Consider the following 49,737-nt stretch of genomic DNA (forward strand, 5'->3'; position numbering starts at 1 on the left):
GGCGGCGCCCCTGCTGAGGGGCGGCGCCACGCACCGAGGTCCAGCCCGATGACCCGTCAGGCCCGAGGACTCGCCTCCGGCAGCGGTGCGTCGCTCGGCGCGTCCTTGTCGCGGCCGGCCGAGCGGAGCACGCCGGCGAACAGGATCAGGCCGACGGCCAGGGTGGTGACCAGGGCGAACGACACCATCAGCGAGGTGGCGTCGGCGACGGCGCCGATGGCCGAGGGGGCGATGAGCCCCGAGGTGTACGTGATGGTCGCGACGCCCGCGATGGCCTGGCTCGGGTTGGGACCGCTGCGCCCCGCGGCGGCGAACGCGAGCGGCACGACCACCGCGATCCCCAGACCCATCATGCCGAAACCGGTCATAGCGACGGCCGGATGGCCGGCGAAGACGACCAACAGGCCGCCCCCGGTGGCCAGTACACCGCCGGCGCGCACCGTGGGCACCGGTCCGAAACGGTCGACGATCCTGTCCCCGGCGATCCGCGCGACGGCCATGGTGAGAGCGAAAGCCGTGGTGCAGGCGGCGGCGAGGCCGGCCGACGTCTCCAGTTCGTCCTTGAGGTAGACCGCGGACCAGTCCAGGCTCGCGCCCTCGGCGAACACCGCGCAGAAGCCCACGGCGCCGATGAGCAGCGCGGACTTGGGCGGCAAGGCGAACCGCGGCGGCGCATCCTCCTCGGGCGAGCTCGGCGGATCGAGCACATAGCGGCACACGAGCAGACCGAGCACCGTGAGGACAGTCGCGGCGAGCAGGTGGTGGATGCGGGCGTCGGCGCCCAGGTGCGCGGCGAACGTGCCGCCGGCCGAGCCGATCAGGGCGCCCACGCTCCACATGCCGTGCAGTCCGGACATGATCGAACGGCCCATCCGGTTCTCGGTCTCGAGGCCGATCGCGTTCATCACCACGTCGGACATGCCGGAGGTGGCGCCGTACACGAAGAGCGCCATGCACAAGGTGAGCAGGCCGGGGGCGAGCGACGGCAGGGTGAGCGACAGGGTCCACAGCGCGAGGAGCACCCGCAGCGCGGCACGGGCGCCGAAACGGTGGCTGATCGCGGCGGCCAGCGGCATCGCGACGGACGCGCCGAGCGCGGGGAACGCGAGGGCGAAGCCGAGCTGTCCCGCGCTGAGCCCGGCATGGTCCTGGATCCAGGGGATCCGGGTCGCGAACGAACCGGTGACCGCACCGTGCACACAGAACACGGCGGCCACGGCGTACCGCGCCCGTATCAACTCCCTTGGTATCAAGGTCGCTTCACTCATCATTCCCCTCCCGGCATACAGAATCCGCGCTGCCGACGTAAACTATCAGGAACCCTGCCTGATAAATAGCGGCTCTGTTGCTCCGCCGGTCACGCACTGATCTGGAAGGATCCCCGGCATGCCCGCCTCCCCCCGCACCGCCCGAGCGATCAACGACCGGCTCGCGCTGCGTCTGCTCCACGAGCGGGGCCCGCTCACCGCTGGGCAGCTGAAGGACCTGACGGGCCTGTCCCGGCCGACGGTCGCGGATCTCGCCGAGCGGCTGCAGAGCGCCGGACTGATCGGTGTGGTCGGTGAGGCGGGCGCCGAACGGCGAGGGCCCAACGCGAAGGTGTACGGGATCGTGGCGGACATCGCCCATCTCGCGGCGCTCGACGTGCGCACCATGGGCGTCTCCGTAGTGGTGTCCGATCTACTCGGGACCGTGCTCGCCGAGGCGGCGCTGCCGATCGACGAGACCGGTGGCACGGAGATCGCCGTGGAGCGTGCCGTGGCGCTCCTCGAGGAGACCGCGCGCAGCGCGGGCGCCCGGGAGCTGCACAGCGTCGGCATCGGTGCGCCGGGACTGATCGACCCCGTGACCGGCGAACTGCGCGATTCGAGCGGCCTGCCCGCCTGGCACCGCCGCTTGGTGGCCGCACTGCAGAAGGAACTCCCGGCGACCGTGCTCGTCGAGAACGAGACGAACCTCGCCGCCGTCGCCGAACGCAGGGCGGGCGCGGCCCGCGACCGGGACACGTTCGTCCTGCTGTGGCTCGGCCACGGCGTGGGCGCCGCCGTGCTGCTCGACGGGCGGCTGCGGCGAGGGGCTTCGGGCGGCGCGGGCGAGCTGGGGTTCCTGCCCGTACCCGGTACCTCGGGACTGCCGTCGGCGGTCGACTGCGGCGGCGGCTTCCACTCGCTGGCCTCGTCACTGGCGATCGTCGAACTCGGCGCGGAACACGGGGTGTTCGGGCCCTCGCAGGACGGTCCGGGACCGGCCGGTGAGGGAGTGGTCCGCTCGGCGGTGGCGGCGCTCGCGGCGTCGGGCTCCGAGAACCGGACCGCCGTCATGGCGCCGCCCGTCGAGCCGTCCGCCGCCCATGCCTTCCTCGGCGCCCCCGCCGACCGCGTCGCCCCCGCCCGCCCCCCCACCGCCGCGGGCCTCCGCCCCCGCCGTGGGGTGCTCGTCTCCGCCACCGCGGCGGTCATCGACCCCGGCTGTGTGGTGCTCGGCGGCGAGATCGGCTGCGCCGGCGGCGCCGAACTCGCCCACCGTGTCGAGGAACGCGTCGCCGCGCTCTCCCCGCTGCGCACGGAGGGGCGCGCGGGGGAGCTGGGCGGCGGGGCCGGGCCTGGGGGGGCCCCGCTCGGCGCCCCGGGGGGGGGGCCGGGGGCGCTGTTCCCTTCGGAACCGTGAGCCTTGTCCTGGAAGTCCTTGTCCTGGGAGTCCCTGCCCTGGGAGTCCTTCGCCGGGGAGTCCTTGGCCACGTGGCGCTCCAGGTACTCGTCGAACGTCACCTTGCCCACGGCCCGCTCGGGCGCGAGATGCCCGCCCTGCACGAAGCCGTGATAGGTCTTCCCGGTCAGCGGCACCTCGACGATCCGGCGGCGCCTGCCCTTCGCGGCGAGGTACTGCTCGGCCATGTGCCGCAGGGTCAACACCTCGGGGCCGCCCATGTCGTCCACGTGCCCGAGGGGGTTGCCGTTCGCCAACTCGCCCATGCGAGCGGCCACTTCCTCCGTGGCGATCGGCTGGCTGCGTGCGCCCTTCGGCACGAACAGCAGCGGTGGCTTGGCCAGTGGCTCGAGTACCTGGACCACAAGATCGTGGAACTGAGTGGTGCGCAGGGTCGTCCAGCCGAGCCCCGAGTCCTCGATCAGCCGCTCGACCCGGAGCTTCGTGCGGTAATAGCCGAGCGGTACGACATCCACGCCGACGATCGAGATGTAGACGAGATGACGGACCTCCGCCTTCTTGCAGGCGGCGATCAGGTTCTGCGCCGCCGCGACGTCGGCGCCCTTCCTCGGCGTCGTCGCGCAGTGCACCACCACCTCCGCCCCGGACGTGGCCTGGCCCAGGCCCGCGCCCGTCAGCAGATCGGCCGCCCACCAGTCGGATCGCCTGCTCATGGCCCGTACGTCATGTCCGGCGCCGCGCAGCAGCTGCGTCAGGGGTTTGCCGAGGGTGCCGGTAGCTCCGGTCACCAGGATCGTGCTCATCGCGCCCTCCTTCGAGAGGTCTCACGGAGACCTCACAGAGATGGAGCTCTTCGCAGGACCTTTCAGCCTGGCAGAGCGGCGGCATATTGGCCCTGGCACCTACAAGACAAACGCAAACCCGCTGTGAGCCAGCCCACAGGCGCTCGCTCGTATGGCCGACGATCAGGCGTGGCACACTGGCTGTGTACCAGCAGCAGCGCACTCCGGGGTCGGTGTAATTCCGAACCGGCGGTTACAGTCCGCGACCCGGTCACCTCCAGTGACCGGTTGACCAGGTGAAATTCCTGGACCGACGGTGAAAGTCCGGATGGGAGGCAGTGCGCGGCGGGCAGGCACGTCTTTCGTGTACGCCGCCGACCGTTCGACCTTTGCCAGTCAAAGATCGTCGCCGTCCGGCGTTCCCGAAGTGCTTCTGCCCGTGATCTCTGTCGTCATCGACAGGCCCCGGAGTCCGTGCCCTTTTGAGGCAGGAGGACCCGGTGGCCCCCACCGCAGCCGAAGCACAGGCGATGCGCCGTGCTGTCGCGCTCGCCGCGCGCGGACTCGGCTCCACCAGCCCCAACCCGGTCGTCGGCTGCGTCATCCTCGACGCCCGCGGCACGGTCGTCGGCGAGGGCTTCCACGAACAGGCGGGCGGCCCGCACGCCGAGGTGCACGCGCTGCGCGCTGCCGGTGACAAGGCCCGCGGCGGTACCGCACTGGTCACCCTCGAACCCTGCAACCACACCGGACGCACCGGCCCCTGCGCCCAGGCGCTGATCGAGGCCGGAATCGCGCGGGTGGTGTACGCGGTGAGCGACCCCGACCCCACCGCTACGGGCGGCGCGCAGACTCTGCGTACCGCCGGGGCCGACGTCGAGGCGGGACTGCTCGAGGACGAGGCGCGCGCCGGCAACATCGCCTGGCTCACCGCCGTCAAGACCGGCCGCCCGTACGTCACTTGGAAGTACGCCGCCACGCTCGACGGCCGGATCGCCGCGGCCGACGGCACCAGTCGCTGGATCTCGTCGGCCGAGTCCCGTGCCGACGTCCACCGGCTGCGCGCCGAGTGCGACGCCGTGGTCGTGGGCTCCGGCACGATGCGCGCCGACGACCCGCACCTCGCCGTGCGCGGCATCGACGGCGCCGCACAGCCGCTGCGGGTCGTCATCGACACCGAGGCCGCCGCGGTGAAGCCCGGCGCCCGGATCCTCGACGACTCGGCACCGACGCTGATCGCCGTCGCCGAGGACGCCACCACCGACCTGCCCGATGTCGTACGGCTCCCGCGCGCCGCACGGGGGTTGGACATCCCGGCCCTGCTCGACGCCCTGTACGCCCGCGGTGTCCGTTCCGTCCTGCTCGAAGGCGGCCCGACGCTCGCGGGCGCCTTCGTGGCGGCCGGCGCGGTCGACCGCGTCATCGGCTACCTCGCCCCCGTCCTGCTCGGCGCGGGCCGGGCGGCGCTCGCCGACGCCGGAATCAGCACGATCACCGACGCGTTGCGGCTCGACGTGACCGAGACCGTACGGATCGGACCCGACCTCCGTATCACCGCCGCTCTGTCCCCGAAGGAGTCCTGAGGATGTTCACCGGAATCGTCGAAGAACTGGGTGAGATCACCGCCGTGGAACAGCTCGGCGACTCCTGCCGGTTCCGTGTGCGCGGCAAGGTCGTCACCGAGGGCGCCGGTCACGGCGACTCCATCGCGGTCAACGGCGTATGCCTGACCGTCGTCGAATACGGCGACGACTGGTTCACCGCCGACGTCATGGAGGAGACCCTCAAGCGCTCCAGCCTCGGCGCGCTTGCCGAGGGCTCCCGGGTGAACCTGGAGCGTCCGACCGCCGTCGGCGCCCGGCTCGGCGGCCACATCGTGCAGGGTCACGTGGACGGCACCGGCGCGATCCTGGAGCGCACCCCGTCCGAGAACTGGGAGATCGTCAAGATCGCGCTCCCGGCCGGACTCTCGCGCTACGTGGTCGAGAAGGGCTCCATCACCGTGGACGGCGTCAGCCTCACCGTGGTCGAGGCCGCCGCCGACCACTTCACCATCAGCCTCATCCCGACGACCCTCGCGCTCACCACGCTCGGCATCAAGCAGCCCGGCGACCCGGTGAACCTCGAGGTCGACATCATCGCCAAGTACGTCGAGCGGCTGCTCGGCGACCGCGCCACCACGACCGTCACGGGGGACTCCAAGTGAGCGTGCTCGATTCGCTGAACACCGAGGCCTTCACCGCCTTCGGCCAGCACATCCTCTGGTCCGACATGATCGGCAACACCTTCGGCCTCGCGGCTCTCGCCCTCGGCTGGAAGCGCTCGGTGTGGACCTGGCCCGTCCAGTTCGCCGCCGGCCTGATCCTCTTCGGAGCCTTCGCCGGACACCTCACGGGCAGCGCGGGCAAGCAGGTCGTGGTGATGATCGTGGCCGTCATGGGCTGGATCGCCTGGACCCGCGGCCGCAAGGAAGCCCAGGACGGCTCCATAGCGGTGCGCTTCGCGACCTGGAAGGAGCGCGGCCTGATGCTCGCGGCCGCGGCCGCGGGCACCGTCGCCGTCGCCCTGCTCTTCAAGGCCTACCCGTCGCTGTCCTGGGACCCGTGGCCGGACGCGTACATCTTCGTCGGCACCATCGTCGCGATGTACGCCCAGGCCCGCGGCATGGTCGAGTTCTGGTTCGCCTGGCTGCTCGTCGACCTCGTGGGCGTCCCGCTGAACTTCGCCAACGGTTACGCCTTCTCCGGATTCGTCTACGTCATCTACGGCGCGCTCGTCCTGTGGGGCATGCGCGACTGGTGGCTGCGCTCGCGCGCCACCGCCCCGGCCCTGGAAGGAGCCCCGGCATGAGCACCGCTGCAGCGTGGTCGGTGGACGAGGACCTGACCCTCGACCCGGTCGAGCAGGCCATCGCGGACATCGCCGCGGGCCGCCCGGTCGTGGTCGTGGACGACGAGGACCGCGAGAACGAGGGCGATCTCGTCATCGCCGCCGAAAAGGCGACGCCCGAGATCATCGCGTTCATGATGAGCGAGTGCCGCGGTCTGATCTGCGCGCCCATGGAGAGCGACGAGCTGGAGCGGCTGCGACTGCCCCAGATGGTCGCCGACAACACCGAGTCGATGAAGACCGCTTTCACCGTCTCCGTCGACGCCTCCGGCGCCCACGGCGTCACCACCGGTATCTCCGCCCGGGACCGCGCCACCACGCTGCGCCTTCTGGCGAGCGGCACCACCGAGGCGTCCGACTTCGTGCGGCCGGGCCATATCTTCCCGCTGCGCGCCCGCGAGGGCGGCGTCCTCGTGCGCAACGGGCACACCGAGGCGGCCGTCGACTTGGCCCGGCTCGCGGGCCTGCGGCCCGCCGGCGCGATCGTCGAGATCGCCGGCGAGGACGGCACGATGCTGCGCCTGCCCGAGCTTGTGCCGTTCGCCCGCAAGCACGGCCTGACGATCATCTCGATCGAGGACCTCATCGCGTACCGCAAGAGCTCCGAGCCGACCGTCCGCCGCGAGGCCGAGGTCCAGCTGCCCACGCAGCACGGCGAGTTCACCGCGTACGGCTACCGCTCGACCGTCGACGGCGTCGAGCATGTCGCGCTGGTGCACGGCGAGATCGGCGACGGCGAGGACGTCCTGGTCCGGATGCACTCCGAGTGCCTCACGGGGGATGTCTTCCACTCGCTGCGCTGCGACTGCGGCCCCCAGCTCGAGGCCGCGATGGACCGTATCCAGGCCGCAGGACGCGGCGTGGTCGTCTATCTGCGCGGGCACGAAGGGCGCGGCATCGGCCTGCTGTCCAAGCTGCGGGCGTACGAGCTGCAGGAGCGCGGCCGCGACACCCTCGACGCCAACCTGGAGCTCGGCCTGCCCGCCGACGCCCGCGACTACGGCGCCGGGGCGCAGATCCTCACCGATCTCGGCGTACGCAGCGTGCGCCTGATGACCAACAACCCGGAGAAGTCCGAGGCGCTCACCCGGCACGGCATGAAGATCAGCGGCCGCGAGGTCGTGGCCCTGCCGGCCGGCGAGCACAACCTGCGCTATCTGCGCACCAAGCGGGACCGCATGGGGCACGACCTGCCCTGGCTCGACGCGCAGTGACGCGGACCTGAGCCACCAGTTACCCACACAGAAGTCACCGACCGAGGAGAAGAGCACGTGAGCGGCAAGGGCGCACCCGAACTCAGCGTGAAGAACTGCGGCGACCTGCGGGTCGCGGTCATCGCCGCGCAGTGGCACGAGAAGGTCATGGACGGTCTCGTCGACGGCGCCCTGCGCGCCCTGCACGAGCTGGGCATCGACGAGCCGACCCTCCTGCGCGTCCCCGGCAGCTTCGAGCTGCCCGTCGTCGCCAAGGTCCTCGCCGGCCGCGGCTACGACGCGATCGTCGCGCTCGGTGTGGTCATCCGCGGCGGCACCCCGCACTTCGAGTACGTCTGCCAGGGCGTGACGCAGGGCCTCACCCAGGTTTCCGTGGACACCGGCGTCCCGATCGGCTTCGGCGTGCTGACCTGCGACACCGAGGAGCAGGCGCTCGACCGCGCCGGTATCGAAGGCTCCACCGAGGACAAGGGCCACGAGGCCGTCACCGCGGCCGTGGCCACGGCGACCACGCTGCGTACCGTCTCGGAACCCTGGCGTTAGGACGGGGCGCGAGGCCGCGTAGAGTAGAGCCATCATGTCCAAGAAGACGTTCGAGGAGCTCTTCACCGAGCTCCAGCACAAAGCAGCCAACGGCGACCCCGCCACCTCCCGTACCGCCGAACTGGTGGACAAGGGTGTGCATGCCATCGGCAAGAAGGTCGTCGAAGAGGCCGCAGAAGTCTGGATGGCCGCCGAGTACGAGGGCAAGGAAGCCGCCGCCGAGGAGATCTCGCAGCTGCTCTACCACGTCCAGGTGATGATGGTCGCGACCGGCGTCACTCTCGACGACGTGTACGCCCACCTCTGAGCCACGCCGCCACCCTCCCGTATCACCTCCCGATCACTTCTACGCAAGGAAGCCGACCTCATGCTGCGCATCGCCGTCCCCAACAAGGGTTCACTGTCCGGACCTGCGTCGGCGATGCTCCATGAGGCCGGCTACCAGCAGCGCAAGGAGTCCAAGGAGCTCGTCCTCGTCGATCCCGACAACGAGGTGGAGTTCTTCTACCTCCGCCCCAAGGACATCGCGATCTACGTGTCCGCGGGCAAGCTCGACATCGGCATCACGGGCCAGGACCTGCTGATCGACTCCGGCGTGAGCGCCGAGACGATCCTGCCGCTCGGCTTCGCCCGCTCCACCTTCCGCTTCGCCGCGAAGCCGGGGGCTGTGCAGAGCCTCGCGGACCTCGCGGGCCGGACGATCGCCACCTCGTACGAGGGAATCGTCGCCAAGTACCTGGCGGAGCAGGGCGTCGACGCCTCGGTCGTGCACCTCGACGGCGCCGTCGGGGCCGCCATCGAGCTGGGGGGCGCCGGCGCCCTCGCCGATGTCGTCGAGACCGGCACCTCGCTGCGCAACGCGGGCCTCGAGGTCTTCGGCGACCCGATCATGAAGTCCGAGGCCGTCGTCATCCGGCGCACCGGCGCGGACACGGAGGACGCCAAGGTGCAGCAGTTCCTGCGCCGCCTGCAGGGCGTTCTCGTGGCCCGCACGTACGTGATGATGGATTACGACTGCCGCGCCGAGCACCTGGACGCCGCCGTCGCCCTGACGCCCGGCCTCGAAGGCCCGACCATCTCGCCGCTGCACAGCGAGGGCTGGGTCGCGGTCCGTGCGATGGTCCTGGCCAAGGAGGCCCAGCGGATCATGGACGATCTGTACGCACTCGGCGCCCGCGCCATCCTCACCACGGCCATCCACGCCTGCCGTCTCTGAACGACGGACGACGGATGACAGGCGACGGACGACGGATTTCGGACTACGGACGACCGTGATGAGCGACCAACTTCCTTCCCTGCCGGTCACGTTCCGGCCCACCCGTACCCGCGCGGTCCTGCTGACCGTCGGGGTCGCCATGTTCGCCGCGATCACGGCGATCGCGCTGATGCTCGAGAAGCTCGGCCCCGGCGAGCGCGCGTCCTTCATCTTCACGGGCGCGGTGCTCTTCGCCGTCCTGGTGCTTCTTTCACGCCCCAAGGTCGTGGCCGACGAAACCGGTGTCACGGTCGTCAACCTGACGCGGCGGCGCCGCCTCGCCTGGGCGGAGATCCTCCAGGTGAACCTGCGCGCGGGCGACCCCTGGGTCTTCCTCAATCTCAGCGACGGCACCAGCCTGCCTGCCCTGGGCATCCAGCCCGGCATCGGCAAGCAGCAGGCGATCCGGGACGCGGGAGCGCTGCGTGCGCTCGCTGAGGCGCACGGCAGCGGACCCGGGTCCGCCTGAACGCTCGAACAGGCCCCCGCCGGGCGAGAACCGGCGGGGGAGCACTGCCACACGACCCGTCGTCGTGATTAATCTGTTGGCAGAGGCGTTGTGCGCGCCCGTCCCACCGAGGTCGAAGCCCCCGGGACCCCTGCGAACCAAGGAGTGACCCCCTCCGCCGATGGACGGATCGTCCGGTAGTACCTGCGCCGCCCCCACCCGACTTTGCGGGGCGGCATGATCATCCCGCTGCTTCTGCTCGCCGCAGCCTTCCTCCTCATCCTCGCCAACGGATTCTTCGTGGCCGCCGAGTTCGGCCTGGTCACGGTGGAACGCCCGGACGCCGAACGCGCCGCCGCAGCGGGCGACCGCAAGGCCCGCCGGGTCGTCGCCGCCCTGCGGGAGCTGTCCTTCCAGCTCTCGGGCACCCAACTGGGCATCACCATCACCTCCCTGGTGGTCGGCATGCTGGCCGAGCCCGCGCTCGGGCATCTCCTCGCCGGTCCGTTCACCGCGATCGGGATACCGCACGGCGCCGTCCCCGGTATCTCCGTGGCCGTCGGCATGCTGCTCGCCTCCGCCGTACAGATGGTGATCGGTGAGCTCGTGCCCAAGAACTGGGCCGTCTCCCGCCCGTTGCAGGTGGCCCGTTTCGTCGCCGGGCCCCAGGGCGCGTTCGCCCGGCTGTTCCGCCCGGTGATCGCCGGCCTGAACGCCGTGGCCAACCGTCTGGTGCGTGCCTTCGGCGTGGAGCCCGCGGACGAGCTGGCCTCCGCTCGTACCCCCGACGAGCTGATGTCCCTCGCCCAGCACTCCGCACAGGCCGGAGCGCTCGAGGCCGACACCGCCGATCTGTTCGTGCGCACCCTGTCGCTGGGTGAGCTGACCGCCCAGCATGTGATGACCCCGCGCGTGAAGGTCAACGCGCTGCAGTCCTCCGCGACCGCAGCCGACGTCGTCAACCTGACGCGGGCGACCGGGCTTTCGCGCTTCCCCGTCTACCGGGACAAGATCGACGAGATCATCGGCATGGCGCATCTCAAGGACGCCCTCGCCGTACGCGTCCAGGAACGCGGCCGCACCCCGGTCGGCCGGATCGCCCGACAGCCCCTCCTCGTCCCCGAGACCCTGCCCGTCCAGCAGCTGCTGCGGCAGCTGCGCCGCGAGCAGCCGATCGCCGTGGTCGTCGACGAGTACGGCGGCACGGCGGGTGTGGTCACTCTGGAGGACATCGTCGAGGAACTCGTCGGCGAGGTACGCGACGAGCACGACAAGGCCGTGTCGCCCGAGCTCGCCGCCGCCCCCGCAGAGGACGGCAGACCCGCATGGGACGCCGACGGCAGCTGCCGGGTCGACATCCTGCAGCGGATAGGGCTCCAGGTCCCCGAAGGGCCGTACGAAACCGTCGCCGGCCTCGTCGCCGACCTGCTCGGCCGGATCCCCGCCCCGGGTGACCGGGCCGAACTCCCGGGCTGGCGCCTTTCCGTGCGCCAGGTCGGGCACAACCGGGCCGAACGCGTACGCCTCGTACGGACTGCCGCACGACCGCTGGAGGCAGCCCGATGAGCGCGCTGCAACTGCTGTTCGCCCTGCTCCTCGTGCTCGGCAACGGCTTCTTCGTCGGCGCCGAGTTCGCCCTCGTCTCCGTACGCCGCAGCCAGATCGAGCCGTACGCCAAGGATTCGGCACGGGCCCGCCGCGTTCTGTACGGCCTTGAGCATCTGCCGCAGATGATGGCCGCCGCCCAGTTCGGCATCACCATCTGCTCGCTGACGCTCGGGGCGGTCGCCGAGCCGACGGTGGCGCACCTCCTGGAACCCGTCTTCCATGCGCTGCACGTCCCGGACGGCCTGATCCACCCGCTCGGCTATGTCATCGCGCTCGCCGCGGTCGTCTTCCTGCACCTGGTCGTCGGCGAGATGCTGCCGAAGAACCTCGCGATGGCCGCGCCCGAGAAGACCGCGCTGTGGCTCAGCCCCGCCCTGGTCGCCTTCGCCCGGCTGTGCCGCCCGGTCACGGCCGCGTTCGGCGCCTGCGCCCGGGCCGTGCTTCGGCTCTTCGGAGTCGAGCCGAAGGACGAGGTCGAGGCGGTCTTCACCAGCGTGCAGCTGGGCCGCCTGGTCGAGGACGCCGGTCAGGCGGGCCTCCTCGACCCCGAGGAGCAGGAAATCCTCGGCGACGCCCTGGAGCTGGGCAGCCGTCCGGTCATGGACGTGCTGCTAGACCCGGCGCATCTGGTCACGGTCGCGACCGGCGTCACCCCTCGCCAGATCGAGGAACTGACCGTCCGTACGGGGTATTCACGTTTCCCGGTCTGTGCGGACGGCGGCGCCTTCATGGGGTACCTGCACGTCAAGGACGTGCTCGACATGGAGGACACGGAACGCGCCGTACCGCAGTCGGTCTGGCGCCCCATGACGACCCTGCGCGCGGAACTGCCCCTGGACGACGCCCTGACGGTGATGCAGCGGGCCGCCGCCCACCTCGCCAAGGTCGCCGACTCCTCGGGCCGGGTCCTCGGCCTGGTCGCCCTGGAGGATGTCCTCGAACTCCTGGTGGGCGAGGTCCGCGACCCCGCGCACAGGGCGGTGCCGCGCCCGGCTTCCGTGGTGCAGCTGCCGAAGGTGCCGGTGTCGGACGAGGAGAGTGCCATGGCGGGCTGACCGCCCAGCCCGCCCAGCCCGCCCAGCCCGCCCGGGCTCACACCCCCGGCGGTTCCCCCGGCCCCCGCCCCGAGAGCACCTCTCCGTACGCCTGCATCAGATCCGGCAGCCGCAGCGTCGCGAGATCCTCGACGCTCGGCTCGCCCGGGTACCCGGACAGCCGCAGATCCCGATAGGCGCAGCTCTTCTCGTACAGCGTGCGCAGGAAGCGGCCGTTGCCCAGCTCGTCGATCCACCCCTGGTCGACCACATGCCCGCTGATCGAGCGCAGCTCGTCGAGCGACTCGGCATCCCACCGATCGCCGTTCTCGGCCGCGAGCACCTCGCCGATGGCGGTGAGTTCGAGCGGCCGGTACGAGGGGAAGTCCACGCGGGTGGTGAAGCGCGACGAGAGCCCGGGGTTGGCGGCGAGCAGCCGGTCCATGCCCTCGGGATAGCCCGCGAGGATCACCACGAGGTGGTCGCGGTTGTCCTCGGCGCGCTTGAGCAGCACCTGCAGTGCCTCGTCCCCGTACGCATCGCCCTTGCTGTAGCCCGAGTTGGACAGCGCGTACGCCTCGTCGACGAAGAGCACGCCGCCGAGCGCGGAGTCGATCAGCTCATTGGCCTTGACCGCGGTCTGGCCGAGGAACTCGCCGACCAGATCGGCCCGTTGGGCCTCCACGAGGTGATCCCCGCCGAGCAGTCCGAGCGCGTAGAAGACGCGGCCGAGAATGCGGGCGACCGTGGTCTTGCCGGTGCCTGAGGGGCCGGAGAAGACGAAGTGCCGCTTCGGCGGCTGGACGGGCAGCCCCTTGTCGGCCCGGAGCCGGGCCATCCTCAACTGGGCGGAGAGTGCCTTGACCTGGCGCTTCACGGGTTCGAGCCCGACCATCCGCTCCAGCTCGGCGAGCGCTTCCTGCAGCAGCGCCGGATCGGCAGGCCCGGTGGGCAGCGCCGGGGGCCCGGCCTGGGCGGGGATGAGCGCCTTCTCGCGTACGGCATCGGCCTCCGGCGGCTGGCCGCCACCGGGCGGATCGGTGTCCGTGCCGACCTTCAGATCGCCGCCCTCGGTGCCGTACGCGGTGTCGTAGCCGTCCGAGTAATCGGCCGCGTCCACGCCGGCCAGCGTGACCGAGCCGAAGTCGCCGCCGTCGTCCGCGCCGTCGATCCCGTCGTAGTCGGCTATCGCCGCGAGCCGGGCGGAGGTGTCCATGAACGCCGGGTCGACCCGGTGCACCGCCCGGTACAGCGGCAGTGCCGCCGCGCTGCGCCCGGTGCCCTCATGGGCCCGCGCCAGCCAGTAGCGCAGCTCCTTGCGCTGCGGCTGCTCGCTGCGGCAGCGCATCAGGGCCGCCGCGAGCAGCGGTTCGGCCTGCCCGTACATCTCCAGCCGTACCCGGGCCATCCCGCCGAACAGACCGGCCTCGATCCCGAGGGCATGGTCGTCGATCAGCGGATCGGTGTGCCGGACGAGCTGCTCCCAGTCCTTGACCAGATACGAGCGGCACGCGTGCAGAAAGCGCACCTGCGGATCGGCGTCCACCGGAGGCAGCCCCGCGAGCGCGCGGTCGAGATCGGGCACATGGCGTCCGTCGAGCCAGTGCGAGGCGTGGGCGAGCAGCAGATCGCGGGGGCTTTCGAGGACGGGCTGGACCCACCAGCCCAGCCAGTACCAGGAGTTGAGGGTGCGGCGATGGCGTGCGCGCTGCTCGCCGAAGCGGTCGCGGTGCCGGTACATCCGTAACAGCGCGGTCGTCGTGTCCACCCTCAGCGCATGGAGCCCCAGCCAGCCGTCGGCCATGCCGGGGTCGAGGCGCACCGCACTTCTGAACTCCTCCTCGGCCTGTGGATACGCGCCCATGGTGTAGGCGTCGACGCCTCGCAGCCAGGCCAGGTCGGCCGGAGCCGATGCGCCCTGCGTGCCGAAGTCCATCACGTCCCCCACAAACCTGCCCCCGTTGGTGCGCCGCCGGGCGACTGCCCGTCGGCGGCCTTCGCCGAACCGCCGTTCTGGTGCCGGGAGTTGACGTGGTGGCGATCATCCGGGCGGGCCCGGCGATCGCACCGAGAGGCATCGTACCTGCGCCTCGGGCGTCGGCCGTAGGGTGCCGCGCGAGTCGGCGGGGCAAAGCCGGAGGCACAGGGGGAGGCACGGGGAGCACGCCCCGGGGCGCGAAATGGTCACCGAGGGTGAGCAGTTGAAGGCGAGGCGCGCACGCGAAAGGGACAAAGGGCAGAACGAAGCCCCCGATCACGGGGGAACAACCGGGGGCTTCGCGTCTGCGGGCGACCGGCTCGCGGTCGCACATTCAGAACGTAAGTCCTGTACGACCCCTCGGTCAAGCCGAGTTGGGGCACTCTCGGGGACCGTTTTCCGGCCGTAAGGCGCACCGCCGCCACGTCGTCACGTTCCGTGACGGATCGAGGTCAGGCTGCGCCCAACTCCGGTCCCGGCAGCACCTCATACCCCTCGGGAACCTGTCGTACCAGGGCATCCGCGAACGGTCGGGAAGGATCCTCCGCGAAGTGCCGTTCCTCGGCCGGTTCCCACTGCTCCCAGAAATCGTGCTGCGCCACGCCGTCGCGCTCACGTCCGCGCCGCCACGACTGCCCGGCCGGCAGTTCCATCCACACCAGCCGCGCCAGCCACGGCCGCAACGCCCGCCGGCCGGCACCCACACCCTCGACGAGCACGACGGGCGCGGGCTCGATCACCGGGCCGGGGTGGAAGCGGCGCTCGTTCCAGTCGTACGCGGCCGGTCGTGCGCTCCGGCCCGCGGCGAGCGGCTCCAGGACCTCGCGGGTGAAGCGGTCCGTCCAGTCGAAGAGCTCGGCATGGCTGCGGATGTCGTCGAGCGCGAGCACCGGCGCACCGTCCAGCTCGGCGGCCAGGCGCCGGGCGAAGGTCGACTTTCCGGAGCCTGCGTGCCCGTCGATCCCGATGAGCCGCACCGGTCCGCACGACGGCGCCGGCGCGCGCAGCTCGGCCGCGAGGGCGGTGAGTGGGCTCGGAGGGCCAAGGGAGTCGTTCATCGGCCTCAAGCCTACGGCGATCACACCGACCGCCCGACGGCGTCGCAGGTCACGCCAGTGGTACAGGCCAATATTGGTGGCGCGACGCGGGCCGAAACCCTGGCAGAAGCGGTCCGCGAACGGCCATAGTGGGCGCCTGTCGGGCATCCGAAGCGATGGATTCCGTCCGGATTCGCCTCGCCCGTGCCTTGTCACCGCCGTTCGCGTCGTTCTGGACCAGGAGCCCCCATGACCTCCCCGCACCAGACCTCCCGCAGAACCGTCCTCGCCGCGGCCGTGGCCGTCGCGGCGGCCGGCGCCGTCTCACCCGCATCGGCCGCCCCGCAGCGCGCCGTCCCACCCGCTTCCGCCGCCCCGAATCGGCCCGTGCAGGATCGCCTCGTGGACAACCGCTTCTGGACCTCGTACGGCGACTGGCGCGGCGGAACCGCACAGGGCACCCGTGCCGTGCCGGGCGCCCGCCCCGGCCTCGCGATCGGGAAGCCCGCCGGCCTGCGCGCGTACACCGACCCGCACACCGGCACCGTCGCGAACTGGGAGTACGCGACCTGGACCAGTCCCACCCATCGGCTGTCCGTGCCCGCCACGGAGGTCATCGCCTCCTGGAACGCCGACACCCCCGCCGGTACCTGGCTGGAGATCGAACTCCAGGGCACCTACTCCGACGGCACGCTCACCCCCTGGTACGTGATGGGCCGTTGGGCCGCCGGTGACGCCGACATCCGACGGACCTCCGTCGACGACCAGAGCGACGACAAGAGCTCGATCTGGACCGACACCTTCGCGATCGACGACCCGGCGACCGGGCTTCGCCTGGCCTCGTACAAGCTGCGCCTGACACTCCTGCGCAAGCCGGGCAGCCGCGTCACGCCCACCGTGTGGCGGGCCGGAGCCATGGGCTCCGATGTGCCGGACCGCTTCGAGGTGCCCGCGTCGACGCCGTCCCTCGCCCGCGAACTGCCGGTGCCGCGCTACTCGCAGAACACCCACATCGGCCAGTACCCCGAGTACGACAACGGCGGCGAGGCCTGGTGCAGCCCCACCTCCTCGACGATGATCATCGAGTATTGGGGGCGCGGCCCGACCCCCGAGGACCTGGCCTGGGTGAACCCCGACTTCGCCGATCCGCAGGTCTGCCATGCGGCCCGGTACACCTTCGACTACCAGTACGACGGCTGCGGGAACTGGCCCTTCAACGCCGCCTACGCGGCCACGTACAAGGGTCTGCAGGGCGTCGTCACGCGGCTCGGCTCGCTGACCGAACTCGAGCGGCTGGTCGCGGCCGGCATCCCGGCCATAACGTCCCAGTCGTTCCTCAAGGAGGAGCTCACCGGTGCGGGTTACGGCACGGCCGGCCATCTCATGACCGTGATCGGCTTCACCGGGGACGGCGACGTGATCGCCAACGACCCGGCGTCACCCAGCAACGAGGCCGTACGCCGGGTCTACAAGCGGCGCGAGTTCGAAAATATCTGGCTCAGGACGAAGCGCTACAACGCGACCGGCAAGGTCGTCTCGGGCACCGGCGGCGTCTGCTACCTGTACTTCCCGGCCCGGCTGAGCGCCGTGCAGAAGGCCGCGCTGCGGTCGGTCGGCATCCGCTGAGAACCCGCCTGGCTCATCGGCCGCAGCGGTCCACGCGCTGCCAGGGCCCCGCGGCGGGGGGCCCGGCGTGGACGGCGTCGGCGAGCGGGGTGTCGAGCGCGGCGCGGTCGGCGCGCACCCACGACTGCACCGTGACGTCGTGGTCCGGAGACGGTGTGGGGTACAGGTAGACACAGCCGATGACGTCGTCGTCGGCCGGGTCGATCACCGTGAAGGTGAATCCTCTGCGCGTGGTGAAGTCCTCGGCGTGGCGGCGCAGATCGGCGAGATTGGCCTCGGCCGCCATCCCGCCGAGCGGCGGCCAGGAGCCGTCCGGATAGCCCGGGGTCGCCCGGATGTGCTCGATGCTCGACGTCCACGCCGCGTGATCGGCGGCGTTGTGCCGCGGCCCCAAAGGTTCGAGGCGGAACCGGTCGGCGACCAGCGAGGTGGGCGGCACGAACCCGTCGGGTACGAAGGCTTCCGAATCCATGGCCGGAGGCTAGCGGCCGCACCTGGGCCGCCGCATCGGATTTCGAGCCCGCGCCCGCCGATGCGATCGCCCGCCGATGCGATCGCCTGCCGGTGCGCCCACCCGCCGGTGCGCCGGCCGTCCAGGGGCCGTGGCCGCGCGTCCGTGGCCCGGGACATTCGGGACCAAGTGGAGTACCCCACACATGACCTCCGTCTCTACCCCTGGGCCCTGCCGCAATGGCACCGTGGAGACGTCCTGGGGGGACACCAGGGACCATCACCGCAGTACCACCGTGAGCGAGACAGCCATGAACTCAAGCGCCCGAGTCAGCGCCCGCGCCGCCGCCACCACCGCCGAGGTCGCCGAGTACGTCCGCAGCCGTACCGGCGGGCCCAAGGACAACGGGCCGAAGATCCTCGAGCACATCGCCGGCTGGACCCTCGTCGTCGTCCTGGCGATGTTCGTCTCGCAGACCGGGCTGCTCTGATCGGCTCCTGACCGGTGGTCGCCGGTCGTACCCACCACGCGACGCCCTCTCACCACAGGTGGTGAGAGGGCGTCGCCGTGCGCCGGGACCGCCCCCGTCCGACACGCCCTTCCCGCAGTCCCGCGTACGTGCTCCAATTGAGACAGAGTTAACGGTCGTGAACCGCGTGACGTGCGGCCTTTCGTCGGGCATACTCAACGCGCGCCAGTCGTCCGCCCCGGTTTCGCAACCCGTGTCCGAGGGCCACGACTGAGCACGTCAGACCTCGGCGGCGCCGCCACACCCTGCGCGCGCGCCCGCCGCAGCGCCCGACAGGGAGGAGTCTCGCCATGACCGTCCGAGCCCCACAACCGGTGGACCGACAGCTGCCCACCGAGGAGGCCGCGGATCTGCTCATGCTCGTCCGCGAGCTGATCAAGGGCGAGATCGCACCCGGCGCCGCCGAACAGGAGGAGGCCGGCCGCTTCCCGCGCGAGGTGTTCTCGCTGCTCTCCGAGTCGGGCCTGCTCGGGCTGCCGTACGACGAGGAGTTCGGCGGCGGCGAGCAGCCGTACGAGGTCTATCTCCAGGTGCTCGAAGAGCTCGCCGCGGCCCGTCTCACGGTCGGCCTCGGCGTCAGCGTCCACTCCCTCGCCTGCCATGCGCTGGCGAACTACGGCACCAAGGAGCAGCGCACCGAGCACCTCCCCGCGATGCTCGGCGGCGGCCTGCTCGGCGCGTACTGCCTCTCCGAGCCGTCCTCCGGCTCGGACGCCGCCTCGCTGCGTACGAAGGCCGTACGGGACGGCGAGGACTGGGTGCTGGACGGCACCAAGGCCTGGATCACCCACGGCGGGATCGCCGACTTCTACACGGTGCTCGCGCGCACCGGGGCGGAGGGCTCCCGGGGGATCAGCGCCTTCCTCGTACCCGGCGACGCCGAAGGCCTCACGGCCGCCGTGCCCGAGAAGAAGATGGGCATGAAGGGCTCGCCCACCGCCCAACTCCACTTCGACGGCGTCCGTGTGAGCGACGCCCGGCGGATCGGCGACGAGGGCCAGGGTTTCGCGATCGCCCTGTCCGCGCTCGACTCCGGCCGGCTCGGCATCGCCGCCTGCGCGATCGGTGTCGCGCAGGCCGCGCTCGACGAGGCCCTCGCCTATGCGACGCAGCGGCAGCAGTTCGGCCGTCCGATCGCCGACTTCCAGGGCCTGCGCTTCATGCTCGCCGACATGGCCACCCAGATCGAGGCGGGCCGTGCCCTGTACCTGGCCGCCGCCCGGCTGCGCGACGCCGGACGGCCGTTCTCGCGGCAGGCCGCGATGGCCAAGCTGTTCTGCACCGACGCCGCCATGAAGGTCACCACCGACGCGGTCCAGGTGCTCGGCGGTTACGGGTACACGCTGGACTTCCCCGTCGAGCGTCTGATGCGTGAGGCCAAGGTGCTGCAGATCGTCGAGGGCACCAATCAGATCCAGCGGATGGTCATCGCCCGTCACCTCGCGGGTCCCGAGACTCGCTGAACTGGCCCGGCCCAGGGGTGTATTGACGCGGCGGGCGGCCACTGGCGCCCGCCGCCGACCCGAAGGGCTCTCCCGTCCCGAACGGCTCTCCCGATCCGAATTCCCCCGGCCGCACGATCGGCGCCGTGAGCCGCGTCCACTCCGGGTCGCGGTGCCCCGGCAGTGTCTTCCCCTTGCCCGCCCAGGCCCGCAGCAGCTCCCGGTAGATGGGCGGGTCGGAAGCGCGGACCGCACCATGGTCACCGGTCTGCTGAACCGATTCTCCGGCCGCGGGAACGTAGAGCGTGCGGCGGCGCCTGCCGAGTGCTTCGTGCAAGGGGGTCATGCCGGGCCAACGCGGCAAAAGTGCTCAGGACACCCCCGGAAGAATTCGCGGCTCAGTTCGGAGGGTGGCCCGGGCGAGGCGGCCGGTGACATCCGAAGCGCGGCGAACCGAGGTCTGACGACCGGTTACACGAGTATGGCCCCCCGCAGCGTATCTGACGTACCGTCATCTCCGCCGCAGGGGGCGCACGCCCTGCAACCGCCGTGTGTCCAGGGAGGATTGCCGTGGCAGACGACCGTCCGGTGCCGCTCGACGAGTACCCCGTCCACCAGGTACCGCTCTCGATGAAGCATGTCGCCACCGGCGACCGCAACGCGTACGACCGCTGCATCTTCCATCTCTTCGACCATGAGGGCCGGTTCCTGCTCATCCTCGGTCTGGGGGTCTACCCCAACATGGGGGTGATCGACGCGTACGCCACCTTGCGTATCGGCGACACTCTGCACGCCGTACGTGCGTCCGACGCACTCGGGGACGACCGTATGCGCCTGGAGGTCGGCCCGCTGAAGATCACGGTGGAGGAACCGCTGAAGCGCATCCGCCTGGAGTGCGCCGCCGACGGGCCCGACTCCCTTGCGTACGACCTCACTTGGACCGCCGACTTCCCGGCCCTCTGGGAGCCCCACCACACCCAGCGCAAGGGTGACCGGCTCACCCTGGAAGGCCGCCGCTTCGTGCAGGCCGGGCGGCCCGAAGGCGTCATCCGCGTCGGGGGAGAGGAGATCGCGGTCGGCGCCGACAACTGGACCGGCACCCGCGACCGCAGCTGGGGCGTGCGGCCGATCCCCGGTGAGGAAGGCGGGCGGATCGGTGCCGAGGAACGTACCGAGGGGTTCCACTGGCTCTGGATACCGGTGCTGTTCGACGACCGCTTCGTCATGGTGATCGCCCAGGAGGACGCCGACGGCTACCGGACCCTCAACGGGGCCGTACAGGTGCGGGACGGCGAACGCGATGTCCAACTCGGCTGGCCCCAGGCCGACATCACCTACCGCTCGGGCAGCCGTCACCCCGAACGTGCCGTCGTCCACCTCACCGACGCCTCCCGCAAGCCGGTCGAGATGACGGTCGACTGCCTCACTTCGATCCCCCTGGCCGTCGGCGCCGGCTATCCGCCCGCCGACGACTGGCAGCACGGCACCTGGCGCGGCCACGGCTGGAGCGACCGGCGCACCTATGACCTCTCGGACCCGACCGCACACCCGCTCGCGGCCTACGGAGTGATCGACCACGCCGCCCGCTTCACCCTCGACGGCCGCACCGGCTACGGCATCTTCGAGCACGGGAGCTTCGGCCGGCACGACCCCTCCGGCTTCACCGGCTTCGACTCGGTCGCGCCCTGAACGCGCCTGTCCACGAGAGGAGTTCGCCCATGGCCACGGCACCCCGCCCCCGCACCAGCACCCGCGACCCTGAAGAGCTCGGCCGCCTCCTGACCGCCTGGCTCTCCGCCCGGCTGCCCGGCGCGAAGGCGACCAATGTCACGGTCCCCGAGTCCAACGGCATGTCGAGCGAGACCCTGCTCTTCGACATCGAGCACCCCGAACCCCCGCTCACCGCCTGCGCGTTGCGCCTCGCGGCCGACCCCTCCGCGTACACGATCTTCCCGGTGTACGACATGGAACGGCAGCACCGCGTCATGCGGCTCGTCGGCGAGCACACCAAACTCCCGGTGCCACGCGTCCAGTGGCTGGAGCCGGACCCCGGACCGCTCGGGGCACCGTTCTTCGTGATGGAACGCAAGGACGGCCGCGTTCCGCCCGACGTCATGCCCTACACGTACGAAGGGAACTGGCTGCACTCCGCGAGCGACGCCGAGCGCGAGCGCCTCGAAGAGGCCTCCATCGTCCTGATCGCCAAGCTGCACGACCAATTCCCCGTCGAGGAGGCCGAGTTCCTCGCCTCACCCGGCGACGGCAGCGCGCTGCGACGGCATGTCGAGGCGCAGCGCACGTACTACGAATGGGTCGTCCGCGACGTCGCCCGCTCACCCCTGATCGAGACGGCCTTCGACCGTCTGGAGGAGCTGTGGCCCGCCGAGGAGGGCGAGGCGGTGCTCAACTGGGGTGATGCGCGCATCGGCAACATCATCTACGAGGGTTTCGAACCCGCCGCGGTGCTCGACTGGGAGATGGCCGCACTCGCCCCGCGCGAGGTGGACCTGGGCTGGACGATCTACCTGCACCGCTTCTTCCAGGACCTGACCGTGATGTTCGGCCAGGCCGGGCTCCCGGACTTCCTGCGCCGCGACCGCATCGAGGCCCGCTATGGCGAACTCACCGGCCACACGCCGCGGGACATGGATTTCTATCTGCTGTACGCGGCGCTGCGGCACGCCGTCGTAATGCTCCGCGTCGCCTACCGGCAGGTGCACTTCGGTGAGGCGACCGTCCCGGCGGACCCCAAAGATGTGGACAAACTGATCCTGCACCACGCCAGCCTGGCGGCCATGGTGCAGCGCAGCTACTGGGATTGACGCTCCGTCAGCGCGCGGCGCCGTCTCAGGCGGCGCTGCGCAGCGAGGACGGCTTGATGGGACGCGAGCCCGGACCGCCCACGTGCGAGAAGGGCTGCGTCCGCCAGTCGAGCCCCTGGGGGAGCGTCAGAAGCAGCGCGGTGTCCTGCTCCTGGACTTCGAAGCCTTCGTCGGCGGGACGGGCGTCCGCGGCCGGCCGGCCCGTGCCCGAGCACGTGGTGAGCCCGAACGGGTTCCACGGAGTGGGGCACTTGGCGTGCTGCGGCAGAACGTCCTCGTCCGCGAGGAGCGCGATGGGCTGTGCACAGTCCGGGCAGATCACCCGGTACATCTCGAACGTGTCGTACGCGTCGAGCTCTTCGGAACCGTCGAGGTTCTCCGGTTCGACGCCCTCCGGTTCGGCTGCGACCGGTGCCTGCTGCTTGCTGCGGGCGCTGCGAACGGGGCGCTTGGGATTCTGCATGGGTACTCCCCCTGGGATGGGCCGACAAGGCGCTGCGGCCTCGACCACAGCAAGCACTTCCCGCCTGCTCGTGGCCCTAACCACGCCACCCGCGAGGACACGGTTGCAGAGGTGTGGCGTTCGTCACAAAGGGGTTGAGAGGTTCCGCCCGCGGCAGGCTCCTCCGGCCCGGGCCCTGCTCAGAGGCTGCCCATCACCGAGACGTACTGCTCCGCGCAGAAGGCGATGAAGCCCACGCAGAGAACGAAGAGACTGCCGATCGCGATCACGCCGCTGCGTCGCACCGGAGATGACACCTGCCCCAGGTCGCGGTGTGCGCACCCCGGGCGGGAGCGCGCCTCGAACACCCACAAGCGTCCGCCTCCCGCGGAGCGCACCGCCACGGCCGATCGCCCCCGGCACAGCGGGACCTTCGACGGTCCCTGCCGCTGAAAAGCACGTGCGGATCCCAGGTATCCCCGTGGATCACGGCCCTGTAGGTTCTTGCGCCATGGAGGACCTCGACCGCCAGATCGTGCAGCTGCTCGTCAAGGACGGGCGGATGAGCTACACCGACCTGGGCAAGGCCACCGGCCTGTCCACGTCCGCCGTGCACCAGCGGGTGCGCCGCCTCGAGCAGCGCGGCGTCATCCGCGGATACGCGGCCGTGGTCGACCCGGAGGCCGTCGGCCTGCCGCTGACCGCGTTCATCTCCGTCAAGCCCTTCGACCCGAGCGCCCCGGACGACATCGCCGAGCGGCTGGCCGGGGTCCCCGAGATCGAGGCCTGCCACAGCGTCGCCGGCGACGAGAACTACATCCTCAAGGTGCGCGTCTCCACCCCGCTGGAGCTGGAGGACCTGCTCGGCCGGGTCCGCGCCCTCGCCGGGGTCTCGACGCGCACCACGGTCTGCCTCTCCACGCCGTACGAGGCGCGTCCGCCGCGCATCTGAGGGCGCACGGCACCCGGACGAGGCCCCCGCGTCCGGAACGTCCCTGCGCAGGCGCGAGACTGTTCCCCATGAGCGAGAGCAACCCCACCGCCCCCGACCACCGCACCGTGCTGCTGCGCGGCGGTGAGGTCCACAGCCCGGCCGACCCGTTCGCGACCGCCATGGTCGTCGAGCGCGGGCAGATCGCCTGGGTCGGTTCCGAGGGCGCGGCCGACGCGTTCGCCGAAGGCGTGGACGAGGTGCGGGACCTCCAAGGGGCCCTGGTCACCCCGGCGTTCACGGACGCGCATGTGCACACCACGTCCACCGGGCTCGCGCTCACGGGCCTCGACCTCTCCGGCGTACGGAGCCTGCGCGAGGCGCTCGACCGCGTTCGGGAGTACGCGGTGAGCCGCCCGGACGACCGGGTCCTGCTGGGCCACGGCTGGGACGCCGCACGCTGGCCCGAGCGCCGCGCGCCGCACCGCACCGAACTGGACGAGGCGACCGGCGGACGGCCGCTGTACCTGACCCGGATCGACGTGCACTCCGCCGTCGCCACCACCGCGCTGCTCGACCTCGTGGCCGGCGTCCGCGAGCTGCCCGGCTTCGAGGCCGACGCCCCGCTGACCAAGGACGCCCACCACGCGGTACGGCGTGCCGCGCACGACGCGATCGGACCCGTCCAGCGGGCCGATGCCCAGCGCACGGCGCTGCGGCACGCGGCCTCGCTGGGCATCGGTTCCGTGCACGAGTGCGCGGGCCCCGACATCTCCTCGCAGGAGGACCTCACCGGTCTCCTCGCGCTCGCCGCGGACGAGTCCGGCCCGCGCGTCGTCGGCTACTGGGCCGAGGCCCTCGAGACCGCCGCCGACGCCGACCGCATCCGCGACCTGGGAGCCCTCGGCGCCGCCGGCGACCTGTTCGTCGACGGAGCGCTCGGCTCGCACACGGCCTGCCTCCACGAGGCGTACGCGGACACGTCCCACACCGGCACCGCGTACCTCGACGAGGTCGCCGTGGCCGTCCACGTCATGGCCTGCACCGAGGCGGGCATCCAGGCGGGCTTCCACGCCATCGGTGACGCCGCCGTGTCCGCGGTGGTCGCCGGGATGCGCACCGCCGCCGACAAGCTGGGCCTCGCCCGCGTACGGGCCGGACGGCACCGTGTCGAGCACGCCGAGATGCTCACCCCCGACACCATCGCCGCCTTCGCCGAACTCGGCCTGACCGCCTCCGTGCAGCCCGCGTTCGACGCGCTGTGGGGCGGCGAGGACGGGATGTACGCCGAGCGGCTCGGCGCCGAGCGGGCCCGCACCCTCAACCCCTTCGCCGCGCTGCTGCGTTCGGGCGTCCCGCTGGCCTTCGGCTCGGACAGCCCGGTCACCCCGCTCGACCCCTGGGGCACCGTCCGGGCCGCGGCCTTCCACCGCACGCCCGAGCACCGGGTCTCGGTACGGGCCGCGTTCACCGCGCATACGCGGGGCGGCTGGCGGGCCGTCGGCCGGGACGACGCGGGCACCCTGGTGCCGGGCGCACCTGCCGACTACGCGCTCTGGCACACCGGCGAGCTGATCGTCCAGGCGCCCGACGACCGCGTCGCCCGCTGGTCCACCGACCCGCGCTCCGGCACACCCGGGCTGCCCGACCTCACACCGGGCGCCGCGCTGCCGGTCTGCCTGGAGACCGTGGTGGGCGGCCGCACGGTCTTCGTACGGCCTAACGAGTGACCGTCCGGAGTGGCGCGACACCGATCGGCGGCCGGCCGGTCACCGCACGAGCCCCGTGATCACGGCCTTGAGCTGGGGCTACCGTGAAACGCCGCAGGTGAAACGTGTGTTGACAGACGGGCGCGTGGGACGGGTAGTTTCGGCCGGGTCCACCACAGGACGTCCGGCGGGGACACCTCCACGCAGTCGTCGAACGCAGCTGGGTCATGGGGGCGGAGTGTCGCACCGGCACACCGCCACTGGGAGCCAGGCCCAGCGTCAGCGCCTCGGGGGCGAACGCAGGTGCCGCCCGGCCGGATTGGTGCGACCCGGGTAGGACCCGGACGCTCAGTAGACAACGGCTTTCGGTCGACCCGCAGCCAGCGGGTCCCAGGTCGGCCCGAAGGGCGCCGGGTCCTGTTCCCGCACCGTTCCCTCTTGCTCCGGCGACACCCTCGCCCCCGTCTCAGCAGGTCGGGTGGCGGGCAGCACTATGGTGGAGCATCCGTTTTGGAATTAAGGGGCACGCAGTGATGGACGGCGGTCAGCGGGAGTACGGCCCGCTCGGCACCACGTTGGTGATCATTCCGACGTACAACGAGGCCGAGAACGTCAAGCCGATCGTGGCCCGCGTACGCGCGGCGGTGCCCGAGGCGCACATCCTGGTCGCCGACGACAACAGCCCGGACGGCACCGGCAAGCTCGCCGATGAACTCGCCGTCGAGGACGACCACATCCACGTACTGCACCGCAAGGGCAAGGAGGGCCTCGGCGCCGCGTATCTCGCGGGCTTCCGCTGGGGCATCGAGAACGGCTACGGCGTGCTCGTGGAGATGGACGCCGACGGCTCGCACAAGCCCGAGGAACTGCCCCGGCTGCTCACCGCGCTCAAGGGCGCCGACCTGGTGCTCGGCTCGCGCTGGGTGCCGGGCGGACGGGTGGTCAACTGGCCGAAGTCCCGTGAGTTCATCTCCCGCGGCGGCTCGCTGTACTCGCGGCTGATGCTGGACGTCCCGATCCGCGATGTCACCGGCGGCTTCCGCGCCTTCCGCAAGGAGACCCTCGAAGGCCTCGGCCTGGAGGACGTCGCCTCGCAGGGCTACTGCTTCCAGGTCGACCTCGCCCGGCGCGCGGTCAAGTCCGGGTTCCATGTCGTCGAGGTCCCGATCACCTTCGTCGAGCGCGAGCTGGGCGACTCCAAGATGAGCCGCGACATCCTGGTCGAGGCGCTGTGGCGGGTCACCGCCTGGGGCGTCACCGAGCGGACCGGCAAGGTCCTGGGACGCGGCAAGTCCCGCTGAGCCCCGCCCGGCCGTACGAGAGCGCGTTGATCTCGCCCTTACGCCGTACGGACGCGGCAGACGGCACACTGGAGGCATGACGACGCCTCCGACAGCACGCGCCGCCGGCCGCCCTGCCGGCCGTTCGACGGTGCGCCGGTTTCTGCCCCTCGGGATCGCCGCCTGGCTGGTCCTCGAGATCTGGCTGCTGATGCAGGTCGCCTCGGCGACCAGCGGCTTCGTGGTCTTCCTGCTGCTCCTGGCCGGCGTCGTGCTCGGCGCCGTGGTGATCAAGCGGGCGGGCCGCCGGGCCTTCCGCAATCTGACCGACACCCTCCAGCAGGCCCAGACCGCCGCTGCCGCCGGTGAGCCCGTGACCGCGCCGCAAGGGCAGCAGAGCCGTGGCAATGGTCTGACCATGCTCGGCGGACTGCTGCTCATCCTGCCCGGGCTGCTGTCCGACGTGATCGGCCTGGTCTGTCTGCTGCCGCCGGTCCGCAAGGCCGTCGCCAAGCGGGCGGAGAAATCCTTCGAGAAGCGTCTGGCCGAGGCGGGCCCCGGCAGCTTCGAGAGCGCCTTCCAGCAGGCCCGTATCCACCGCCCGGACGGCAAGGTCGTCCAGGGCGAGGTCATCCGCGAGGACGTGCCCGGCGAGCAGCGTCCGCGGCGCGACGACGGGCCGTATCCGCCGATCGGCTCCTGACCTCAGCTGCTTCTCCGTGCCCGGCCGGGTGCGCGCCCACAGGGTGTGCGCCCGCCGTTCGCGTAGGCGCTCGTAGCCTGGCTTCGCAGAGCACGGTTCGTAGGCCTGGCTTCCGCAGAGCACGGACAGGCAAAACCGGACCGGGGGCGCAGACACATCACGTGTCCGCGCCCCCGGTCCGGGTGCTGCTGTGTACGTACCGCTTGGTTATGCCGTCTTACGGCTGTCACGCGGGTGTACGGCGATGTTCATCGCCCCGGAGCGCAGGACGGCCAGGCGCTCGGCCAGGACCTCCTCCAGCTCCTCCCGCGTACGCCGCTCCATGAGCATGTCCCAGTGCGTACGCGCGGGCTTGGCCTTCTTTTCCTCAGGGCCGTCGCCGTCCACCAGGAGTGCCTGGGCCCCGCAGACCTTGCACTCCCACTCCGCAGGGATCTCTGCTTCCACCGAGAACGGCATCTCAAAACGATGGCCGTTGTCGCATGCGTACTCCACCGCCTGGCGCGGAGCCAGGTCGATGCCGCGGTCGGTCTCATAGCTGGTCACTACGAGTCGCGTGCCGCGAAGAGCTCGCTCACTCATGAATCGTGCCTCCCGGGCTTGTCGCCCACAGGACAGGTGTCGCTGTCGTCGTCATCCGGTCAACGTCCGGTCGGCGGTAAAGATTCCCGTTCCGGGTCACGCGTCGCCGTCTTGGCCGCCCCTTGTTGTACCCACCCTCGCCCGGTTTGTCACATCTGGCAGGAGATGTCACCCAACGCTTGAGTTTCTTTAGCGTGAAGGAACGGTACGCCTGGCAGGCCAAAGGCGTACACTACCGGCCTTTGTCACCCGGTGTTAAATCCGCCCCCCTCTTTCCGGGCTAGTCCTGGGCTTTTTTACGTTCCTTTAGATCCGCTCGGGGACGGGATTGCCCGCGGCCTCGACCGCGCGGCGCACCGGAACACGGGCCAGGAGCACGAATCCGAGGGCGAAGAAGACCAGCAACGAGACGATCGCGTCCCGGTAGCTGCCCGTCGCCTGATAGGTCAGACCGAAGATCAGCGGACCGAGCCAGCTGACGCCGCGGTCGCTCAATTCGTAGGCCGAGAAGTACTCGGCCTCCTTGCCCCGTGGCACCAGATGCGAGAACAGAGACCTGGACAGGGCCTGAGTACCCCCGAGGACCAGGCCGATGCCGGCCGCCAGGACGAAGAACCAGGCAGGTGCGCCGGCCGGCAGGAAGTAGCCCGCGCCGATGATGAAGGTCCAGGCGACCAGGGAAGCGAGAATCGTCCGCTTGGCCCCGTACACACGAGCCAGACGGCCCATGCCCAGCGCACCGGCCACCGCGAGCAGCTGCACCAGGAGCACCGCGACGATCAGAGTGGACTGGCCGAGCTCCAGCTCCTTCGAGCCGTAGACCGAGGCCTGGGAGATCACCGTCTGGACGCCGTCGTTGTAGACGAGATACGCGAGCAGGAAGGCCAGCGTCAGGGGGTGGCGGCGCATATCGCGCAAGGTGGCGCGCAGTTGGCGCCAGCCACCGAGCGCCGCCTCCCGCTCGGCCGGATCCCGGCGCCGGTCACGCAGCCTGCTGAGCGGTACGAGCGTGAACGCGCCCCACCACACGCCCGCCGAGGCCAGGCAGATCCGTACGGCGGTCGCCTCCGAGACGCCGAAGGAGTCGTGCGCCGTGAACAGGATCAGGTTGAGGACCAGGACCAGCGCGCCGGAGGCATAGCCGAAGGCCCAGCCGCGGGAGGAGACGGCGTCGCGTTCCTCGGGGGTGGAGATCTGCGGAAGGTACGCGTTGTACAGCGACATCGACACGGCGAGCGAGGCGTTGGCGACCACGAGGAGCAGTCCGCCGAGCAGATAACGGTCGCCGTCGAGGAAGAACATGGCCGCCGTGGCCGTCGCGCCCAGATAGGCGGCCGCCGCGAGGAAGGGCTTCTTGCGTCCGGTGCGGTCGGCGGCCGCGCCGACCAGGGGCATCACCAGAGCCGCCAGGATGATCGAGGCCGATACCGAGTACGGGAAGAAGGCGCCGGCCCGCACCGGGATGCCGAAGGGATGGACGAAACCGTCCGCGTCCGCCGCGGACTCCGCGATCTCCGTCAGATAGGGCCCGAGGAACACCGTGAGGACGCTGGTCGAGTAGACCGAGCACGCCCAGTCGTAGACGTACCAGCCGTGCTGTTCGCGCCGGCGCCGAACGCCGTCGCTTCGTTCCGTGACGGTGTCCGCGCCCACCGCGCCCCCTCGTGCTTGCCTGCCGAGGTCGCGCTCAGGCCCAGGCCCCGCGCTCCTTGAGCACCTCGGTCAGTGTCCCCGTGTGATCGGTCATGATGCCATCCACTCCCAGGTCCAGGAGTCGCTCCATGCGTGCCCGGTCGTTCACGGTCCATACGTGGACCTGCAGGCCGAGCGCGTGGGCGGTGCGGACGAAGCGGTGGTCGACCACGCGCATGCCGGACTGGGTCTCGGGCACCTGGGCGGCGACGGCCGAGCGGCGCAGGCGGGCCGGGAGGCCGAGGGAGCGCAGCCGCAGCGCGAGCACCCCGTTGACGCCGAGCGATGTGGCGAGGCGGGGCCCGCCGAGGAGCTGGGCGCGGGCGACCCGGGCCTCGGAGAACGAACCCACACAGATCCGGTCCCAGGTGTTCGTGCGGCGGATGAGATCGAGCAGGGGCGCCAGCGCGGGCTCCGCCTTCACGTCCACGTTCCAGCGTGCCTCGGGAAAGGCTTCGAGGAGGTCCTCGAAGAGCGGGACCGGCTCGGTGCCGGCCACACGTGCCCGGCTCACCTGCGACCAGCGCAGGTCGGCGATCCGCCCGGCGGTGTCGGTGACCCGGTCGAGGGTGGCGTCGTGGAAGGCGACGAGCCGGCCGTCGGACGTGGCGTGCACATCCGTTTCGAGATACCGGTAGCCGGACGCGACCGCGCTGCGGAACGCGGACTCGGTGTTCTCCAGACCGTCCGCCGCCCCGCCGCGGTGGGCGAAGGCGAGCGGTACGGCCGCGTCGAGGTACGGGTGGCGTACGGGGGTGGTCACCGTCGCAGTATCGCGCGCCTGCGTGGCGCGGCGGCGACCACCCGGCTGCCGGTCTGCGGACCCGGGATGGCGAAGAAGCGCAGGAAGAACTGGGCGAGCGGGCCGATCGCCAGTGCGTACGCGACCGTGCCGATGCCGACCGTGCCGCCGAGCAGGAAGCCGGTGGCGACCACGGCGATCTCGATGCAGGTGCGGGCGAGCCGGATCGACCAGCCCGTCGCCTGGTTCAGGCCGGTCATCAGGCCGTCGCGCGGGCCGGGGCCGAAGCGGGCCGAGATGTACAGGCCGGTGGCCGCACCGTTGAGGAGGATGCCGCCGGCCAGGGCGAGCACCCGCAGCGTCCAGCCCTGCGCATCGGGTACGAGGGCGAGCGTGGCGTCCATGGCGAGACCCACCGCGAACACGTTGGAAACCGTGCCGAGCCCTGGGCGCTGCTTCAGCGGGATCCACAGGAGCAGCACGATCGCGCCGACGATGATCGAGACGACGCCGATCGTGAGACCGGACTTCTCGGCGAGACCTTGGTGCAGCACACCCCAGGGCTCGAGGCCGAGGCCGGAGCGCACAAGGAGCGCCGAGCTCGCGCCGTACAGGGTGAGACCCGCGTAGAGCTGAACAAGACGGCGGGTCAGATGGGTGCCGCGCTGCAAGGAGTCCCCCTCGGTGTCTATGTGGCTACTGGCCTTCTAGTGGCCTGCACCCCGAGGGGCTGTGGCCTTAACAGGCTGACACATGACACTCTGTGGCTTGCCAAGAGAAGGCCGATAGGGCCAATTCGGGGAAGGTGGACTGGGTTTTATGGCGCAGTGGACTTCGGCGGTGGGCTCCACGCAGCTCGCCCGCCTCATCACCTCGCAGCAGGCGCGCCCGGCCGGCCCCGGTACCCGCCGTCCCCCCGCCTACCGGGCGCTCGCGGACGGCGTACGGACTCTCGTCCTCGAAGGACGGGTGCCGGTCGCCGCGCGGCTGCCCGCCGAGCGGGAACTGGCCCAGTCGCTCAACGTCAGCCGTACGACCGTGGCCGCCGCCTACGAGGCGCTGCGCAGCGAAGGCTTCCTCGAGTCCCGCAGGGGCGCGGGGAGTTGGACCGCCGTACCGGCCGGCAACCCGCTGCCCGCGCGGGGTCTCGAACCCCTGCCGCCCGAGGCGCTCGGCTCGATGATCGATCTCGGTTGCGCCGCACTGCCCGCGCCCGAGCCGTGGCTGACGCGAGGGGTGCAGGGCGCGTTGGAGGAGCTTCCGCCGTACGCGCATACGCACGGCGACTACCCGGCGGGACTGCCGGCGCTGCGGCAGATGATCGCCGACCGGTACACCGAGCGCGGCATCCCGACCATGCCCGAGCAGATCATGGTCACCACCGGTGCCATGGGCGCGATCGACGCCATCTGCCATCTCTTCGCCGGCCGGGGCGAGCGCATCGCGGTCGAGTCGCCTTCGTACGCGAACATCCTCCAGCTGATGCGTGAGGCGGGCGCGCGTCTGGTGCCGATCGCCATGGGGGAGGGGCTCAGTGGCTGGGACGTGGAGCGCTGGCGCCAGGTGCTGCGGGAGTCGGCGCCCCGGCTCGCGTACGTGGTGGCCGACTTCCACAATCCGACGGGCGCACTGCCGGACGACGATCAGCGGCGCGCCCTGGTCGACGCCGCACGTTCCGCGGGGACCGTGCTCGTCGTCGACGAGACGATGACCGAGCTGTGGCTCGAGCCCGGGTTCGAGATGCCGCGTCCGGTGTGCGCCTTCGACCCGGCCGGTTCGTCCGTGATCACGGTCGGGTCGGCGAGCAAGGCATTCTGGGCCGGGATGCGGATCGGCTGGGTGCGTGCTGCTCCCGACGTCATCCGGAGTCTGGTGGCGGCCCGCGCGTACGCCGATCTCGGTACGCCGGTGGTGGAGCAGCTGGCCGTCAACTGGCTGATGAGCACAGGGGGTTGGGAGCAGGCTGTCGCGCTGCGGCGCACCCAGGCGCTGGAGAACCGGGACGCGCTCGTGGCCGCGGTGCGTCGGGAGCTGCCCGGCTGGGAGTTCGAGGTGCCGAACGGCGGTCTGACGCTCTGGGTGCGCGCCGGAGGCCTGTCGGGCTCGCGCCTGGCCGAGGTCGGGGAGCGGGTAGGTGTGCGGGTGCCCTCGGGACCGCGGTTCGGCGTGGACGGGGCCTTCGAGGGCTTCGTCCGGCTGCCGTTCACCGTGGGCGGTGCGCTGGCGGACGAGGCCGCCGTGCGGCTGGCCGCCGCGGCCCGGCTCGTCGAGGGCGGAGCCGGGGGCAGCGCGCAGCAGCCGCACACGTTCGTGGCGTAGCGCTCAGACGGTGGACGGGCTGAGCGTGTCGTCCTCCGTGGCGACGCGCTCCGGCAGCAGTTCCAGCACCGCGCGCCGCTGGGTGTCGCTGGTCGCGTCGTCGTACGGGTCCGGGGTGGCCGGAACCTGGAGGCGGTGCACCGGGCCCGTGCCCATCCGGGCGTAGCCGCGCCCGGCCGGCACGTCCGGGGTGGGCGTGGTGTGCGGGGAGGTGCCGAGCACCGCCTCGATCTGCTCGGCCGGCGCCGCGCCGAGCACCACGCGGGCACGGGTGTGCTGGCGTACGGGGTCGCTCAGGGCGTCCATCGTGTCGAACTGGTCGGCCACGACCACCGTGACGTTGGCCGCGCGGCCGTGCCGCAGCGGGACCTGGAGCAGCCCCTGCGGATCGTCGCGGCCGTCCGCCGCGGCCAGGTGCCCGAGGACGCTGGGGCGGTCGAGCAGGATCCAGAGCGGGCGCCGGGTGTCGTCGGGCGCCGGGTGGCCGGCCTGACGGGCACGGTTCGCGGAGATCAGCCGGCGCTCCGTCTCGTGGGCGGCCCACTCCAGGCAGGCCGCCGCGCCCGCGAGTCCGCACTCCACGCCGAGGACGCCCCGGCGTCCGGTGAGGCAGGCGTACTCGCCCGTGCCGCTGCCCTCGACGATGAGGACGTCGCCGTGCTGGAGGGCCTGCAGCGCGAGGGAGCGCATCAGGGTCGTGGTGCCGCTGCCGGGCTGGCCGACGATCAGCAGGTGCGGTTCGGTCGAGCGGGGCCCGGTGCGCCAGACCACCGGCGGTACGTCACGCTGCTCGCCGCCGTCGAGGACGGGGAGTGTGCGCTGGACGGCGGTCTCGTCCGTGAAGCCGAGGACCGTCTCACCGGGGGTGGTCACGAAGCGCTGGGCGGCGATGTCCGTGGGCAGCGGCGGCAGCACATGGACCGTGAGCTCGTTGCCCTCTTCGTCCCACTCGAAGTGGTACTCGCGGCCGCGGCCCGACTTCGCGTGCAGTACCTGCTCGATACGGGCCCGGGACGAGGCCTCGCCATCGGTGAAGTACGCGGGGTAGCGCAGGACGAGCCGGCTGATGCGGCCGTTCTCGTCGAACTCATGGGCCGTGAACGCCTTGTCCCACTCGCCGCCGTGCGAGTAGAGCGGGCTCGGGTCCTCGGGGACCGAGAAATACGGGACCAGCGCCTCGTAGAGCGTGTGCAGGCGCTGGAGCTGGTTTTCGTCGGGGCCGGTCTGCACCGGGGTGCGGTCGCGGCCGGTCCACGCGGCCGCCGCCATCAGCGAGATCAGGGCGAGCAGCGGCCCGTACGGGACGAGGACCACGACGAGAAGGCAGGACGCCACCAGGAACAGGACGGGTCCGCGGCGGTCCTTGGGGGTCTCGGTCCATTTGCGCCGCCCTGCGGAAGCGAGGCGGCGCAGTCCCCGAGTGATGGTGATCAACGGATGGAGCACGTCCGTGGCGCTGTCGGCTGCCGTTCTGGCCATTTCCCTGCTCCGCGTGAGGGACGCGGAACCGGTGGTCAGAATGCGCGGGAGTGGTCGCCTGGCCACGTCGTACTCCTGAAGTTGTGATCCGTTGGTTGAGCGCGCGAGGCGCCGTCAGAACTTGATGCCGCCCAGCAGGCTGGCCAGGCTCGCTCCGCCGGCCTTGATGCTCGGGGCGATGGCGGTGCCCGCGAGATAGAAGCCGAAGAGCGCGCAGACCAGCGCGTGGGAAGCCTTGAGGCCGTCCTTGCGGAAGAAAAGGAAGACGATGACGCCGAGCAGCACTACACCCGAGATGGACAGGATCATGAGAGTTCTCCTGGTAGAGGGGACAGTCACCATGAGTTCTTCCAGGCTCACAGCATGTATCCATACGACAAAAGGTGCAACCGGGTGAAATTTCGCCGATTTCCCTCGTATGGGTGCATGCCGCTGAGCCGGCCGGGCGGGCGTCGGGCCGCAAGGAGACCCGAGGTGATCTTTGCCTCGGGCGGAGGCGGTCATGTGCCGTGACGGGCAGTACGCTGTCGATTCACTCGTACGGCCGACGTGGTCGTACGCAGGGGCTTTCTCCCCACCGATCACTCAGCGAAAGGTCTGGCCGATGACGGAAGCACCCGATCCGGAGGTCGTGGAGCTCGCCACGAAGATCTTCGATCTGGCGCGCCAGGGCGAGACCGAGACCCTTGCCGCCTATGTGGACGCCGGCGTGCCGGTGAATCTCACCAACGACCGCGGCGATTCCCTGGTCATGCTCTCCGCCTATCACGGGCATGCGGCCGCGGTGCGCGCCCTGCTCGAGCGTGGCGCGGATGCGGACCGGGCGAACGACCGGGGCCAGACGCCGCTGGCGGGTGCCGTGTTCAAGGGCGAGGACGACGTGATCAAGGTGCTGCTCGACGGGGGCGCCGATCCGGCCGCGGGGACGCCGTCGGCGGTGGACACGGCGCGGATGTTCGGCAAGGCCGACCTGCTCGAGTTGTTCGGCGCCGGGTAATACCGGGCCGCACGGGGGTATGCGGGGGGTCAGCGGAAATCTGGTCGACCCAGCCGATGGGCTGGGCCATCATGACGTCGTGATGCACGGACACGATTGCTGGGCAGATGCCTCAGCGCGCGGACCGTGACCGGCCCATCCCCGGGCCGCCGACCGAGAGGCAGAGGAAGATGGCTTTCAGCAAGCAGATGACGACGGCCAGCCGCACGTGTTGTTGCGCCGGCAGGTAGTGCACGGACACCCCCTGTTGCGTCGACAGCTTGATGTGAGGCTCCTTCCATGTTCGACACGGTCATAGCGCCCAGCGGCACGCTGCTCGGCCTCCTCCAGCGAGGCCGCGGCGACGGCACGCTGCACGCGCTCACAGCCCCCCGCGAGGAAGCGCTCGCGGCCCTGAACCACTGCGTGCTGAGCGACCCCCGCCACGACTGGCAGGTCGAGAACCGTTCGCTCTACTACGCGCGGCTCTACCTGGATCTGAACGGGTCGCTCGAGCAGATCGCGCAGCACCTGTTCTGCGCCGAGGACGTGCTCGACTCCGACGAGACCCGTACCGGCCTCGCCCTTTCCGTGCTCGGCCATCTCGCCTCGTACGGGCGGGACGACGCGCTCATGCTGCTGCGCCAGTACGCCGCCGAGGGCTCCAACTGGGCCTGGGCGCTGGACGAACTCGCGCTGCGCGACGACGACGCGGGCCTGCGTGCCCTGGCCGAACCCGTGCTCGCCCGCTTCCCGCGTACCGCGGAAGGGGATGCCGAGCTGTCGGCCGCCGTGCGCGACGCCTTCGAGCCGAGGCCCTGGCGGCTGTGGGCCGAGGATCCGCGCGAGGTCATCGGGGCCCGCGTGCGCACCGCCGGTGAACGCGGCTCCTTCGACCAGTGGCAACGGCAGATGAGGCCGGCAGGGCCACGCCCCGGCTGGAGCGTCGCCGCCGTGTTCGCCTGGGCCGAAGAGGCCATGGAGCGGGGCGCCGGACGCCATGTGCCGGCCGCCCGGTGCCTGACCGCCGTGGCAGGACCCGAGGATCTGCCCGAGATCATTTCCGCGGCGCGATCAGGGTCCGACGGGGCGCGCAGTACCGCCTTGCGCTACCTCGCCGACGCCCAGGATCCCGTCGTGCTCGATCTGGTCGAGGCCGCCCTGACCGACGGTTCGGAGACCGTGATCGAGGCCGCAGTCGACGCGTTCGAGCGGATGACCGACGACAACGCCCTTGAGCGGGCCCGCCGTTGGGCCGAGCGGCCCGACGCGCTCGGGGCCGCGGCCGGACGGGTGCTCGCCTGCAGGGGCGGCGCCCAGGACGCCGTGCTGGTGCTCGGCGCGCTGCGTGAAGCGGTGCGGTCCGAAGGGGCTGACGGGCCGACGCTGTGGACCCTGGTGGACGGCACCGGACGGCTCGGCATCGCGTGTGCCGCGCCGGTGCTGCGCCATATCTATCGCGAGACCGCCTCGTCCCATCTGCGGGGGCGCGCCGCCAACGCGCTCGCCGCCACCGATCCCTCCTTCGCCGCGGGCTTCGCGGTGGAGTGCCTGTGGGACTGCGAGGAGACCACGCGGGAGCTCGCCGCACGGCGCGCCGAGACCGCCGACAGCCGAGTCGTGGAGCAATTGCGCCGGCTCGCCGCCGATCCGGCGGAGGAGACCGAGATGGAGACCGTGGTGCGCAGCCGGATCGGGCCCGACGCCTAGAGCGTGGGCAGTCGGCGGGGAACGCTTACGGGACGTTCCCCCGCCGGAAAGATCCACGTTGACGCGGGCACGCCCCCGGCGACGACAACACCGGGATGCGTGGCGTCATCGTCACCCAATCCTTTCCCCCCGACGTCAACGGCGTGGCGCACTGCGCCCTGCAGACCGCGCTCCATCTTGTACGGCGCGGACATGAACCTGTGGTCGTCGCACCCGCCACCGCTCACGGACTGCCCGCCCCCGAAACCGGCGCGCCCTGCCCCGTGGTGCGCGTCCCCTCCCTGCCGCTGCCCGGCTACCCGCAGGTCAGAGTGGCCCTGCCGAGCCGGCGCATCGCCGCGGCGATCACCTCCCACCGGGCCGAACTGATCCATCTGGCCAGCCCGTTCGTGCTCGGAGTGCGCGCCATGGCGGCCGCGTCCCGGCTCGGCATTCCCGCCGTCGCCGTCTACCAGACCGATCTGGCCGGCTACGCCCGTACGTACGTGGGCGCGGGCGAAACCGCCGCGTGGCGGCGGATCCGGGCCGTGCACAAGGCGGCCGACCGGACCCTCGCGCCGTCCGGTGCGGCGATGCGGGACCTTGTCGCACAGGGGGTGCCGAGGGTCGCCCTGTGGCCGCGCGGCGTGGACACCGCACGGTTCGACCCGGCGCTGCGGGACGAGGAGATGCGCCGCAGGTACGCGCCGAACGGCGAGCTGGTCGTCGGATACGTGGGGCGGCTCGCGCCGGAGAAGCAGGTCGAACTGCTCGCCGGCGTCTGCCGGATGGACGGCGTGAGCGTCCTCGTCACCGGCGACGGGCCCAGCGAGCACAGGCTGCGGGACATGCTGCCCGGCGCGCACTTCCTCGGCAGGCGTACGGGCGGTGAACTCGCCCGGATCTTCGCCTCGTTGGACCTCTTCGTGCACACCGGGCCGTTCGAGACCTTCTGCCAGACCGTGCAGGAGGCCATGGCCAGCGGTGTGCCCGTGATCGCCCCCGCGGCGGGCGGCCCGCTCGACCTGGTGGCGCACGGACGCAGCGGGCTTCTGGTGCCGGCGGGCGACGCGGCCGCGTTCCGGGACGCGGTGTGGTCGCTGGCGGCGGATCCCGTACGGCGGGCCGCGTACGGGCGGGCCGGGCGGGACATGGTGCGCGAGCGCACCTGGGAGGCGGTCGGCGATCAGCTGCTCGGCCACTATGCCGAGGTGCTGCAGGACCGAACGGCGGTGGCCGCATGAGCGCGACAGCCGGCCTGCGGATCGTGCGCATGGCGAACTTCGTGGCGCCTGCCTCGGGCGGACTGCGTACCGCGCTGCGGGAGTTGGGCGCCGGGTATCTGGCCGCGGGACATGAACCCGTCCTCATCGTGCCCGGGGAGCGCGCCTGGGACCGGATGACCCGGCAGGGTCGGGTGATCACCGTGCCCGGGCCGTTGCTGCCCGGAACCGGCGGCTATCGCGTCCTGACCGACCGGCGCGTCCTGACCGGACTTCTGGAGCAGGTGGCGCCCGACCGGCTGGAGGTGTGTGACCGCACCACTTTGCGCTGGACCGGTGAGTGGGCGCGGCGCGCCCGCGTCCCCGCGGTGATGGTCTCGCACGAGACCGCGGACGGGGTGCTGCGCACCTGGGGGCTGCCCGAGCCCGCCGCCCGACGGGCCGCGGACCGTCTCAACCGCCGCAGTGCGCACGCCTATTCACGAGTGGTGTGCACCACCGAGTGGGCCGAGCGCGAGTTCGTGCGGATCAGGGCGCGCAATGTCGTCCGGGCGCCGCTCGGTGTGAACCTGGACCGCTGCCGGCCCGGGCTGCGGGATCCGGCGCTGCGGGCGCGGTACGCGGGCGGGAGCGAGGTGCTCCTCGCACTGTGCTCGCGGCTGTCGGTGGAGAAGCGGCCCGGTACCGCGATCGACGCGCTACGGGTGCTGCGCGAGCGCGGTCTGCGCGTACGGCTGGTCGTGGCCGGGGACGGGCCGCTGCGGGCGCGCCTCGAACGGCGGGCGCGGACGCTGCCGGTGACGTTTCTCGGGCATGTCGCGGACCGGGGGCAACTGGCCGCACTGCAAGCCGCGGCCGATGTGTGTCTGGCGCCCGGTCCTGCCGAGACCTTCGGACTCGCCGCGCTGGAAGCGCTGGCGTGCGGGACGCCGGTGGTGGCGAGTGCTTCGTCCGCGCTGCCGGAGGTGCTGGGGTCGGCGGGGGCTGTGGCCTTCGACGACGGGGAGTCCTTCGCGGACGCCGTCCAGCTGCTGCTCGGCCGGCCCGAGCGGCTGCGGCGCGGTGCGGCTCGTGCGCGGGCCGAGTGCTTCGGGTGGGACCGGGCGGTGGCCGCCTTTCTGGCGGCGCATGATGCGTCGGCTCCCGCCGGGGTTCCCATGCGGGAGGTGCGGTCGTGAGTCGCGCCTTGCGTTTCGCGGCGCTCGGGGATTCGCTCACCGAAGGAGTGGGAGATCCCGTCGGGGAGACGTGGCGAGGGTGGGCCGCGCTGCTCGCGCCGGCGCTCGGCCCAGGTGAACTGGCCGTGGAGTTCCGTAACTTCGCGGTCAGCGGTGCCCAGACGCGTGACGTCCTGGAGCGCCAGGCACCGGATGCGCTGGCCTTCGCGCCCGATGTGGTGTCGGTGGTCGTGGGCGTCAACGACACGCTGCGGTGCACCTTCGACATCCATGCGGTGGCGGCCCGACTCGACACCGTCTACCGGGAGTTCACCGCGCGGGGTGCGGTGCTCCTGACCGCGTGCCTGCCCGACCCCGGGGCCATGCTCGGGTTGCCGGGCGCGCTCGCCCGGCCGCTCGCGCGGCGGCAGCGGGCGGTGAACGCGGTGGTGCACGCGCTGTCGGAGCGGTACGGGGCGGTGCATCTGCATGCGGCGCACGATGCGTGGGTGGCCGATCGGGCGATGTGGAGTGCGGACCGGCTGCATCCCGGTGAGCGGGGGCACCGGATGCTGGCCGCCCGTTTTCACGCGCGGCTCGAAGCGGTGGGGCACGAGGTGGGTCCGTCGCCGTCCGTCGAGCCCGAGCAGGCTCCACCGACCCGGTCGGCCGGACTGTTCTGGCTGGCCACGGCGGGGACGGGGTGGGTGGTGCGGCGGTGTGCGGACCTGCTGCCGCAGCTTCTGACCCTGGCCGCGCATGAGGTACGCCACCGGGCGCGGGGCACGTCGGTTGCCCTGGACCTGCGGTCGGCTCGGGCGGTGGCGGCGGCGTTGGCCTCGGTGTCGGGTGCGGCTTCGGCGGGGGAGGTGGTGGGGGCGGCCTGACGTGTGCGGGTGGGTGGGGGCCTGGGGGGGGCTTTCTTCCCCCTCCCCCCCCCTCCCCCAACCCGGGGCTTGCCCCCCCCCCCGCATCCGAACTTCGTTCGGATCTGCTCAAGCGCCGCAGGGGCTGAAAGATGTCCTCACGTGGCTTCGACCGACGAACCGAACCGGTGTCCCCGGTGTGGCCTGTGCCGCGGCCGGTAGATCGGTGGTGCGGACCACCGCCACCACCGGGTAGCCCCCCGTCGTCGGGTGGTCTGCCAGGAAGATGACCGGGTGGCCGTTCGGGGGGACCTGGACTGCGCCCAGAACCAGGCCCTCGCTGGGGAGTTCGCGCAGGATCGCGCGTTCCAGGGGTGGGCCCTCCGTGCGCAGGCCGATGCGGTTGCTCGTGGAGGAGACACGGTAGGTGTGGGTGGTGAGCGTGGTGCGGGCGTTGTCCGTGATCCAGTCGTCGCGGGGTCCGGGCGTGATGCGCAGCACCAGCTCCTTGGGCGGCGCGGGCTGCGGACCGAGGTCGACCGGAGCGTACGAGGAGACGGCGGCGCCGAGCGGGAGGACCGTTCCGTTCGTGAGCGGGGCCGGGCCCAGGCCCGAGAGCAGGTCCGTCGAGCGGCTGCCGAGCACCGGGTCGACGTCCAGGCCACCGGAGACGGCGACGTAGGACCGTACGCCTGAAGTGGCCGTGCCCACGCCGAGCAGTGCGCCCGCGGGGACCCGGACCGGGGCGCCCCAGGCGGCGGGCCGGCCGTCCACCGTCACCGGGCAGGGCGCGCCCGTGACCGCGACCGTCACCGTGCAACGCGGGCGCAGCGCAACGCCGTTGAGGGTGGTCTCCAGGAGCGCCGCCTCGGGCGCATTGCCGGCGAGACGGTTCGCGAGGAGGCCGGCGGGGGCGTCGAGCATGCCCGAAGGCGGTACGCCGAGATGGGCGTGGCCGGGGCGGCCGCGGTCCTGGACCGTGGTCAGCGCGCCGGCCCGTACGACGACGAGGGCGCGGTCGGTCATGTGCACTCCCCATGGAGGCGGCCCAGGGGGCGCCCCGGTGGCCGTGCGCAGCGCGTGCGCAGCGCCGGCCCGGCGGACGCGCTCACGAAGCGTCCCCGTGGATCCGGAACCGTACGGGCGTGCCCGGCGCGAGGAGCGCGGCCGGAGTGCGGTTGTGATCCCACAGGACGGCGTCCGTGCTGCCGATGATCTGCCAACCGCCGGGCGAGGAGCGTGGGTAGACGCCCGTGTACGGGCCGGCCAGGGCCACCGCGCCGGCCGGGACCGACGGGCGCGGGGTGGGGCGGCGCGTGACCGCGTACCGCTCGGGCAGCCCCGTCAGATAGCCGAAACCGGGCGCGAACCCGCAGAAGGCGACACGGAATGCGAGAGCCGAGTGGATCCTGCCGACCTCGGCGACGGGCACGTCCCAGGCGGCGGCGACCTCGGCCAGGTCGGGGCCGTCGTAGCGGACGGGGATGTCGACCACGTCGCCGGTCGGTGCCGGTGCGGGCGGTACCACGAGTGCGGCCAGGCGGGCCGCGACCTGGCGCGGAGGCTCGCCCAGACCGTCGAGGAGCACGGTGCGGGCGGCGGGGACGAGTTCCCGCACCGGCGGGAAGGCGCCTGCCGCGCGGAGCCGTATCAACTCCGCGTGCAGGGCCTGGGCTTCGGTGCCGCTGTCGAGTTCGACGAGCAGCGCGTCGTCGCCGACGGGCAGGATGCGCCGGGGCGGGGAGGCGTTCAGGGACAGGGAGGTGTTCAGGGGCGGGGAGCTGTTCAGGGACACGGAGGCGTTCAGGGGTGGGGAGGCGTTCATGCGAAGGCCGCCACGTCGACGCCGCTCTCCAGGAGCCGTGCCCGTACGCGGCGGGCGAGCTCCACCGCCCCTGGCGTATCGCCGTGCAGACACAGCGAGCGCGCCCTGACCGTGATCCGCCGCCCGTCGAGCGAGCGCACCGCACGGTCACGGGCCAGACCGAGCGAACGCTCCACGACCGCCGACGGATCGGTGACGACCGCACCCTCGCGCGTACGCGGCACGAGCGTGCCTTCGTCCGTGTAGGCGCGGTCCGCGAACGCCTCGGCCACCACCGGCAGCCCGGCCTTCGCGGCGACCTCGAGGAAACGCGACCCCGGCAGCCCGAGCACGGGCAGCGGGCCCGCGAGCAGCACGCCGTCGACGACCGCGGCGGCCTGCTCCTCGTCGTGCACGATGCGGTTGTACAGCGCGCCGTGCGGCTTCACATAGGCCACGCCCGCACCCGCCGCGCGGGCGAAGACCTCCAACGCGCCGATCTGGTACGCCACTTCGGCGGCCAGCTCGTCCGCGGGCACATCCATCGCGCGGCGCCCGAAGCCGGCCAGATCGCGGTACGAGACCTGCGCGCCGATCCGCACCCCGCGCTCGGCCGCCAGCGCGCAGACCCGGCGCATCGTCACCGCGTCGCCCGCGTGGAAGCCGCAGGCGACGTTGGCGCTGGTGACGACCGAGAGCAGCTGCTCGTCCTCGGTCAGCCGCCAGCGCCCGAAGCCTTCGCCGAGGTCGGCGTTGAGATCGATCACAGGACTCACAGAACTCACAGAACTCACAGGGTTCATATGCGGGGTACGTGCCTTCGGTGCGGAGTGATGGTCGAACTGCGCTTCAGACGACGCGGTACGTGTCGTCGCGTACATCCGTGATGAGCATCCGGCCCGGTGCGTGGGTGAGCGCGAAGGGCGGCCGTGACTCCATGACCGCCGCCTGCGGAGTCACCCCGCAGCCCCAGAACACCGGGATCTCATCGGCCCGTATGTCCACGGGATCCCCGAAGTCCGGGCGGCCGAGGTCCTCGATCCCGAGCACCGACGGGTCCCCGCAGTGCACCGGACTGCCGTGCACGGCGGGCAGCAGGGCCGATTCGCGGATGGCCGTGGACAGCCTTTCCGGCGGGACCGGCCGCATGGAGACCACCATGCGTCCCCGCAGCCGTCCCGCGCTGCGGCAGGGGCGGTCGGTGAGGTACATCGGCACGTTCCGGCCCTGTTCCACGTGGCGCATCGGGACGCCCGCGGCGGTGAGTGCGGCCTCGAAGGTGAAGCTGCACCCGATCAGGAACGCCACCAGATCGTCCCGCCACCACCCGGTCACCTCGGCGGGCTCGTCGGTCAACTCGCCGTTCTGCCACACCCGGTAGCGCGGCAGATCGGTGCGCAGATCCGCACCGGGAGCGAGACGGGTGCGCCAGTCGCCGGCCTCGGTGACGTCGAGCACGGGGCAGGGCTTGGGGTTGCGCTGGCAGAACAGGAGCATGTCGTACGCCCAGTCCGCGGGCACCGCGATCAGGTTGGCCTGGGTGTGACCGGGCGCCCAGCCCGCCGTCGGTTCGTCGGCGCCCGCGCGGAAGTGGGCGCGGGCGGCGCGGGGCCTGCGGCGGTAGGACGGCAACTGCCGGTCGGCGTAAGGCGGTGAGGGCCTGGTCATGTCAGCTCCCGGCCGCGGGTCTCGGGCAGGCCGAACAGGGCGATGACCGCGATCCCGTACGCCAGTGCCCCGAAGATCAGCGCACCGCCGACGCCCCAGCTGTCCGACAGGAAGCCGACCAGGGTCGGGAAGATGGCGCCCACCCCGCGTCCGGCGTTGTACGTGAAGCCCTGGCCCGTGCCGCGTACGGCCGTCGGATAGAGCTCGGCGAGGAAGGAGCCGAAGCCGCTGAAGATCGCCGACATGCAGAAGCCGAGCGGGAAACTCACCAGGAGGAGCAGCCCGTTGGAGCCCTCGGGGATGGAGCCGAAGGCGAGGATGCACAGCGCGGACAGGACGGCGAACAGGGCGATATTGCGTTTGCGGCCGAGTACGTCGGTGAGATAGCCGCCGGTCAGATAGCCGATGAAGGCGCCCGAGATCAGGACGGCCAGATAGCCGCCCGTGCCGACGACGGTCAGGCCGCGTTCGGTCTTGAGGAAGGCCGGCACCCAGGTGGCCAGGGTGTAGTAGCCGCCCTGGACGCCCGTGGAGAGCAGACCGGCGAAGAGCGTGGTGCGCAGCAGGAGGCCCGGCTTGAAGATGGCGGTGAAGCTTCCCTTGTGGGGGTTCTTCTTGCGTGCTTCGGCGGCCTCGGGGGCGTCCTGGACGTTACGGCGCACATAGAGCACGAGCAGCGCGGGCAGTGCGCCCGTCCAGAACATGACGCGCCAGGCGAGGTCGTCGCCGAGGAACTGGAAGACCAGCGTGTAGACGATCACGGCCAGACCCCAGCCCGCGGCCCAGGCGCTCTGGATCGCGCCGAGGGTACGGCCTCGGTGCTTGGCGCTCGCGTACTCGGCGACGAGGATCGCGCCGACCGCCCACTCGCCGCCGAAGCCCAGGCCCTGCAGGGCGCGGAAGACCAGCAGCGTCTCGTAGTTGGGCGCGAAACCGCAGGCCACGGTGAAGACGGCGTACGTCACGACCGTGACGATCAGCGCCTGCACCCGGCCTATCCGGTCGGCCAGCACGCCGGCGAGCGCACCGCCTACGGCGGAGACGACCAGGGTGACGGTGGTGAAGAGTCCGGTCTGCCCGTTGTTGAGACCGAAATAGGCCGCGATCGCGACCATGCTCAGGGGCAGCGTGAAGTAGTCGTAACTGTCCAGCGCATAGCCGCCGTAAGCCCCGCCGAAGGCGCGGCGGCCGCGCGGTCCGAGCGCCCTGAACCAGGCCAACGGTCCCTGGGCGTCGGCGAGTTCGGGGCCGGGGTGTGGAGGGGCGGTGGTCGCCTCGCGGGAGGGTGGGGTCGCGGTCATCCGGGGCACCTCGCTGTCGGTGGAGGGGAGGAGCGTGCCTGTGCGGGTGTGGCCGTGCCGTGCGGGGAGTGCGGGGGTGCGGGTGACTGTCACCGTAGAGGATTGTTCAACGATCCCTCAATACCCCTGTGGGAAGGTTCTTGGATTCCCGACGGATTCTGCGGTTGAATCCAGTCATGAACGGACTCGTGGAAGACCGCGCGCTGTTGGGCCGCACCAGCACCGCGGAGCGGGTCGCCGACATCCTGCGCGGGCGGATCGCGGACGGTTACTTCCCGCCCGGCGAGCGGCTGTCGGAGGAGGCCATCGGCGCGGCCCTCAAGGTCTCGCGCAACACCTTGCGCGAGGCGTTCCGCCTGCTCACGCACGAGCGGCTGCTCGTCCATGAACTCAACCGGGGCGTCTTCGTGCGGGTCCTGACCGTCGAGGACGTCGAGGACATCTACCGCACGCGGCACCTCGTCGAATGCGCGGTCGTACGGGGGCTCGGCAAGCCGCCGTACACGCTCGACGGGCTGCGTACAGCCGTCGAGGAGGGCCGGCGGGCGGCCGGGGCCGAGGACTGGACGGGCGTCGGGACGGCCAATATCCGTTTCCACAGCGAACTCGTCGCCCTCGCCGGCAGCGCGCGCACCGACGAACTGATGCGCAGCGTCTTCGCCGAACTGCGCCTGGCCTTCCACCTCGTCGACGATCCGCACCGCCTGCACGAGCCGTACCTCGGGCGCAACGCCGAGCTGCTCGACACGCTGGACGCGGGCGGGCGCGCGGCGGCGGAGAAACTGCTCGCCGGGTATCTGGACGATTCGCGCAAGCGGGTCGTGGCGGCGTACGCGGGGCGGCTTTCCGGGACTGACGGCGCCCGCGAGTTGTGAGCCGGATCACGCCCGATCCATGCCTCAATGCACCGGGACAAGCAGTCCCAACTGCGCCGTTTCGGTCGTTGTCAGTGTGAGCGCCTAACCTCTACGTCGTGACTGCTCCTGCCCCGGCGAAGATCCATCCGTCCCCGGCACCGGGCCCGGCCGCCGACGAGGGCCTGGCGCGGCGCCTGCGCGCGCTCGCGTGCACGGCTCCGCTGCACGACCTCGATGTGCGCAAGGCCAATCTCGCCGGTGAGTACACGGTCTATGCGATGGCCGAGGTCGCGCTCTCGGCGATCGACCTCGTCACGCTCAACATGGACTTCGACACGGGCGCCGACCACGAGCAGATCGTGGCCCGGCTGATTCCGCGCGTTGCCGCCCAGGCCCCGCAGCGGCCGCTCGCCGAGCATGAGCGGGTGGCGCGCTGGGTCCTGGAGAACCTGATCAACGTCGGCAGCGTCGACCGCGGCTTCCGCGCCGTGTACGGCACCTTCGCGCCCGACGGCAGCTATGTGCGCCGCGACTATGACTTCAAGCTGCTCGAAGAGGTCCCGGGATACGGCGGCGGTGTCTATCTCCGTACGACGGACGAAGCCGTCAACGTCCTGGTGGGCGCCCTCGACACCGACGTCACCAGCGCCCAGATCGCGGCCGAGGTGAAGCTGGAGGTTCTGATCAGCCGGGGCCGGCTCGCCGACGCGCAGCTCGCCGCCGAGCAGGCGCGCTATCGCACGGTGCAGTACTCGGAGACGCTGCGGCGCGCGCTGGACGCGACGCGTCGCAATGTGCGCGCGGTCGACTGGCTGGAAGCCGTGCCCGACATGATCGCCGAGGCACTCGACCATGTCGCGGACCGGTACCGGCACGAGAACGCGATCCTGACGAACATCCGCAAGGCCCGCGACGAGGCCGAGGACCATGAGCACAAGCGGCGGGCCGCCGAGCTCGTCGACATCGTCAAGGACTGCATCCGCCGCCACACCCAGCTGCAGTCGAGGCTCCTCGAAGCGGGCCCGCTGTTCCGCGCCGAACAGGACCGGCAGGCCTTCGCGCCGCCGACGGGCCGGGTCGGGCTCGATCTGTACGGGCAGCTCCTGGCGCCCGTGCTGCCGCTGCCGGTCGAGCAGGCGATCAGGGTGACCGACGCGTTTTTCGCGCGCGGGACCGGACTGCGCACACCCACGTCCGTACGCGTGGGGGATCTCGTCGACATACTGCTGACGCCGCCGCTCGAGCGGGAGCACCTGGGTGCCGAGATGCCCGAGCCGGACCTGATCGCCACGCCCGACGACAGCCGCTTCAGCGAGGAGCAGCTGGCCCGGGCCATGGAGCTGCTCGACCTGGAGCACGAGGCGCCGCGCCGGCTGTCGGGGCTGCTCGCCGACGCGCGCCGGATGGATCCCGAACTGCCGTATCTCGTCGCCCTGTTGGCGGTGCACGCGGCCAGCCCGCCGGTCGGTACGGCCTACCGCCAGGGCGAGCCGAAGCTCCTGTTCGCCGTGGACGACGGGACCGAGCTCGACGATCCCGAGTTCGGCGGCGCCGACCTCATCGTCGGCACCGCGCTGCTCGGCGCGGTCGGGATGGCCGCCGCCCGGACGGAGGCGGCGTGGCTCCCGCAATCGGACCGCGCCTTCGCACCCTTTGCGTGCAGCGCCTCAGCACCCCCTGCGTTCAGCACCACCGCACCCTTCGCGACAAGGAGCCCCGCCCGTGAGCGACAAGGACGTCGAGGCAGGCGCCTGGGGCGAGAGCGAAACCCGCCCCGCCGCACCCGCGCCGGTCACCCCCGCCGACGCGGCCGACGCCGCGCGGCTGGTCTCCTTCGGACTGCAGCCCAAACTGCTGCCCGCCAGGGACGCCGAGTACGCCGAGCTCCTTCGCCGCTACCGCGAGGACCCGCCGTTCGCCCGCCTCGCCGACGCCGTGGCCAGCGGGCTCGGCCTGGTGGTTCTCGAGGTGTCTCCGCGCGCGGGCATGGCCGTGACGGCCGCCGAGGACTCGCTGTTCGCGGTACGGATGGGGGATTACGCGCGCCGGGCCTCCTCCGACGCAGGCGACCGCTTCCTGCACGGCCTCGCCCACCTCGCGCTCGCCGCCCTCGCCTTCCCGCGGCCCGAGGACCTGGCAGACGACGGGTACATCGGGCGGATCACCGTCAACGGCGTGGATGCTTTCGTACGGCAGGCCTGTCAGCGCCTCGAAGAGCGCGCCGAGGAAGCGGGCGAGAACACCGACCCCGCATCCGACGCCCCGGGCTTGGAGTCCGCGTGGCGCATCTGGGCGCGCCGCAGCTCCACCGGAGCCACCAAGGACGCGCGGCGGCTTGCCGGTTCGACCACCGGCATCGTCTCCAAGGCGGCGGCGTTCCTCACCGACTCCGGCTTTCTGCAGCGCACCGGGGACGACTCCGGAGGCACGTATCGCACGACGCCTCGTTATCAGCTGCAGGTGCGCGACATGGCCGGTTCCGCGGCCATGGCAGAGCTGCTCGATCTCGGGGTCGTCCCGGTGAGCGACGGCTCCGCGAGCCTGGTGCCGCCCACGGACGGCGAGGACCTGGAGCTGGTGGCGGGAGCGGGACTTCCCTTCCACGCCGACAGCACCTGACGCCTCACCCGCACGACTTCCCGCCCCGCCCACCACGCTCACGAGAGTCCGCCATGTACGAGCTGTCCCGGGTCCGCCTCTACTCCATCGGCCCCGCCGGTGCGCGCTATGCCGACACGGTCCTTGACCTGCGCGGTGTGGGCGAGCCCGTGCCCGATCCCGCGCCGCAGCAGGCCGAGTTCTTCACGGACGAGCCGTCCGGGCCGCAGCGCCGCCCGGCGCCGGCCGGTGTGCTGTTCCTGGAGAACGGCGGCGGCAAGTCGGTGCTCCTCAAGCTGATCTTCTCGGTGATGCTGCCCGGCCACCGCAACACGCTCGGCGGCGCCAGCTCCGGTGTGCTGCGCAAGTTCCTGCTCGCGGACGACTGCGGGCATGTGGCCCTGGAGTGGCAGCACACCCTGACCGGCGAGTGCGTGGTCGTCGGCAAGGCCAGCGAGTGGCGCGGACGCCAGGTCTCCAACGATCCGCGGAAGTTCGCCGAGGCCTGGTACTCCTTCCGGCCAGGACCCGGCCTCAGCCTGGACAACCTGCCGGTCGCCGAGGCCACGGCGGTGCGGCCCGTCGCCGAGGGTGCCTCCGGTGCGCAGGGGCGGCGGCGCACGATGAAGGGGTTCCGTGACGCGCTGACCGAGGCGGGCAAGGCCTACCCGCATCTCGAGGTGCACTGGGAGGAGATCCACGACCGCTGGAACGAGCACCTCGGCGACCTCGGCCTCGACCCCGAACTCTTCCGCTACCAGCGGGAGATGAACGCCGATGAAGGCGAGGCCGCCGGCCTCTTCGCGGTCAAGAAGGACTCCGACTTCACGGATCTGCTGCTTCGCGCCGTCACCGACACCCGTGACACGGACGGCCTCGCCGACCTCGTCGGCGGCTTCGGCAACAAGCTGGGGCGCCGTGCCGAACTGATCGCCGAGCGGGACTTCACGGCCGGATCGGTCGATCTGCTCGGCCGGATCGTCGAGGCCACCGAGACCCGCGCACGGGCACGCGAGGTGCACGCCGCGGCCGAGCGGCGCACCCGCACCCTGGCCCGGCGCCTGTCCGCCCGGTCCGTGGTGGAGCGGGCGCGGGCCGCCGAACTCGCCCAGCAGGTCACGAACGCCGCGCATACGGTGACCGAGGCCGAACAGGCCCGTGGCGCGAGCGCCCTGATCGCCGCCGAACTCGCGTACCGGCACGCCTCGTTGGCCCTTGCCGCCGCTGAGAAGTCCGCCGCAGCACAGAAGCGCGAGCTGGCCGATGCCCGCACCCTGCACTCCGCCTGGCAGGCCGCCGAGGCCGTGCTTCGCCACCGCGCCGCAGCGGACCGCTCCGCCCGCGTGGCCGTCGCGATCCGCGAGGCCGAGCGCGACGCCGCGCCCGCACTCGCC

The 49,737-nt window shown here is 71.6% G+C and carries 44 protein-coding genes, 3 pseudogenes and 1 riboswitch; of the genes and pseudogenes, 30 read left to right on the forward strand and 17 right to left on the reverse strand.

Going from position 1 to position 49,737, the window contains the following annotated elements; genetic code table 11:
• Positions 1-56 precede the first annotated feature (56 nt).
• Positions 57-1,268, reverse strand: coding sequence for an MFS transporter (locus tag JAO81_RS12770; protein WP_199547938.1), 1,212 nt, complete (start codon positions 1,266-1,268; stop codon positions 57-59).
• 118 nt (positions 1,269-1,386) lie between these two features.
• Between JAO81_RS12770 and JAO81_RS12775 the strand changes: the two genes are divergently transcribed.
• The gene (locus JAO81_RS12775) at positions 1,387-2,667 is read left to right on the forward strand and encodes an ROK family transcriptional regulator (RefSeq protein ID WP_199547939.1); all 1,281 of its coding nucleotides are present in this window, start codon (positions 1,387-1,389) and stop codon (positions 2,665-2,667) included.
• Between the two features lie 395 nt (positions 2,668-3,062).
• Here JAO81_RS12775 and JAO81_RS43670 read toward each other — a convergent pair.
• Positions 3,063-3,470 (reverse strand): annotated as a pseudogene (locus JAO81_RS43670) (SDR family oxidoreductase); the annotation flags it as partial.
• Between the two features lie 194 nt (positions 3,471-3,664).
• Positions 3,665-3,795, forward strand: a riboswitch (FMN riboswitch).
• A 184-nt stretch (positions 3,796-3,979) separates the two neighbouring features.
• Here JAO81_RS43670 and ribD point away from each other — a divergent pair.
• From ribD to JAO81_RS12830, 10 genes are all read left to right on the forward strand, one after another.
• A complete protein-coding gene (gene ribD / locus JAO81_RS12785; RefSeq protein ID WP_199547978.1) occupies positions 3,980-5,032 on the forward strand; it encodes a bifunctional diaminohydroxyphosphoribosylaminopyrimidine deaminase/5-amino-6-(5-phosphoribosylamino)uracil reductase RibD in 1,053 nt (350 codons plus the stop codon).
• A gap of 2 nt (positions 5,033-5,034) precedes the next feature.
• The gene (locus JAO81_RS12790; RefSeq protein ID WP_199547940.1) at positions 5,035-5,655 is read left to right on the forward strand and encodes a riboflavin synthase; all 621 of its coding nucleotides are present in this window, start codon (positions 5,035-5,037) and stop codon (positions 5,653-5,655) included.
• A gap of 65 nt (positions 5,656-5,720) precedes the next feature.
• On the forward strand, positions 5,721-6,299 hold the full coding sequence (gene pnuC / locus JAO81_RS12795) for a nicotinamide riboside transporter PnuC (RefSeq protein WP_199547979.1): 579 nt from the start codon (positions 5,721-5,723) through the stop codon (positions 6,297-6,299).
• The gene (locus JAO81_RS12800) at positions 6,296-7,552 is read left to right on the forward strand and encodes a bifunctional 3,4-dihydroxy-2-butanone-4-phosphate synthase/GTP cyclohydrolase II (protein WP_199547941.1); all 1,257 of its coding nucleotides are present in this window, start codon (positions 6,296-6,298) and stop codon (positions 7,550-7,552) included. The genes pnuC and JAO81_RS12800 overlap by 4 nt, the downstream gene beginning before the upstream one ends.
• A 57-nt stretch (positions 7,553-7,609) precedes the next feature.
• Positions 7,610-8,095, forward strand: coding sequence for a 6,7-dimethyl-8-ribityllumazine synthase (gene ribH / locus JAO81_RS12805; protein WP_093608434.1), 486 nt, complete (start codon positions 7,610-7,612; stop codon positions 8,093-8,095).
• A gap of 34 nt (positions 8,096-8,129) precedes the next feature.
• Complete coding sequence (locus tag JAO81_RS12810; protein WP_052577392.1) at positions 8,130-8,402, forward strand: phosphoribosyl-ATP diphosphatase; 273 nt, start codon at positions 8,130-8,132, stop codon at positions 8,400-8,402.
• 60 nt (positions 8,403-8,462) lie between these two features.
• Positions 8,463-9,311: an ATP phosphoribosyltransferase gene (gene hisG / locus JAO81_RS12815; RefSeq protein WP_199547942.1), complete on the forward strand. Its 849-nt coding sequence runs from the start codon at positions 8,463-8,465 to the stop codon at positions 9,309-9,311.
• 58 nt (positions 9,312-9,369) lie between these two features.
• Positions 9,370-9,819 (forward strand): PH domain-containing protein, encoded by a 450-nt coding sequence (locus JAO81_RS12820; RefSeq protein WP_199547943.1) that lies wholly within the window; start codon positions 9,370-9,372, stop codon positions 9,817-9,819.
• A 216-nt stretch (positions 9,820-10,035) separates the two neighbouring features.
• Positions 10,036-11,364, forward strand: a complete 1,329-nt coding sequence (locus JAO81_RS12825; RefSeq protein WP_199547944.1) for a hemolysin family protein — start codon at positions 10,036-10,038, stop codon at positions 11,362-11,364.
• A complete protein-coding gene (locus JAO81_RS12830; protein ID WP_199547945.1) occupies positions 11,361-12,461 on the forward strand; it encodes a hemolysin family protein in 1,101 nt (366 codons plus the stop codon). Before JAO81_RS12825 ends, JAO81_RS12830 begins: the two co-directional genes overlap by 4 nt.
• Before the next feature lie 37 nt (positions 12,462-12,498).
• Here JAO81_RS12830 and JAO81_RS12835 read toward each other — a convergent pair whose 3' ends face one another.
• Complete coding sequence (locus JAO81_RS12835) at positions 12,499-14,376, reverse strand: AAA family ATPase (RefSeq protein ID WP_199547946.1); 1,878 nt, start codon at positions 14,374-14,376, stop codon at positions 12,499-12,501.
• 494 nt (positions 14,377-14,870) lie between these two features.
• The gene (locus tag JAO81_RS12840) at positions 14,871-15,476 is read right to left on the reverse strand and encodes a uridine kinase (protein ID WP_199547947.1); all 606 of its coding nucleotides are present in this window, start codon (positions 15,474-15,476) and stop codon (positions 14,871-14,873) included.
• 228 nt (positions 15,477-15,704) lie between these two features.
• Here JAO81_RS12840 and JAO81_RS12845 point away from each other — a divergent pair, with 228 nt between their 5' ends.
• Positions 15,705-17,081 (forward strand): peptidase C39 family protein, encoded by a 1,377-nt coding sequence (locus JAO81_RS12845; protein WP_199547948.1) that lies wholly within the window; start codon positions 15,705-15,707, stop codon positions 17,079-17,081.
• A gap of 13 nt (positions 17,082-17,094) precedes the next feature.
• Here the strand turns inward: JAO81_RS12845 and JAO81_RS12850 are convergent, their stop codons facing one another.
• Positions 17,095-17,553 (reverse strand): GNAT family N-acetyltransferase, encoded by a 459-nt coding sequence (locus JAO81_RS12850; protein ID WP_199547949.1) that lies wholly within the window; start codon positions 17,551-17,553, stop codon positions 17,095-17,097.
• 289 nt (positions 17,554-17,842) lie between these two features.
• On the opposite strand from JAO81_RS12850, the gene JAO81_RS12855 reads away from it, so the two are divergent.
• The 4 genes from JAO81_RS12855 to JAO81_RS12870 all read left to right on the forward strand — a co-directional run bounded on the left by JAO81_RS12855 (position 17,843) and on the right by JAO81_RS12870 (position 22,325).
• Complete coding sequence (locus JAO81_RS12855; RefSeq protein ID WP_165333875.1) at positions 17,843-18,022, forward strand: SCO1431 family membrane protein; 180 nt, start codon at positions 17,843-17,845, stop codon at positions 18,020-18,022.
• 329 nt (positions 18,023-18,351) lie between these two features.
• Positions 18,352-19,524, forward strand: coding sequence for an acyl-CoA dehydrogenase family protein (locus JAO81_RS12860; protein WP_165333869.1), 1,173 nt, complete (start codon positions 18,352-18,354; stop codon positions 19,522-19,524).
• A gap of 549 nt (positions 19,525-20,073) precedes the next feature.
• Positions 20,074-21,192 carry a hypothetical protein gene (locus JAO81_RS12865; protein WP_199547950.1) on the forward strand — a complete coding sequence of 373 codons (1,119 nt, stop codon included), beginning with the start codon at positions 20,074-20,076 and terminating at the stop codon, positions 21,190-21,192.
• Between the two features lie 29 nt (positions 21,193-21,221).
• Positions 21,222-22,325 carry a phosphotransferase family protein gene (locus JAO81_RS12870; RefSeq protein WP_199547951.1) on the forward strand — a complete coding sequence of 368 codons (1,104 nt, stop codon included), beginning with the start codon at positions 21,222-21,224 and terminating at the stop codon, positions 22,323-22,325.
• Between the two features lie 25 nt (positions 22,326-22,350).
• On the opposite strand, the gene JAO81_RS12875 is transcribed toward JAO81_RS12870, so the two are convergent.
• Positions 22,351-22,788 (reverse strand): hypothetical protein, encoded by a 438-nt coding sequence (locus tag JAO81_RS12875; protein WP_199547952.1) that lies wholly within the window; start codon positions 22,786-22,788, stop codon positions 22,351-22,353.
• 490 nt (positions 22,789-23,278) lie between these two features.
• Between JAO81_RS12875 and JAO81_RS12880 the strand changes: the two genes are divergently transcribed.
• The 4 genes from JAO81_RS12880 (at position 23,279) to fxsA (ending at position 27,390) form a co-directional block, all read left to right on the forward strand.
• Positions 23,279-23,719 (forward strand): Lrp/AsnC family transcriptional regulator, encoded by a 441-nt coding sequence (locus JAO81_RS12880; protein WP_052577377.1) that lies wholly within the window; start codon positions 23,279-23,281, stop codon positions 23,717-23,719.
• A gap of 68 nt (positions 23,720-23,787) precedes the next feature.
• The gene (locus JAO81_RS12885; protein ID WP_199547953.1) at positions 23,788-25,428 is read left to right on the forward strand and encodes an amidohydrolase; all 1,641 of its coding nucleotides are present in this window, start codon (positions 23,788-23,790) and stop codon (positions 25,426-25,428) included.
• 512 nt (positions 25,429-25,940) lie between these two features.
• Positions 25,941-26,708 carry a polyprenol monophosphomannose synthase gene (locus JAO81_RS12890; RefSeq protein WP_199547954.1) on the forward strand — a complete coding sequence of 256 codons (768 nt, stop codon included), beginning with the start codon at positions 25,941-25,943 and terminating at the stop codon, positions 26,706-26,708.
• A gap of 76 nt (positions 26,709-26,784) precedes the next feature.
• A complete protein-coding gene (gene fxsA, locus JAO81_RS12895) occupies positions 26,785-27,390 on the forward strand; it encodes an FxsA family membrane protein (protein WP_199547955.1) in 606 nt (201 codons plus the stop codon).
• 207 nt (positions 27,391-27,597) lie between these two features.
• Here fxsA and JAO81_RS12900 read toward each other — a convergent pair whose 3' ends face one another.
• The 4 genes from JAO81_RS12900 to JAO81_RS12915 form a co-directional block, all read right to left on the reverse strand.
• Positions 27,598-27,972 carry an RNA polymerase-binding protein RbpA gene (locus JAO81_RS12900; RefSeq protein ID WP_165333861.1) on the reverse strand — a complete coding sequence of 125 codons (375 nt, stop codon included), beginning with the start codon at positions 27,970-27,972 and terminating at the stop codon, positions 27,598-27,600.
• 306 nt (positions 27,973-28,278) lie between these two features.
• Positions 28,279-29,625, reverse strand: coding sequence for an MFS transporter (locus tag JAO81_RS12905; RefSeq protein ID WP_199547956.1), 1,347 nt, complete (start codon positions 29,623-29,625; stop codon positions 28,279-28,281).
• A 34-nt stretch (positions 29,626-29,659) separates the two neighbouring features.
• Entirely contained in the window at positions 29,660-30,427 is a 768-nt protein-coding gene (locus JAO81_RS12910) for a glycerophosphodiester phosphodiesterase (RefSeq protein WP_199547957.1), read from the reverse strand.
• On the reverse strand, positions 30,424-31,077 hold the full coding sequence (locus JAO81_RS12915; RefSeq protein WP_199547958.1) for a YitT family protein: 654 nt from the start codon (positions 31,075-31,077) through the stop codon (positions 30,424-30,426). Before JAO81_RS12915 ends, JAO81_RS12910 begins: the two co-directional genes overlap by 4 nt.
• A 148-nt stretch (positions 31,078-31,225) precedes the next feature.
• On the opposite strand from JAO81_RS12915, the gene JAO81_RS12920 reads away from it, so the two are divergent.
• Complete coding sequence (locus tag JAO81_RS12920; RefSeq protein WP_199547959.1) at positions 31,226-32,725, forward strand: PLP-dependent aminotransferase family protein; 1,500 nt, start codon at positions 31,226-31,228, stop codon at positions 32,723-32,725.
• 3 nt (positions 32,726-32,728) lie between these two features.
• On the opposite strand, the gene JAO81_RS12925 is transcribed toward JAO81_RS12920, so the two are convergent.
• Positions 32,729-34,270, reverse strand: coding sequence for an ATP-binding protein (locus JAO81_RS12925; protein WP_199547960.1), 1,542 nt, complete (start codon positions 34,268-34,270; stop codon positions 32,729-32,731).
• A 48-nt stretch (positions 34,271-34,318) separates the two neighbouring features.
• Complete coding sequence (locus JAO81_RS12930) at positions 34,319-34,513, reverse strand: hypothetical protein (RefSeq protein WP_030360399.1); 195 nt, start codon at positions 34,511-34,513, stop codon at positions 34,319-34,321.
• 295 nt (positions 34,514-34,808) lie between these two features.
• Here JAO81_RS12930 and JAO81_RS12935 point away from each other — a divergent pair, with 295 nt between their 5' ends.
• The 5 genes from JAO81_RS12935 (at position 34,809) to JAO81_RS12955 (ending at position 40,136) form a co-directional block, all read left to right on the forward strand.
• Entirely contained in the window at positions 34,809-35,201 is a 393-nt protein-coding gene (locus JAO81_RS12935; protein ID WP_199547961.1) for an ankyrin repeat domain-containing protein, read from the forward strand.
• Positions 35,202-35,480: 279 nt separating this feature from the next.
• Positions 35,481-36,890, forward strand: a complete 1,410-nt coding sequence (locus tag JAO81_RS12940) for a HEAT repeat domain-containing protein (protein ID WP_199547962.1) — start codon at positions 35,481-35,483, stop codon at positions 36,888-36,890.
• 95 nt (positions 36,891-36,985) lie between these two features.
• Positions 36,986-38,113, forward strand: coding sequence for a glycosyltransferase family 1 protein (locus tag JAO81_RS12945; RefSeq protein ID WP_199547963.1), 1,128 nt, complete (start codon positions 36,986-36,988; stop codon positions 38,111-38,113).
• Entirely contained in the window at positions 38,110-39,270 is a 1,161-nt protein-coding gene (locus JAO81_RS12950; RefSeq protein WP_199547964.1) for a glycosyltransferase, read from the forward strand. The genes JAO81_RS12945 and JAO81_RS12950 overlap by 4 nt, the downstream gene beginning before the upstream one ends.
• Positions 39,267-40,136: an SGNH/GDSL hydrolase family protein gene (locus JAO81_RS12955; protein ID WP_199547965.1), complete on the forward strand. Its 870-nt coding sequence runs from the start codon at positions 39,267-39,269 to the stop codon at positions 40,134-40,136. The genes JAO81_RS12950 and JAO81_RS12955 overlap by 4 nt, the downstream gene beginning before the upstream one ends.
• A 108-nt stretch (positions 40,137-40,244) precedes the next feature.
• Here the strand turns inward: JAO81_RS12955 and JAO81_RS12960 are convergent, their stop codons facing one another.
• The 5 genes from JAO81_RS12960 to JAO81_RS12980 all read right to left on the reverse strand — a co-directional run bounded on the left by JAO81_RS12960 (position 40,245) and on the right by JAO81_RS12980 (position 44,888).
• Positions 40,245-41,141: a biotin-dependent carboxyltransferase family protein gene (locus JAO81_RS12960; RefSeq protein WP_199547966.1), complete on the reverse strand. Its 897-nt coding sequence runs from the start codon at positions 41,139-41,141 to the stop codon at positions 40,245-40,247.
• Between the two features lie 82 nt (positions 41,142-41,223).
• A complete protein-coding gene (locus JAO81_RS12965) occupies positions 41,224-41,940 on the reverse strand; it encodes an allophanate hydrolase subunit 1 (protein WP_199547967.1) in 717 nt (238 codons plus the stop codon).
• The gene (locus JAO81_RS12970; protein WP_199547968.1) at positions 41,937-42,722 is read right to left on the reverse strand and encodes a 5-oxoprolinase subunit PxpA; all 786 of its coding nucleotides are present in this window, start codon (positions 42,720-42,722) and stop codon (positions 41,937-41,939) included. The genes JAO81_RS12965 and JAO81_RS12970 overlap by 4 nt, the downstream gene beginning before the upstream one ends.
• Before the next feature lie 46 nt (positions 42,723-42,768).
• On the reverse strand, positions 42,769-43,587 hold the full coding sequence (locus tag JAO81_RS12975; RefSeq protein ID WP_199547969.1) for a putative hydro-lyase: 819 nt from the start codon (positions 43,585-43,587) through the stop codon (positions 42,769-42,771).
• Positions 43,584-44,888: an MFS transporter gene (locus JAO81_RS12980; RefSeq protein ID WP_199547980.1), complete on the reverse strand. Its 1,305-nt coding sequence runs from the start codon at positions 44,886-44,888 to the stop codon at positions 43,584-43,586. Before JAO81_RS12980 ends, JAO81_RS12975 begins: the two co-directional genes overlap by 4 nt.
• A 176-nt stretch (positions 44,889-45,064) precedes the next feature.
• On the opposite strand from JAO81_RS12980, the gene JAO81_RS12985 reads away from it, so the two are divergent.
• The 4 genes and pseudogenes from JAO81_RS12985 to JAO81_RS13000 all read left to right on the forward strand — a co-directional run.
• Positions 45,065-45,763, forward strand: a complete 699-nt coding sequence (locus JAO81_RS12985; protein WP_199547970.1) for a GntR family transcriptional regulator — start codon at positions 45,065-45,067, stop codon at positions 45,761-45,763.
• Positions 45,764-45,861: 98 nt separating this feature from the next.
• Positions 45,862-47,364: pseudogene (locus JAO81_RS42425) on the forward strand (hypothetical protein); the annotation flags it as partial.
• A gap of 103 nt (positions 47,365-47,467) precedes the next feature.
• A complete protein-coding gene (locus JAO81_RS12995) occupies positions 47,468-48,364 on the forward strand; it encodes a hypothetical protein (RefSeq protein WP_199547972.1) in 897 nt (298 codons plus the stop codon).
• A gap of 53 nt (positions 48,365-48,417) precedes the next feature.
• Positions 48,418-49,737, forward strand: a pseudogene (locus tag JAO81_RS13000) (hypothetical protein); the annotation flags it as partial.

The organism is Streptomyces sp. N35 (assembly GCF_016464295.1).
Taxonomy (GTDB): Bacteria; Actinomycetota; Actinomycetes; order Streptomycetales; family Streptomycetaceae; genus Streptomyces.

What these genes read in the sequence shown, in the direction of transcription:
- JAO81_RS12945 (WP_199547963.1), top strand. Translation starts at nt 36,986, where the DNA reads ATGCGTGGCGTCATCGTCACCCAATCCTTTCCCCCCGACGTCAACGGC.
- JAO81_RS12950 (WP_199547964.1), top strand. Translation starts at nt 38,110, where the DNA reads ATGAGCGCGACAGCCGGCCTGCGGATCGTGCGCATGGCGAACTTCGTG.
- JAO81_RS12860 (WP_165333869.1), top strand. Translation starts at nt 18,352, where the DNA reads ATGACCGTCCGAGCCCCACAACCGGTGGACCGACAGCTGCCCACCGAG.
- JAO81_RS12940 (WP_199547962.1), top strand. Translation starts at nt 35,481, where the DNA reads ATGTTCGACACGGTCATAGCGCCCAGCGGCACGCTGCTCGGCCTCCTC.
- JAO81_RS12820 (WP_199547943.1), top strand. Translation starts at nt 9,370, where the DNA reads ATGAGCGACCAACTTCCTTCCCTGCCGGTCACGTTCCGGCCCACCCGT.
- JAO81_RS12855 (WP_165333875.1), top strand. Translation starts at nt 17,843, where the DNA reads ATGAACTCAAGCGCCCGAGTCAGCGCCCGCGCCGCCGCCACCACCGCC.
- JAO81_RS12890 (WP_199547954.1), top strand. Translation starts at nt 25,941, where the DNA reads ATGGACGGCGGTCAGCGGGAGTACGGCCCGCTCGGCACCACGTTGGTG.
- JAO81_RS12965 (WP_199547967.1), bottom strand. Translation starts at nt 41,940, where the DNA reads ATGAACGCCTCCCCACCCCTGAACGCCTCCGTGTCCCTGAACAGCTCC.
- JAO81_RS12825 (WP_199547944.1), top strand. Translation starts at nt 10,036, where the DNA reads ATGATCATCCCGCTGCTTCTGCTCGCCGCAGCCTTCCTCCTCATCCTC.
- JAO81_RS12840 (WP_199547947.1), bottom strand. Translation starts at nt 15,476, where the DNA reads ATGAACGACTCCCTTGGCCCTCCGAGCCCACTCACCGCCCTCGCGGCC.
- JAO81_RS12935 (WP_199547961.1), top strand. Translation starts at nt 34,809, where the DNA reads ATGACGGAAGCACCCGATCCGGAGGTCGTGGAGCTCGCCACGAAGATC.
- pnuC (WP_199547979.1), top strand. Translation starts at nt 5,721, where the DNA reads ATGATCGGCAACACCTTCGGCCTCGCGGCTCTCGCCCTCGGCTGGAAG.
- JAO81_RS12920 (WP_199547959.1), top strand. Translation starts at nt 31,226, where the DNA reads ATGGCGCAGTGGACTTCGGCGGTGGGCTCCACGCAGCTCGCCCGCCTC.
- JAO81_RS12900 (WP_165333861.1), bottom strand. Translation starts at nt 27,972, where the DNA reads ATGAGTGAGCGAGCTCTTCGCGGCACGCGACTCGTAGTGACCAGCTAT.
- ribD (WP_199547978.1), top strand. Translation starts at nt 3,980, where the DNA reads ATGCGCCGTGCTGTCGCGCTCGCCGCGCGCGGACTCGGCTCCACCAGC.
- JAO81_RS12930 (WP_030360399.1), bottom strand. Translation starts at nt 34,513, where the DNA reads ATGATCCTGTCCATCTCGGGTGTAGTGCTGCTCGGCGTCATCGTCTTC.
- fxsA (WP_199547955.1), top strand. Translation starts at nt 26,785, where the DNA reads ATGACGACGCCTCCGACAGCACGCGCCGCCGGCCGCCCTGCCGGCCGT.
- JAO81_RS12775 (WP_199547939.1), top strand. Translation starts at nt 1,387, where the DNA reads ATGCCCGCCTCCCCCCGCACCGCCCGAGCGATCAACGACCGGCTCGCG.
- JAO81_RS12790 (WP_199547940.1), top strand. Translation starts at nt 5,035, where the DNA reads ATGTTCACCGGAATCGTCGAAGAACTGGGTGAGATCACCGCCGTGGAA.
- JAO81_RS12975 (WP_199547969.1), bottom strand. Translation starts at nt 43,587, where the DNA reads ATGACCAGGCCCTCACCGCCTTACGCCGACCGGCAGTTGCCGTCCTAC.
- JAO81_RS12880 (WP_052577377.1), top strand. Translation starts at nt 23,279, where the DNA reads ATGGAGGACCTCGACCGCCAGATCGTGCAGCTGCTCGTCAAGGACGGG.
- JAO81_RS12835 (WP_199547946.1), bottom strand. Translation starts at nt 14,376, where the DNA reads ATGGACTTCGGCACGCAGGGCGCATCGGCTCCGGCCGACCTGGCCTGG.
- hisG (WP_199547942.1), top strand. Translation starts at nt 8,463, where the DNA reads ATGCTGCGCATCGCCGTCCCCAACAAGGGTTCACTGTCCGGACCTGCG.
- JAO81_RS12845 (WP_199547948.1), top strand. Translation starts at nt 15,705, where the DNA reads ATGACCTCCCCGCACCAGACCTCCCGCAGAACCGTCCTCGCCGCGGCC.
- JAO81_RS12770 (WP_199547938.1), bottom strand. Translation starts at nt 1,268, where the DNA reads ATGAGTGAAGCGACCTTGATACCAAGGGAGTTGATACGGGCGCGGTAC.
- JAO81_RS12885 (WP_199547953.1), top strand. Translation starts at nt 23,788, where the DNA reads ATGAGCGAGAGCAACCCCACCGCCCCCGACCACCGCACCGTGCTGCTG.
- JAO81_RS12850 (WP_199547949.1), bottom strand. Translation starts at nt 17,553, where the DNA reads ATGGATTCGGAAGCCTTCGTACCCGACGGGTTCGTGCCGCCCACCTCG.
- JAO81_RS12960 (WP_199547966.1), bottom strand. Translation starts at nt 41,141, where the DNA reads ATGACCGACCGCGCCCTCGTCGTCGTACGGGCCGGCGCGCTGACCACG.
- JAO81_RS12875 (WP_199547952.1), bottom strand. Translation starts at nt 22,788, where the DNA reads ATGCAGAATCCCAAGCGCCCCGTTCGCAGCGCCCGCAGCAAGCAGCAG.
- JAO81_RS12870 (WP_199547951.1), top strand. Translation starts at nt 21,222, where the DNA reads ATGGCCACGGCACCCCGCCCCCGCACCAGCACCCGCGACCCTGAAGAG.
- JAO81_RS12980 (WP_199547980.1), bottom strand. Translation starts at nt 44,888, where the DNA reads ATGACCGCGACCCCACCCTCCCGCGAGGCGACCACCGCCCCTCCACAC.
- JAO81_RS12830 (WP_199547945.1), top strand. Translation starts at nt 11,361, where the DNA reads ATGAGCGCGCTGCAACTGCTGTTCGCCCTGCTCCTCGTGCTCGGCAAC.
- JAO81_RS12800 (WP_199547941.1), top strand. Translation starts at nt 6,296, where the DNA reads ATGAGCACCGCTGCAGCGTGGTCGGTGGACGAGGACCTGACCCTCGAC.
- JAO81_RS12985 (WP_199547970.1), top strand. Translation starts at nt 45,065, where the DNA reads ATGAACGGACTCGTGGAAGACCGCGCGCTGTTGGGCCGCACCAGCACC.
- JAO81_RS12810 (WP_052577392.1), top strand. Translation starts at nt 8,130, where the DNA reads ATGTCCAAGAAGACGTTCGAGGAGCTCTTCACCGAGCTCCAGCACAAA.
- JAO81_RS12970 (WP_199547968.1), bottom strand. Translation starts at nt 42,722, where the DNA reads ATGAACCCTGTGAGTTCTGTGAGTTCTGTGAGTCCTGTGATCGATCTC.